The 51,030-nt window shown below is 48.4% G+C and carries 48 protein-coding genes (1 of these 48 cut by a window edge); 15 read left to right on the top strand and 33 right to left on the bottom strand.

The window, feature by feature from the left end:
* Positions 1-290: 290 nt before the first annotated feature.
* Positions 291-2,003, top strand: coding sequence for a response regulator (locus ACVA53_RS12420; protein WP_446505278.1), 1,713 nt, complete (start codon positions 291-293; stop codon positions 2,001-2,003).
* A gap of 28 nt (positions 2,004-2,031) precedes the next feature.
* Here the strand turns inward: ACVA53_RS12420 and ACVA53_RS12415 are convergent, their stop codons facing one another.
* The gene (locus tag ACVA53_RS12415) at positions 2,032-2,997 is read right to left on the bottom strand and encodes a glutathione S-transferase family protein (RefSeq protein ID WP_446505277.1); all 966 of its coding nucleotides are present in this window, start codon (positions 2,995-2,997) and stop codon (positions 2,032-2,034) included.
* Between the two features lie 157 nt (positions 2,998-3,154).
* The gene (locus tag ACVA53_RS12410; RefSeq protein ID WP_255041066.1) at positions 3,155-3,406 is read right to left on the bottom strand and encodes a GlsB/YeaQ/YmgE family stress response membrane protein; all 252 of its coding nucleotides are present in this window, start codon (positions 3,404-3,406) and stop codon (positions 3,155-3,157) included.
* Positions 3,407-3,635: 229 nt separating this feature from the next.
* On the opposite strand from ACVA53_RS12410, the gene ACVA53_RS12405 reads away from it, so the two are divergent.
* The 3 genes from ACVA53_RS12405 (at position 3,636) to grxB (ending at position 5,974) form a co-directional block, all read left to right on the top strand.
* Positions 3,636-3,869, top strand: a complete 234-nt coding sequence (locus ACVA53_RS12405) for a hypothetical protein (RefSeq protein ID WP_255041065.1) — start codon at positions 3,636-3,638, stop codon at positions 3,867-3,869.
* A gap of 559 nt (positions 3,870-4,428) precedes the next feature.
* Entirely contained in the window at positions 4,429-5,235 is an 807-nt protein-coding gene (xthA, locus tag ACVA53_RS12400; RefSeq protein ID WP_446505276.1) for an exodeoxyribonuclease III, read from the top strand.
* A gap of 88 nt (positions 5,236-5,323) precedes the next feature.
* On the top strand, positions 5,324-5,974 hold the full coding sequence (gene grxB / locus ACVA53_RS12395; protein WP_255041063.1) for a glutaredoxin 2: 651 nt from the start codon (positions 5,324-5,326) through the stop codon (positions 5,972-5,974).
* A 66-nt stretch (positions 5,975-6,040) separates the two neighbouring features.
* Here grxB and ACVA53_RS12390 read toward each other — a convergent pair whose 3' ends face one another.
* From ACVA53_RS12390 to ACVA53_RS12375, 4 genes are all read right to left on the bottom strand, one after another.
* On the bottom strand, positions 6,041-6,718 hold the full coding sequence (locus tag ACVA53_RS12390) for an ABC transporter permease (protein WP_255041062.1): 678 nt from the start codon (positions 6,716-6,718) through the stop codon (positions 6,041-6,043).
* Between the two features lie 2 nt (positions 6,719-6,720).
* Positions 6,721-7,461, bottom strand: coding sequence for an ABC transporter permease (locus ACVA53_RS12385; protein ID WP_255041061.1), 741 nt, complete (start codon positions 7,459-7,461; stop codon positions 6,721-6,723).
* Positions 7,462-7,539: 78 nt separating this feature from the next.
* Entirely contained in the window at positions 7,540-8,316 is a 777-nt protein-coding gene (locus ACVA53_RS12380) for an ABC transporter substrate-binding protein (RefSeq protein ID WP_255041060.1), read from the bottom strand.
* A gap of 134 nt (positions 8,317-8,450) precedes the next feature.
* The gene (locus ACVA53_RS12375) at positions 8,451-9,221 is read right to left on the bottom strand and encodes an ABC transporter ATP-binding protein (RefSeq protein ID WP_255041059.1); all 771 of its coding nucleotides are present in this window, start codon (positions 9,219-9,221) and stop codon (positions 8,451-8,453) included.
* Between the two features lie 487 nt (positions 9,222-9,708).
* Between ACVA53_RS12375 and ACVA53_RS12370 the strand changes: the two genes are divergently transcribed.
* Positions 9,709-11,238: an ABC transporter substrate-binding protein gene (locus tag ACVA53_RS12370; RefSeq protein ID WP_446505275.1), complete on the top strand. Its 1,530-nt coding sequence runs from the start codon at positions 9,709-9,711 to the stop codon at positions 11,236-11,238.
* Between the two features lie 72 nt (positions 11,239-11,310).
* Here the strand turns inward: ACVA53_RS12370 and ACVA53_RS12365 are convergent, their stop codons facing one another.
* Together ACVA53_RS12365 and ACVA53_RS12360 are read right to left on the bottom strand one after the other, a co-directional pair.
* The gene (locus ACVA53_RS12365) at positions 11,311-12,792 is read right to left on the bottom strand and encodes a YfcC family protein (RefSeq protein ID WP_446505274.1); all 1,482 of its coding nucleotides are present in this window, start codon (positions 12,790-12,792) and stop codon (positions 11,311-11,313) included.
* Complete coding sequence (locus ACVA53_RS12360; protein ID WP_446505273.1) at positions 12,789-14,144, bottom strand: M20 family metallopeptidase; 1,356 nt, start codon at positions 14,142-14,144, stop codon at positions 12,789-12,791. The genes ACVA53_RS12365 and ACVA53_RS12360 overlap by 4 nt, the downstream gene beginning before the upstream one ends.
* A gap of 379 nt (positions 14,145-14,523) precedes the next feature.
* Between ACVA53_RS12360 and ycaO the strand changes: the two genes are divergently transcribed.
* The 4 genes from ycaO to pflA all read left to right on the top strand — a co-directional run bounded on the left by ycaO (position 14,524) and on the right by pflA (position 21,786).
* Complete coding sequence (gene ycaO / locus ACVA53_RS12355; RefSeq protein WP_446505272.1) at positions 14,524-16,281, top strand: 30S ribosomal protein S12 methylthiotransferase accessory factor YcaO; 1,758 nt, start codon at positions 14,524-14,526, stop codon at positions 16,279-16,281.
* A 516-nt stretch (positions 16,282-16,797) separates the two neighbouring features.
* Positions 16,798-18,312: a DUF3360 family protein gene (locus ACVA53_RS12350; RefSeq protein ID WP_255041054.1), complete on the top strand. Its 1,515-nt coding sequence runs from the start codon at positions 16,798-16,800 to the stop codon at positions 18,310-18,312.
* A gap of 205 nt (positions 18,313-18,517) precedes the next feature.
* A complete protein-coding gene (pflB, locus tag ACVA53_RS12345; protein ID WP_446505271.1) occupies positions 18,518-20,794 on the top strand; it encodes a formate C-acetyltransferase in 2,277 nt (758 codons plus the stop codon).
* A 248-nt stretch (positions 20,795-21,042) separates the two neighbouring features.
* The gene (gene pflA, locus ACVA53_RS12340) at positions 21,043-21,786 is read left to right on the top strand and encodes a pyruvate formate lyase 1-activating protein (protein ID WP_255041052.1); all 744 of its coding nucleotides are present in this window, start codon (positions 21,043-21,045) and stop codon (positions 21,784-21,786) included.
* 277 nt (positions 21,787-22,063) lie between these two features.
* Here the strand turns inward: pflA and ACVA53_RS12335 are convergent, their stop codons facing one another.
* Complete coding sequence (locus ACVA53_RS12335; RefSeq protein WP_255041051.1) at positions 22,064-22,972, bottom strand: LysR substrate-binding domain-containing protein; 909 nt, start codon at positions 22,970-22,972, stop codon at positions 22,064-22,066.
* A gap of 615 nt (positions 22,973-23,587) precedes the next feature.
* On the opposite strand from ACVA53_RS12335, the gene ACVA53_RS12330 reads away from it, so the two are divergent.
* Entirely contained in the window at positions 23,588-24,133 is a 546-nt protein-coding gene (locus ACVA53_RS12330) for a CBS domain-containing protein (protein WP_255041050.1), read from the top strand.
* Positions 24,134-24,247: 114 nt separating this feature from the next.
* Positions 24,248-25,780, top strand: coding sequence for a hypothetical protein (locus ACVA53_RS12325; RefSeq protein ID WP_446505270.1), 1,533 nt, complete (start codon positions 24,248-24,250; stop codon positions 25,778-25,780).
* 414 nt (positions 25,781-26,194) lie between these two features.
* Here ACVA53_RS12325 and ACVA53_RS12320 read toward each other — a convergent pair whose 3' ends face one another.
* Genes ACVA53_RS12320 through fliD form a run of 8 tightly spaced genes read right to left on the bottom strand, consistent with a single transcriptional unit; the run spans position 26,195 to position 32,414 of the window.
* Positions 26,195-27,166: a flagellar motor protein MotB gene (locus tag ACVA53_RS12320; RefSeq protein ID WP_446505269.1), complete on the bottom strand. Its 972-nt coding sequence runs from the start codon at positions 27,164-27,166 to the stop codon at positions 26,195-26,197.
* Complete coding sequence (gene motA, locus ACVA53_RS12315; protein WP_446505268.1) at positions 27,163-28,020, bottom strand: flagellar motor stator protein MotA; 858 nt, start codon at positions 28,018-28,020, stop codon at positions 27,163-27,165. The genes ACVA53_RS12320 and motA overlap by 4 nt, the downstream gene beginning before the upstream one ends.
* A 10-nt stretch (positions 28,021-28,030) precedes the next feature.
* The gene (locus ACVA53_RS12310; protein WP_446505267.1) at positions 28,031-28,765 is read right to left on the bottom strand and encodes a FliA/WhiG family RNA polymerase sigma factor; all 735 of its coding nucleotides are present in this window, start codon (positions 28,763-28,765) and stop codon (positions 28,031-28,033) included.
* Between the two features lie 12 nt (positions 28,766-28,777).
* Positions 28,778-29,245: a flagellar basal body-associated FliL family protein gene (locus ACVA53_RS12305; protein ID WP_446505266.1), complete on the bottom strand. Its 468-nt coding sequence runs from the start codon at positions 29,243-29,245 to the stop codon at positions 28,778-28,780.
* A gap of 11 nt (positions 29,246-29,256) precedes the next feature.
* Positions 29,257-30,348 (bottom strand): flagellar hook-length control protein FliK, encoded by a 1,092-nt coding sequence (locus ACVA53_RS12300; RefSeq protein ID WP_446505265.1) that lies wholly within the window; start codon positions 30,346-30,348, stop codon positions 29,257-29,259.
* Positions 30,345-30,659: a hypothetical protein gene (locus ACVA53_RS12295; protein ID WP_446505264.1), complete on the bottom strand. Its 315-nt coding sequence runs from the start codon at positions 30,657-30,659 to the stop codon at positions 30,345-30,347. Before ACVA53_RS12295 ends, ACVA53_RS12300 begins: the two co-directional genes overlap by 4 nt.
* Entirely contained in the window at positions 30,649-31,044 is a 396-nt protein-coding gene (gene fliS / locus ACVA53_RS12290; protein WP_446505263.1) for a flagellar export chaperone FliS, read from the bottom strand. The genes ACVA53_RS12295 and fliS overlap by 11 nt, the downstream gene beginning before the upstream one ends.
* An 11-nt stretch (positions 31,045-31,055) precedes the next feature.
* A complete protein-coding gene (gene fliD, locus ACVA53_RS12285; RefSeq protein ID WP_446505262.1) occupies positions 31,056-32,414 on the bottom strand; it encodes a flagellar filament capping protein FliD in 1,359 nt (452 codons plus the stop codon).
* A gap of 796 nt (positions 32,415-33,210) precedes the next feature.
* Here fliD and focA point away from each other — a divergent pair.
* Positions 33,211-34,659 (top strand): formate transporter FocA, encoded by a 1,449-nt coding sequence (focA, locus tag ACVA53_RS12280; RefSeq protein WP_446505261.1) that lies wholly within the window; start codon positions 33,211-33,213, stop codon positions 34,657-34,659.
* 577 nt (positions 34,660-35,236) lie between these two features.
* Here focA and ACVA53_RS12275 read toward each other — a convergent pair.
* From ACVA53_RS12275 to flgB, 14 genes are all read right to left on the bottom strand, one after another.
* Positions 35,237-36,328 (bottom strand): flagellin N-terminal helical domain-containing protein, encoded by a 1,092-nt coding sequence (locus tag ACVA53_RS12275; RefSeq protein ID WP_446505260.1) that lies wholly within the window; start codon positions 36,326-36,328, stop codon positions 35,237-35,239.
* A 331-nt stretch (positions 36,329-36,659) separates the two neighbouring features.
* Complete coding sequence (locus tag ACVA53_RS12270; RefSeq protein WP_446505259.1) at positions 36,660-37,256, bottom strand: hypothetical protein; 597 nt, start codon at positions 37,254-37,256, stop codon at positions 36,660-36,662.
* A 94-nt stretch (positions 37,257-37,350) separates the two neighbouring features.
* Positions 37,351-38,406, bottom strand: a complete 1,056-nt coding sequence (locus ACVA53_RS12265; RefSeq protein ID WP_446505258.1) for a hypothetical protein — start codon at positions 38,404-38,406, stop codon at positions 37,351-37,353.
* A gap of 53 nt (positions 38,407-38,459) precedes the next feature.
* Positions 38,460-39,365 carry a flagellar hook-associated protein FlgL gene (flgL, locus tag ACVA53_RS12260; RefSeq protein ID WP_446505257.1) on the bottom strand — a complete coding sequence of 302 codons (906 nt, stop codon included), beginning with the start codon at positions 39,363-39,365 and terminating at the stop codon, positions 38,460-38,462.
* A 10-nt stretch (positions 39,366-39,375) separates the two neighbouring features.
* Complete coding sequence (flgK, locus tag ACVA53_RS12255; RefSeq protein WP_446505256.1) at positions 39,376-40,752, bottom strand: flagellar hook-associated protein FlgK; 1,377 nt, start codon at positions 40,750-40,752, stop codon at positions 39,376-39,378.
* Entirely contained in the window at positions 40,749-41,246 is a 498-nt protein-coding gene (locus ACVA53_RS12250) for a rod-binding protein (RefSeq protein ID WP_446505255.1), read from the bottom strand. The genes flgK and ACVA53_RS12250 overlap by 4 nt, the downstream gene beginning before the upstream one ends.
* 9 nt (positions 41,247-41,255) lie before the next feature.
* Positions 41,256-42,377 (bottom strand): flagellar basal body P-ring protein FlgI, encoded by a 1,122-nt coding sequence (locus ACVA53_RS12245; protein ID WP_446505254.1) that lies wholly within the window; start codon positions 42,375-42,377, stop codon positions 41,256-41,258.
* An 8-nt stretch (positions 42,378-42,385) separates the two neighbouring features.
* Positions 42,386-43,084 carry a flagellar basal body L-ring protein FlgH gene (gene flgH / locus ACVA53_RS12240; RefSeq protein ID WP_255041032.1) on the bottom strand — a complete coding sequence of 233 codons (699 nt, stop codon included), beginning with the start codon at positions 43,082-43,084 and terminating at the stop codon, positions 42,386-42,388.
* Positions 43,085-43,087: 3 nt separating this feature from the next.
* Positions 43,088-43,873, bottom strand: a complete 786-nt coding sequence (flgG, locus tag ACVA53_RS12235) for a flagellar basal-body rod protein FlgG (protein WP_446505253.1) — start codon at positions 43,871-43,873, stop codon at positions 43,088-43,090.
* Positions 43,874-43,883: 10 nt separating this feature from the next.
* Positions 43,884-44,615: a flagellar basal body rod protein FlgF gene (locus ACVA53_RS12230; protein ID WP_446505252.1), complete on the bottom strand. Its 732-nt coding sequence runs from the start codon at positions 44,613-44,615 to the stop codon at positions 43,884-43,886.
* Positions 44,616-44,625: 10 nt separating this feature from the next.
* Positions 44,626-45,828, bottom strand: a complete 1,203-nt coding sequence (gene flgE / locus ACVA53_RS12225) for a flagellar hook protein FlgE (protein ID WP_446505251.1) — start codon at positions 45,826-45,828, stop codon at positions 44,626-44,628.
* A 38-nt stretch (positions 45,829-45,866) separates the two neighbouring features.
* Positions 45,867-46,583 carry a flagellar hook capping FlgD N-terminal domain-containing protein gene (locus ACVA53_RS12220; RefSeq protein WP_446505250.1) on the bottom strand — a complete coding sequence of 239 codons (717 nt, stop codon included), beginning with the start codon at positions 46,581-46,583 and terminating at the stop codon, positions 45,867-45,869.
* Between the two features lie 10 nt (positions 46,584-46,593).
* Positions 46,594-47,016, bottom strand: coding sequence for a flagellar basal body rod protein FlgC (flgC, locus tag ACVA53_RS12215; protein WP_446505249.1), 423 nt, complete (start codon positions 47,014-47,016; stop codon positions 46,594-46,596).
* Between the two features lie 6 nt (positions 47,017-47,022).
* The gene (gene flgB, locus ACVA53_RS12210) at positions 47,023-47,394 is read right to left on the bottom strand and encodes a flagellar basal body rod protein FlgB (RefSeq protein ID WP_446505248.1); all 372 of its coding nucleotides are present in this window, start codon (positions 47,392-47,394) and stop codon (positions 47,023-47,025) included.
* Positions 47,395-47,608: 214 nt separating this feature from the next.
* On the opposite strand from flgB, the gene flgA reads away from it, so the two are divergent.
* The 3 genes from flgA to flgN all read left to right on the top strand — a co-directional run bounded on the left by flgA (position 47,609) and on the right by flgN (position 49,239).
* Positions 47,609-48,373, top strand: coding sequence for a flagellar basal body P-ring formation chaperone FlgA (gene flgA, locus ACVA53_RS12205; protein WP_446505247.1), 765 nt, complete (start codon positions 47,609-47,611; stop codon positions 48,371-48,373).
* Between the two features lie 69 nt (positions 48,374-48,442).
* Positions 48,443-48,751: a flagellar biosynthesis anti-sigma factor FlgM gene (flgM, locus tag ACVA53_RS12200; protein ID WP_446505246.1), complete on the top strand. Its 309-nt coding sequence runs from the start codon at positions 48,443-48,445 to the stop codon at positions 48,749-48,751.
* Between the two features lie 53 nt (positions 48,752-48,804).
* Positions 48,805-49,239: a flagellar export chaperone FlgN gene (flgN, locus tag ACVA53_RS12195; protein ID WP_446505245.1), complete on the top strand. Its 435-nt coding sequence runs from the start codon at positions 48,805-48,807 to the stop codon at positions 49,237-49,239.
* Between the two features lie 250 nt (positions 49,240-49,489).
* Here flgN and fliJ read toward each other — a convergent pair whose 3' ends face one another.
* Together fliJ and fliI are read right to left on the bottom strand one after the other, a co-directional pair.
* Positions 49,490-49,918, bottom strand: a complete 429-nt coding sequence (gene fliJ, locus ACVA53_RS12190; RefSeq protein WP_446505244.1) for a flagellar export protein FliJ — start codon at positions 49,916-49,918, stop codon at positions 49,490-49,492.
* Positions 49,911-51,030 carry the 3' portion of a flagellar protein export ATPase FliI gene (fliI, locus tag ACVA53_RS12185; protein ID WP_446505243.1) on the bottom strand. It continues 221 nt past the right edge of the window, so only the last 1,120 of its 1,341 coding nucleotides appear in the window; its start codon lies off the right edge, out of view; the stop codon is at positions 49,911-49,913. The genes fliJ and fliI overlap by 8 nt, the downstream gene beginning before the upstream one ends.

Below are 51,030 nucleotides of genomic sequence, written 5' to 3'. Positions count from 1 at the left end.
GTGGCCAAAGGGATCAGACTGTAAATCTGACGGCTCTGCCTTCGATGGTTCGAATCCATCTCCCTCCACCATCATTTCAAAGCCAGTAGCTTAAGCTACTGGCTTTTTTCATGCCTAAATCTGCATGATACCAATCTACATAAATATTTGAACAACGACTTATCCAGATTGGTATTAACCCTTGGTTCCTCCTTAGCCATCAAAATCACATTCAAACTCTGCCCTTATTTGGCTAAAAGTCTCATGTATGCCTAAAATTCAATTCGTAGCATATGACTTGGAATAGGGAAATGCCAAAAAATACAAGCCCGTCAGGAAGACAAGCGTTCCCCCTGCATGCGGTGAAAGCCTTGATTGTTGACGATCAGCGCCTTTCTACCACCATGCTCAAGTCTATTTTGCTACAAATCGGGTTAAATCATGTAGACACTGCGCTTAGCTATAAACAAGCCATGCAGCATTGCGAACATCATTCGTTTGATGTCCTGCTCATTGATTATCACCTCGAAGGCCCATTTACGGGAACCGAACTAATTAACTTGCTTCGCCGGAAAAGGCTCATTTCCCCCTACTGCGGCATTATTATGATTTCAGGCGATAACTCTGCCGAGGTAATATTAACCAGTATGTCGGTAGAGCCTGACAGCTTCATGACCAAACCAATCACTTCCGACATAGTCAAAGACAAACTGATAACAACACTTTATGAGTGTGCAGTTCGCACCCCCGTCTATAAGGCACTGATAAACCAAGACCGACAAAAAGCGATTATCCAATGTAAAAAGCAATTGATACATGCTGGCTACCACCACAAGCTCGAAGGGCTGCTGCTCGATTTAATGCTCGAAGACGGCCAATGGCTTCAAGCCGAGAAATACGCCAATATATTAAAAAAGCATCACCCATCACCAAAACTAAGCCTAATTCTGGCCAAGATACTGCACCATAATAACCAGCTCAAAGCTGCAATCCATTTACTTGAATGCCAACTTCAGCAATCACCTCTTCATATTGAGCTATACGATTACCTTGCCAATTACCAAGAGCAGGACAAAGCGTATTACGATGCGCTGAACAGCGCCCAGAAAGCACTCAAGCTCACACCGAGCATTAGCTACCGCGCCCTTCGAGTCGCGCAACTGGCTGCCGATCTCGACCGAGTTGAAGAGGTCATCAAAGCCGGGCATAGTTTGGCAAATCATCTGCCGATTATCGATGTCGAATGGATCATCTGCCTAGCAGAGTATATGGCTATTTTCGAACAGGTCTATTTTAACCAGCCGTCACTGATTCAGCGCCAGCAACTCAAACTCGAACTACAAAAAATCAACAATCGCGCTCATTATAGAGTGTTGGCAGCACAAAAACCCTTTTTAACCACTTACAGTCATGTCATCACGAGCAGATTGTTACTGGGTAATGCTCAGCCCCTGAAGGCCAAGCGGCGGTTGTTGCTGGGGCTCTCATATTTTTTCAACAAGATCCCAAAGCTACCATCGGTGGTGTTGGCAGACACCCTCCCCCTACTGGTGCATTTCGGCGAAACACAATTGATCAGCAGCGTGATGCAGGCAATTGAAAAGCGAAATCGCTTTGATGGCCACAGCCAAAACCGGCTCAACGATATCAAGCAGCAAAGCCACCTTGCCGAAAGGATCAAACAACTAGAAAGCCAATTAAAAGCGGCTTATCAAATGTTGCAAACCTCACCGGAACAAGCTTTTTTCTACTACCAGAATATTGTCCATGAATACCCATTTTGCAGTGAAGCCAACCTTGGCTACCTGCAATGTATGCTGGATCTCAACACGGGCAGTGATAAGGATATAAGAAGCAATATGAAAGCCATCACCTACATGCCTCTGCCCGGAGATTTAGAAGCCTGGCGCAAGCAAATCTTAGAGGGGATGACCAGCAAACGGGCCTCGCCTCACCTGCATAAAATGGCACTCACCTACCAAAAACAAACCCAACGTTTTCTTGAGGTAGAAAGCGCTGGGTAGGCATTTGGATGTCTTTATTCAGAGACTGTTATCTCAGGCTAGCACGGCCGTGTGGCGACAATAAATCCAGCTCAGGCCCTTTAGGAACAATACCTGTCGGGTTAATCATGTTATGGCTGAAGTAATAGTGCCGCTTGATATGGTACAGGTCGACAGTATCAGCGATGGCCGGATACTGATAAAGCTCTTTCAGATAACCCTGAATGCTGGGGTAATCAGCAATGCGTTTGAGGTTACATTTAAAATGGCCAACATACGCCGCATCAAACCGTACCAAGGTGGTGAACAATCGCCAGTCTGCTTCAGTCAGTGTGTTTCCTACCAAATATCGGCTTGCCGCCAAATGGCTCTCAAGTCTATCTAGTGCACTGAACAGGTTATCAAAGGCCTCTTCGTACGCCTCTTGGGTGGTGGCAAAACCGCAGCGATATACCCCGTTATTGATGTTGGGGTAAATAAATTCGTTCCACTGCTCAATTTCCTGACGCAAAGCATGAGGATAGAAGTCCTGCTGATTGCCCGTGATGTCATTGAAAGCATCATTGAACATCCGGATTATCTCAGACGACTCATTGCTGACAATGGTTTCTGTTTTCTTATCCCAAAGCACAGGTACTGTAACCCTACCGGTATAATCACTCTTAGCCTGGGTATAAATTTGATGCAGGCATTCAAAACCATACAGGGGATCAGGCTGGGAAAACTCCCAACCTTTGGTTTGCATATCTGGACTAACAACCGTGACGCCAATGTGCGGTGCCAACCCTTTCAGGGCATGGAAAATTAGGGTGCGGTGCGCCCACGGGCAAGCAAGCGAAATAAAAAGGTGGTAGCGGCCAGATTCAGCCTTAAATCCGATTTCCCCATTGGGTCCAGCACCGCCGTCGACAGTCAACCAATTGCGAAATCCCGCATCCTCGCGGATAAACTCGCCCTTGCTTTGTTCGGTGTCATACCAAACATCGTGCCAAACACCTTTTACCAACTTGCCCATCAGCCACTCCTCGCTTTAATCGTCTATGTCTTTTTTCAATCACGCATAGCTATCAACTATGTCTCGATTATAAGGAGCGGGTTACAAGATGTCCGGAGGCTGAAACTGAACAAGATCATCAATTTCCTTGAACAACTTCACCCTTTAGCCGGGAAAATTACTTGCGTAAAAACTTGTTATAGGCAAACAATAAGATTAATGCCCCGAACGTTGCCGTGATCAAGCTACCGATATTCACCCCAGTTGCCGCGCCAAGGCCGATAAATGAACCAACCCAGCCTCCGACAAAAGCCCCCGCAATCCCCAGCCCAATAGTTGCCAACCAACCACCACCATCATCACCCGGCATTAACCACTTCGCCAATGCGCCAGCAATCAAACCCAAGATGATCCACGAAATAAATCCCATACTTTACCCTCGCTATCAGTTGTTTGAATGGTACCTAATTGAGCTTAGACAAGGTCGTTTAATATCGATATATCCTCCACCATAAATCGGGGAGTTGTTTGAATGCTTCACCTTTCTCGAGCACATCATTGATTGCGGATAAAGTGCAGCAGATCGCACCTTATTGCACTAACCTTAAGAGCCATACGGCTTATTCATCTAAAGCCTTCCCAGCATGAGGACGATGTATATGTTGAACAAACTGACTATTGGCTTTTTTATACTCTTGGCATCACTACTCACTGGCTGCGGTGAGCCCACACCACCGGCTTCCTCTCCTGAAGCCGCAACAGAAGCTGAGAGCGGTATGGAAGAAATGCATGACAATGAAGAAGCGGAAACGATGGAGGAAACGGAAGAGCATGACGATTCCGACATGCCTGAGGAGCAAGAGATTGAAAACTCAGAAGATGACGATTACTAATCCTTGACCGAATACTCTTTACATGTGTACACCTCCAGCAAAGTAGGCGGGCTATTTCCAATGGTCATTTACCTTAAACAACCCACAAGGTAAAGCTCTGGCACCGTCCTCTTAGGTTCACACTCCCGAAGGTTGAGCAAATTGATTCGACCTTTGGGAAGCATGCTTGCCTCCATATTCTCCTAGCCCTTTATCGCCAGTTATTATGAGCCATTAATTTTATGTCAGCTGTTGCTCTCAGTTCGAGTAGTAGCTGTACTTTATCGCGCATAGAGCAGCCAATTGACGAGAAATGATGGTAATATCAACCCATTACTATAATACCAACCGACATAAGTATTTGATCAATCTTGCTGGCTAAAATCGCTGTTAGCTGCGTTAGAGGTTTTGTAATTAGAGCCACTAGTTACTACAACCTCCACCTTGATAACAACAATTTTTCCTGTGCAATCTATAGATCAACTACTTATCCAGATTGGTATAACTCTTGGATCTGAGCAAAATCAGCCAGATGTAGCGTTTGCATCAGCAACCAATACAATCAAGGACATCAAAATCAATGAAAGTCATTTCCTTCAATATCAACGGCCTTCGTGCCCGCCTTCACCAACTGCAAGCTTTGATCGACAAACACCAGCCAGATGTGATCGGCTTGCAAGAAATCAAGGTCCATGACGAAGCTTTCCCGATCGAAGATGTCGAGGCCATGGGTTATAAGGTCTACCACCACGGCCAGAAAGCCCACTACGGCGTGGCAATGCTGTGCAAGCAAACGCCCATTGAAGTACGCAAAGGCTTCCCGACCGATGATGAAGACGCCCAGCGCCGCATGATCATGGCAACATTCGAGCAGGAAGATGGCCGCAAGGTAACGGTATTGAACGGCTACTTCCCACAGGGCGACAACATCAGCCACGAAACCAAATTCCCGGCCAAAGAGAAATTCTACGCCGACCTGATGACGTACCTCAACGATCACCACAACAACGATGAAGAAGTGATTGTAATGGGTGATATCAACATCAGCTCAATTGACCTAGATATAGGTATCGGCCCAGCCAACGCCAAGCGCTGGCTAAAAACCGGCAAGTGTTCGTTCCAGCCTATTGAGCGCGAATGGCTTAATACCTTGCTCGACTGGGGTTTTGTTGACACCTTCCGCCAACTTCATCCAGATGTTGACGACCAGTTCTCGTGGTTCGACTATCGCTCAAAAGGCTTCGTGGATAACCGGGGCCTACGCATCGACGTTATTCTGGCAACGCCTACACTGGCTGAGCGCTGCATTGCAGCGGGTATCGACTACGAACTTCGTGGTATCGAAAAACCATCTGACCACGCGCCTATTTGGTCAACCTTCCAGTAAGGCTAAGTCATACACATAAAATCAGTGAGTGAAATGATTTTTCCTCACTGGCAATTCCAATGCACAAGTTGACTCACAAGGAAAGAAGATGAAACTATTTGTATTTGATCACTGCCCTTTCTGTATCAAAGCCATGATGGTGGCGGGCCTGAAGAGGGCTGATATTGAACTGGTCTACCTGCAGAACCATGACGTAGATGCACGTATCGACAAAGTCGGTGCTAACCTCGTACCTATATTGCAAAAAGAAGACGGCAGCTACATGGCCGAAAGCTTGGATATCGCTGCTTATATCGACGCCCTTGATGGCAACCCGATATTGGCAACCGGCAGCAACGACGACAACATCAGCACTTGGTCGAATGTTGCCCGTCCATTCAGCAGCCGCTTACTATACCCGCGCTGGATGAAAGTCGAACTGCCGGAATTTCAATGTGAAGAAGCCAAGGCATGGTTCACCAAAAACAAGGCAGCAATGATTGAGCAAGATTTTGATGATGCCTTTAGCAAGACTGAAGCGTATTTGGCCGAGCTCAATGACTCCTTCGCGCTGCTATCATGGCTGCTGTTACCGTCTGAGCGCAACAATGTCCTGAGCTATGACGACGTCAACCTGTTCCCGTCACTGCGCAACCTGACGGTAGTCAAAGGCATTCAGTTCCCCAACCGCATCCGCCAGTACATCGATGAGGTAGCAGCGCTGACCGCTATAACACTATACGACGATATTGCAGTGTAATACCTGTCTTAAAAAAGCCCAGCCAATTGATATTGGCTGGGCTTTTCTTTTCACAATCGACTACCACTACGACAATGGCCGCATATGTCTCATCCAACGTCCCTCTAGCTTGCGGAACCCCCATAGGATGATAAACGTCAGTATCATATAAAACATACCGGCGAACAGGTAAGACTCAAACGGTGCGTAGTAGCGGGAGTTGACAATTTTTGCCGCCCCAGTGAGATCGACAATCGTCACGATACCAGCCACAGCCGAGCCATGGAGCATGAAAATAACTTCGTTACTGTAAGCTGGCAAAGCACGTCGCAGCGAGCTTGGCAAAATGATCCGGCGGAAAGCCTGAGCGGGACTCATACCATACGCCTTGGCGGCTTCAATTTCGCCTTTCGGCATACTGTTAATCGAACCACGGACAATCTCTGCAGTATAGGCTGCGGTATTGAGCACAAAAGCCACCAGCGCACAGAACCACGCCTCCTGCCACATCGTGCCTTGCACATTGATCAATTGACTCAAGCCGTAGTAAATCAAATACAGCTGGATCAGCAACGGGGTGCCACGGAAAAAATAGATAAATGCCCAGGCCGGAAGATAAATCAATGGCATCTTGCTGTTACGAGCGATCCCTACCGGAATCGCAATCACCAAGCCAATCACCAAGGCAGCGGCCACTAACCATACCGTGGTATACAACCCTTGCAAATAAATCGGCCACGAGTCAGTCAGAATACTAAAGTCCATACCTACCTCGTGTGAATACTAAATCGACGCTCAGCCCACTTTAGGCCAGTGGTCGAGAGCGAAGTAAAGAGAAGGAAAATAACCGCCACTGACATATAAAATGTAAATGGCATCTGGGTTGTCCCTGCCGCCAGCGCGCCTTTGCGCACCATATCATCAAGCCCAATTACGGATACAAGAGCCGTAGTTTTCAGAAGTACCAGCCAGTTGTTGCCAAACCCCGGCAAGGCATGGCGAACCATCTGCGGTAACAGGATACGACGAAAAGAAAGGAAACCACTCATACCGTAGGCTTTACCGGCCTCGAGCTCCCCTTTATCGACAGCCATAATCGCGCCACGGAAAGTCTCTGCCATGTAAGCACCGAAGATAAAACCAATCGTTAAGATCCCTGCTATAAACGGGCTGATCTCAATATAATCGGGTAGATAAGCGGTCCACTCATGGTTTGGATCCGAAGACGTAAAATAACCATTGATAAATTCATTGATCCGGTAGAGGCTATCGTTAAGCAACATCTGGCCACCAAAGAAGATCAGCATCATCAATACCAGATCGGGAATGCCACGGATCACTGTGGTATAGAATGTGGCAATGGCCCGCACCCAGCGATAAGGCGATATCTTTGCCAACGCGCCCAGCATGCCCAGAACCATCGCCAACACCAGTGATAACAAAGCGACTTGCAGGGTAAGCCATGCCCCTTCCACCAGTGACCATTCATAACCTTTCAAATCAATCAAAAGGAAGCTCCTTCTTACAGCTTAGGAGAGTGATCCTGAAGGGGCTTGCCATCAGGATCACAGCACAATTTCTACTGATTATTCACCGTAAACATCGTAAGCAAAGTACTTCGATGCGATCTGCTGATAAATTCCTTTCTCACGGAGTGACTTGATAGCTTCATCAAGCTGCTTGGTCAGATCTTTATCTTGCTTGCGAACGGCAATACCAAAACCATCACCGAACCATTTAGGATCAGTCAGAGACGGACCGATAAACTCATAACCGTCACCACCCGGCTTGTTTAACAAGCCTTCTTCAAGTGCAGAGGCATCACCCAGCACAGTGGCAATACGGCCAGCTTTCAGGTCAAGGTATGCGTCGTCAAATGAGCCGTAGCGAACAATCTCAACTGAACCATCAAAATTATCGCTTAGGTATTTGTCATGAGTTGTTGCCCGCTGGACACCCACTTTAACGCCTTTAAGGCCTTCTTTGGTGAAGTCGATATCAGTCCCTTTCTTGGCAACAAACTTGTTAGGAATAAGGGCATACTTGCCAGTAAAGTCGATACGCTTCTTACGCTCTTCGGTAATAGACATAGCCGCGATAATGGCATCGTACTTACGCGCCAGCAGTGATGGAATAATGCCATCCCAGTCTTGGGCTACGATTTTACATTCGGCTTCCAACTCTTTACACAGCGCGTTGGCCATATCCACATCGAAACCACGTAGCTCGCCATTTGGCTCGGTCCAGCTAAACGGAGGGTAAGCACCTTCAATGCCGAAACGCACCGTTTTCCACTCCTTTGCCTGTACCGCTGTGGTACCCAATGCTGTCACTACGGCTGCTGCCAAAATCCATTTTTTCATTATTTACTCCTGCTGTACTTTTAGTCTTGTTGTATTGCACTTCACTTGTGGCCCTTAGTCTCGATGGTTTCCTATCCCCAAACAGGTCCCCTTGGGTCACTCGATGCTATATGAGTTACATGTTGCATACTTGCTTAATAAATCGATGAAATAAACTGCTGGAGACGTTCCGACTCAGGGTTCGAAAATAGCTTTTCTGGATCGCCCTGCTCCTCCACTTTCCCCTGATGCAGGAACATCACCTGATTAGATACATCACGAGCGAAGGCCATCTCGTGGGTAACCACCAGCATGGTTCGGCCTTCTTGTGCTAAGTCTTGCATTACCCCCAACACTTCACCCACCAACTCAGGGTCAAGGGCTGATGTCGGTTCATCGAATAGCATGACCTCAGGGTCTACCGCCAGTGCCCGTGCAATCGCAGCACGTTGCTGCTGTCCACCCGATAAATGACCTGGGTAATAATTACGGCGCTCATAAAGGCCAACCTTTTTCAATAAAGCTTCACCACGCTCAATCGCCTCGGCTTTAGGCACCCCCAACACATGCACTGGGGCCTCGATAACATTGCCCAGCACAGTCATATGTGACCAGAGGTTAAAGCCTTGGAAGACCATCGCAAGGCGAGATCGAATGCGTTGTACTTGTTTTTCATCAACGGGAAGAAATTCTCCCTGTCGATTATTTTTCATTTTAATCAGTTCACCGTTAACCCAGATCTCGCCCTGAGTCGGTGTTTCGAGTAGATTGATACAACGCAGAAAAGTACTCTTCCCCGAACCGGAAGAGCCAATAATCGAAATTACATCACCACGGTGGGCCGTTAACGATATTCCTTTCAGGACTTCGTTCTGACCAAAAGACTTATGCAAATCCCTTACATCAAGCGCCACTTCACCTGCCATGTGCGCCAACTCCTGTTACTCCGTGAATTACCATATCCCTTCACTGTATCTGTTAATGAGTGGGATCTCGCTGCCTAAAAAAGGCAAAACATTACCTGCTTTGCGAACACTTTCATCGACGGTATCACTAGAAATAAAGTTTGGCAACATTTCATTAACCAGCACAAAGAAAGAATAACCAGTCACATTTTAAGAATAAAACAGCGACTAACGTATATTTCACCGACATTGAACTATTTATCAGCATGCGGTAATTTAAGTGGGAAAATACATAGCCGGGCTAAATATGTTTGATAAATCAATAATTACAGCAAATCCAACACAGTCGACGTGCTACGTATACAGCCTGTTACTGCTTGTTTTTAGCACATTTTTTCCGTTTAACTATTCACATGCATCCCAGCCACAATCTGTAACAATTCTGACCATAGTGCCCGAGTATAAAGATTCGATAACTGCCAACTTTAATCCCTTCTCCAAAGCAAGCATGCCTACGACGCATGAATTCATATTTGAGCCCTTGGTTATCTTCAACACACTGCAAAACAACAAGCCTGAGTACCGTCTGGCAACAGGATACCAACTTGACAAGGATTTAATGGGGATCAGTTTTTCGCTTCGTGAAGGGGTGACCTGGTCAGATGGAAAACCATTCAGTGCTGATGACGTCATTTTTTCGTTTTCCATTGCGCTTAAATATCCAGAACTTGACTCACACGGCATTAGGCAGTGGGTGAAATCCATCGAAAAGCGCAGCGAACACGAGGTACATTTCCGACTAAAAAAGCCTAATGCCCTCGTTGCCTATACCCTTGTTCTTCTTCCTATCGTGCCAAAGCACCAGTGGCAATTGGTGGACAATTTTGCCCAATTCACCAATTCAGACCCAGTAGGCTCTGGCCCTTTTACCGATATACAGGCACTGGATGAAAACGGCTACTTACAGTGTGCTAATCCCGCCTATTGGCAAGCAGATAGACTCAACATCGACTGTTTACGCTACCCTAAAGTCACCACCAACGATGATTTCATTTCCAGAATTTCTAAGGGCGAATTCGACTGGACGGGCAGCTTCATTCCCGATATTGAGCGCCACTACGCGTCCTACTCACCAGACTTTAAGTACTGGCTACCACCCGCGAGCAACGTCAACTTGATGTTTAACTTCAAGGTTGCCGATCCTGATGTGCGTGATCTGTTCAGCCGCGTTGAATTTCGCCGTGCTATCTCAATGACTTTGCAGCGCCAGCTATTGATCGACATTGCCGCCTTCGGACAGGGTGAGCCACCCCGATATGCCTCAGGGATGAGTGAACGCTTCAGCTCCTGGGCAGACCCTATCATCGCCGAAAAATACCGACCATACGTCTCCTATAATCCAATGCTGGCAAAAGATTTATTTGATCGAGTCAACCTAATCGACAGCAATGGCGACGGGTGGCGTGAACTACCGGGAGGCAAGCCATTGGCACTGACTATCATTACGCCAAAGGGTTGGTCTGATTTTAATACGACCGCTCAGTTGATCAGTGAAATGTTACGCCAAGCCGGGATCAAGGTAGCTTCTGTTCAGGCTGACTTCCTAGAGTTCAACGACCGACTCGCCCGTGCAGACTACCAGTTGGCGATCACTAACTATCCGCAGGGACCGACCCCATTCAAATACTTTGATATGGCGTTCAACAGCAACTATCAGGCCCCTCACTACCCGCGCTATGCAATGCACTATTATCAAAACCCACGGGTCGATAAGCTACTGACACAATTTCCAATCGCGACAACCAACCAGCAACGTCACCAAATCATCCGTGAACTCAACCAGATCATTGCCAACCAGCAAGTCACTGTTCCGCTTTACAACACTGTTGAGTTCTACCAGTACAATACCCGTCGTTTCGAAGGCTGGTTTACCGAGGAGAACCCAGTTGCCAGTCCGTTGATCTGGCCACAAGCGCCCGAGCGCCTGCTGCATGTACTCTCCTTGAGACCTAAAAAACAGGTGTCCGAGCCTGAGTAATACAAGTTTGATTAAAATGCCGCATCAAAAAAGCGAGCCAGAAGGCTCGCTTTTCTTCGGTGGGATGCACCCTTACACCATTGCAGCACCTGCAAACAGCAGCACAACAGTAACAACCAACACCATAACGACAAACGGCATCACCCATTTAAGGAAGCGCTCGTAAGGGATTTTCGCCAACGCCAAACCAGCAACCAAGTGACCAGCCGTTGGCGCGAAGATGTTAATCCAACCACTCGCAGACTGGTAAGCTGTGATAATCAAATCACGGCCGATACCCGAGAAGTCTGCCAGCGGTGCCATTAGCGGCATAGATACTGTCGCCAAGCCTGAGGTCGATGGAATGAAGAAGCTCAGGACAATATGGACGAAGTAAGTCACGACCACAAAGACACCGGATGACAGGCCGGTCACCACACCTTCCGCCCAGTTAAGAATAGTATCGATGATCACACCGTTATCCATCACCACATAGATACCACGGGCAACAGCGACCACGAGTGCAACACCGATCAGATCTTTAGCCCCTTCGATAAAGGTCCTGATGAAGTCCCCTTCAGGCATACGGTTGATGATCGCAATCAAGATTGCTGACGCCAAAAACAGGGTCGACAGTTCATCGAACCACCACCACAGGGTTGGAATCGCGGTAATCCCCATGTCTTCCCATGGAATAACACCGTAGATCATCACCAAGAAAGCACCGAAGAAGATCCCCATGGTCCACTTCTGCTTAGTGGTGAACTCGCCGGTATCTTCACTCACATGGGAAAATTCGTCGTTAAACTCAATATCCGCCAGCACCGAGTTGGCTTTATCCGCTTTAACCTTCGAGGCATAACGCATTACGTACCAGGATGCCAACACAATCAAAATGGCGAGTTGCACCACACGAAGTACGATACCGTCACCGATTGGCAAGCCAGCGAAACCTGAAGCAATACCGGTCGCAAATGGGTTCACCGTCGAAGCCAAGACCCCGACCCCGGAGCCCAACAGGATGATCCCAGCAGCTACCATGCGGTCGTAGCCCGCCACTGCCATGACAGGCAGGATCACCGCCCAGAAGGCCACGGTTTCTTCCGCCATCCCATAGGTAGAACCACCGAGTGCAAACAAGGTGATCAATACCGGGATCATCATCTGTTCACGGCCACGGAACTTACGGACAATCGCAGCCACACCGGAGTCCATCGCACCGGTGCGCATGGTCACGGCAAGGAAACCACCGATCACCAATACAAACAGCGCAACATCAACCGCCTTGTGGAAGCCCTTTATCGGGGCCATCAGGATATCAATGAATCCCTGTGGCGATGACTCCAGTTCTTGGTAGGTACCGGGAATAGGAAGTAACCGCTCACCGCCGTCGTAATCCAGCACTTCAGCCGCCGGGATCACCACATCGGTCCCATTGACGATGTAATCATACTTACCCGCTGGCATGATCCATGTCAGCAAGGCAACAAGGGCAATAATGGAAAAAAGGATGGTATAAACAGTCGGCATTTTGAAATAACGTTTCATTTTGCCAGCCTCTATAGTCGTGGTCATAGCTTTACTCCCTGCAGCTGATAAATCGCGTTGGCATACACATTCATGGCTTTGAGCATGTCATCAATAATCAAATATTCATTCGGCATGTGCTCTACTTTGTCGCGGCCAGGGAAAATCGCCCCATAGGCCACACAATTTGGTATCGCACGGGCATACGTTGCCCCACCGGATGTCATCGGCTCGCTGTCCATATCTCCGCTGATTTCTTGGTAAGCCTTCATCAGCGTTTGGATCACCGGGCTTTCTGCAGGCATATACAAGGAAGGTAGCACATCAAATTCCTCGTAGCGCAAACCATACTGCTCAGCCACCGCCTGAATATCATTATCGAAGTCGTTTTTTTCGAATGAAACCGGCACTCGGATATCAATCCCGAGCTTGCTTGCCTGCTCGCTGAGTTCAAGCTGGGCAACGTTGAAGGTCAAGCGGCCACTGACATCCTCGAGCGGGCCGAAAATCTCTTTGGCATTGGCATCTTCACCTACCTGCTCGGCAACAAATTTGATCACAGGGTGCGTCACCCCAATACGGCTTAGTGCCAAACACAGGCGGGCAATCGCGTTGACCCCTTTGGTATCGCTGGCAGCAGAGTGCGCGGCCTTGCCAAACACCGTGACTTCAGCATCTTCTGCGGTAAAGTCATAGCCCAGCTCATCAAGCTTGGCGGCTAATTCATCCCATAACGGACCTTCATATTTGGCCAGTTCCGGCACTGCATTCAGGGCACCACCACAATCAAGCGACAGCAGATCATCGCCCGGGCCATGAAGCCAAGATTGGATCAGCATTTTTTCAGCATGAATTAGCGGGAAGGCAGAGTCTGGCGTGAAGCCGCAGCTTGGCACTTCTTCTTTTGCTAAATAGCGGTCGATACAGCGCCACAAGGTTTCTTCATCGGTGCCAAAAATGAAGCGGATGCGTTTATTCAACACCACACCGCTATCAATCAGGGCTTTTACTGCATAAATAGCAGCCAGCGCTGGCCCTTTGTCGTCTTGGGTTCCGCGGCCATATAAACGACCGTCGCGGATTTCCGGGCTAAACGGATCAGAATGCCAAGCCGACATATCACCGGTTGGTACCACATCCAAATGGCCCAACACCCCTATCATTTGCTCGCCATCACCGATCTCGGCATAGCCGTAATATCCTTTGTGATCCTTATAGATGGCAAACCCAAGGTCATGGCATAACTTCAGTGTTTCATCCAGGCAGTCGTCAATAGGCTTGCCAAACGGCTTACCACTATCATCCTCCTGATACACACTGGGTATCGCCACCAATCGCGTCACTGCGGCAATATAGTCATCACGCAGCGCGTCGATATTTGATGCTATTGTTGCTTTCATCGTATCCCTCTTTGATTCCATCTACTTTTGTCTGCATAGGTGAACGCCCACCGACATAAGTAGTGAATATCTATTTTAAATCAGAATTATTAGTTAGTTAGAACTCGTCTGACCAATTCATTCTGCTACAAGCAATAGGGAATATCTGTGACTACTTTCACTGGTCGCCCGCACAATATGGGACTGCGGTCAAAATATCGACAAAATGTTTCCATCCCCCAGTGACTTCAATTAGCACTATTTGGCCTTTCATCAATATGTTCGTTTAGGGCAGGTACCGAATTGAACCGCGTGCCTAATCCGGCCACATTTAGGCAACTTGTTCATAATTAGTTATACTTCGCGCCATTCAACCTCCTGTCTTGTGACGAGATCGATAATGACAACATTTATAACCGGTAAAGACGCCACGCTAGAAGAAACCATTGAGCGTTTCCAAACTCAACTCCAAGCGCTTGGCTTCAATATTGACAGCATTGAAAGTGCCTCGTGGCACAACCCGCTCCCCAATATATGGTCTGTACAGATCCGCGATATAGATGCACCGATGAATGTCAGCCACGGTAAGGGAACAAGTCAAAAGTCAGCTCTGGCGTCAGCTCTTGGCGACTACCTCACGCGTCTGGCAACCAACGACTTCTACAACGATTACTATTTGGGCGAAGCGATTGCCAATAACGAGTTCGTTCATTACCCGAACGAAAAGTGGTTCCCCATCGATCTTGAGGAAAACTTGCCTCCGGAAGCGATCTTAGACGAGCGCCTGACCCAGTTTTACGATCCCACCCTTGAACTATTGGGCACCGATCTGATCGATCTACAGTCAAGCAACATGGAACGAGGGATCTGTACCCTGCCTCTCGAACGCCAAAGCGACAAGCAAACAATCTACATGCCGGTCAATATCATCGGCAACTTGTATGCATCCAGTGGTATGTCCGCGGGTAATACTCAGTTCGAAGCCCGTACTCAGGCCCTATCCGAGATCATCGAACGTAAAATCAAAAACCGCGTAATTGATAAGCAAATCAGCCTGCCAGAAATCCCAGAACCTGTAATTAGCCGTTTTGCCAAAATCCAGCAATCAATTGACGCACTCAAGGCGAAAGGGTTCCGAGTCAACAGCTACGATGCCTCCCTTGGTGGTAAGTACCCGGTGGTCTGTGTTGTTCTCTCCAACCCCGACAATAGCGCGAGTTTTGCATCTTTCGGTGCTCACCCTTGTTTCGAGGTCGCTGTCGAGCGTGCAATGACCGAGCTCTTGCAAGGCAGAAGCCTTGATGAACTTCATGCACTCCTTGCACCTTGTGCCGAAGCTTCAGCAACCAATACTGATTATTCTCCGGAAAACCCGTTAGCGGAATCAGCAAACTTAGTTTCACCGCTATTGTTCCAACCTGAACCAGACTTTGATTTCGCCGACTGGAACATCAAGGGTACCTCTGAAGAGCACTTCACTCATTTGGTAGGCTTATTGCACGCTGAAGGTGCCGATATCTACATCGCTGATTACGACCACCTCGGTGTTGATTGCTGCCGTATCATCGTACCGGGCTGGTCTGAAGTATCCCCAGTAGAAGAGCTGATTGAAGCCAACAACAATGTGGCCTTGGAGCTACGTGAGGTGCTATTGGCATTACCGAGTATCGAATGGGATGCTGAGCAATATGCCGAAATGTTCCATATTGCCGAAGAAGAGTTCGACGACAACACATTGCTACCGACAATGCTTGGTATGGCGACCGATACCGGTAGTGCGTGGCAAACCCTGCGAGTCGGCGAACTGAAATGTTTAATCGCCCTGGCTGGCGGCGATCTTGAGTTGGCGCTGGAATACGCTGAGTGGAGCATTGGGTTCAATGCCTCGACATACAGCGCTGATCGTACCAATTTCTTTCGCTGCCTAGTCGACAGCTTGAAGCTAGCTTTGGACGAAGAGCATGATCCCGCCACGTTAAAAGCTGATTTCGAGCGTACGTTCGGCGCAGAGGTTGTTGCAGCCGCTTGGGGCTCCATAGAAGGTAGCGTGCGCTTCCATGGCCTAACGGCTGGCGATTTGACCATGAGGCAGTTCCCGACTCACCAACAGCTACTGCAGTCTTACCATAAGCTGCAAGCAGCAAAAAAGCAGAACTAAGCTAAAATGGTAGCATTGCGCCCAGACTGATGCCCTATCAGTCTGGGCTCATTTTGTACTTTGATTACACTTTCGCCTATTCATTTCATTCAAAAAAAGTTGAATGCATTATACAAAATGCTTTTACTTAGCTGCTACTTTTTAGGTAACATCTATGTAGCCCGCACAAAACACCGCGCAGGCCAATAACCACAATAAAAACAATGTTATATAACAAAAAACACGACCAGAACGGCATTACATAACTTTACTTTTGTTATAAATGTTCTTTCATGGTTCGCAACAAACTTTCTTTTCACTCAATTTTTTTTGGTGATTTACTTACAAAATTTTAGCGAGAGTGATCGAGATCAATTCCATTTAACTGGACAAGCGGTACACTGCAGCCAAATTTGGTGAAATTAAATTACACTTAACAACTGCTTGGCTTAGATACAAACAATAGGCAGATTTGTTGGGGAAGTTTCAACCAACAATATAAATAATAATTATTTTTTAATGTAGAACGAGGCACTTATGTCATCACAAGAAAGAAGTTATCAGGAGCTACACCGCCCTGCATCTGACTTCGCTAGTCGTTCCGACTATCTTGATCATGAGCTGAAAATCATGAAACCGCGCCGCTGGAAGCTAAACCTTCCTGGCCGTGACTTCCGTTTTGAGCTTGAAGATCTGGTTCCTGCGCTAGCGGGTACGATTGCAATTATCGCGATGTACTCATCAGTTGCGATGTCTTGGGCTGATGGCCTGACTGCAGCTTGGGATCACGTGGAGCTTGGCAAAACATTTGCTATCGAAGTCGCCCGTGTTGAAATGCTAATCCCGGCCCTTCTTTTTTGTATCCTTGCCTCGGGATTTTTTAACCCACGCGCCAACTTGGCGGGTAACCACGGCCCAATGATCCCGTTGATCGGTACCATTGCTTTGGCTGGTGCCCACCCACTTGCGCTCGCTATCCTTATTGGTGTCTTCGGCCTATTGCTGAGTTACTTCAAGGGTGGCTCGAAGCTGGTTAACCTCACCAGTGAGGGGGTTGCCGGTGGCCTACTCATCTTCCTCGGTTTTACCGGTGCGATGAGCCAGATCAGCGATATCCAGTCTTGGGCTGTTGGCCTGCAGAGTGCGGATGTTGCACAAGGCAGCCTCGGGTATATCGGCTTGGTGGTACTGGCTGTAAACATTATTCTTTACGCCTACCTAGCCAAAGTAAACAAGCGTTGGCTGGCGATCCCAGCCTGTGCAATAACCGGATTGCTGGTTTCCCTTGCACTTGGTGCGGGCTTTGACCTAGTATTCGAAACCGAAACAGGTTTGCCTAACCTAAACCCAGTGTACTGGTGGGGTAGCACAGAGCAGGGTTGGATGCTTGGCCTGCCAGGTCTTGAGCAATTCATTGCCTCTCTGCCGTTTGCGATTCTTGCTGTAGCTATGTGGTCACCAGATTTCTTGGGTCACCGTATCTTCCAAGAGCTGAACTACCCGAAAGGCACTGATCGCGTTCTGATGGACGTTGATGACACCATGACAACTTGTTCACTACGCCAGATGGTAGGTACAGCGGTCGGTGGTTGTAACATCACGTCATCTTGGGGTACGTATATTATCCCAGCTGGTATTGCGAAGCGTCCAATTCCAGCAGGTGCGATTCTACTGGGTGTGATGTGTATCATCGTCGCGATCCTTGGTTTCCCAATGGATGTAGCAGTATGGCCACCAGTAATGCGTATCGCACTGCTTGTAGGTGTATTCCTGCCGCTTCTTGAAGCCGGTGTTCAGATGGTGAAAGACACCAAAGACTCACAGGCTGCTGGTATCTGTGTGTTCGCAGCAATCGTTGCTAACCCTGTTCTAGCATGGGCACTAACCATGCTGCTAGACAACAATGGTCTTATCGGTAACAAAGAACGTGCAGCTAAGCTGTCAATTGTCGATAAAATCATCATTCCAGCAGGCGCGCTAATCATTTGTTTGGTTGCGATGCTGGCAGTAGGTATGCTTGAAGGCCAATACGGTATTCCAGCGCTACTGTAAGAAAGGTATACAGGGCAGTGCATGCACTGCCCTACTCCATTAGTGTCGATAGCACTAATACGAATAATCAAACGGTCACTATCCTGACACGCTTTTTGGTTATCCGTATTATTGTATATATAAAGTGTGCTGTTCACCATTTGGTGATGGCTGGCTCAACAGCCAGCGCAGTACGTGTTTTTTCTACTAAAAAGGTAGGTATGTCATGGCAGAGCAATTTGCTAAAGCTTGGGAAGGGTTCGCTGCAGGCGAATGGCAGAACGACGTTAACGTTCGCGACTTTATCCAGAAAAACTACACTCCATATGAGGGTGATGAGTCTTTCCTAGTTACTGAAGGTACTGAAGCAACTAACAAGCTTTGGGATCAAGTAATGGAAGGTATCAAGCAAGAAAACAGCACTCACGCTCCTGTTGATTTTGATACTTCTCTTGTCTCTACCATCACTGCTCACGACGCAGGTTACATCAACAAAGATCTAGAGACTATCGTTGGTCTTCAGACTGAAGCGCCTCTTAAGCGTGCAATCATGCCTAACGGCGGCGTGCGCATGATCGAAGGTTCTTGTAAAGCGTACGGCCGTACTCTTGATCCACAAGTATCTAAGATCTTCTCTGAGTACCGTAAAACGCACAACCAAGGCGTTTTCGACGTTTACTCTCCAGACATCCTTAAGTGTCGTAAGTCTGGTGTTCTAACTGGTCTTCCTGATGCATACGGTCGTGGCCGTATCATCGGTGACTACCGTCGTGTTGCTCTTTACGGAATCGACTTCCTAATCAAGGAAAAAGTTGCTCAATTCCACTCTCTACAAGAGAAGCTAGAGAAGGGCGATGACCTACAGATGACTATGCAGCTTCGTGAAGAAATTCAAGAGCAGCACCGTGCACTAGGTCAAATGAAAGAAATGGCAGCTAAATACGGCTGTGACATCTCTCAACCTGCTACTAACGCACAAGAAGCTATCCAGTGGCTATACTTCGGCTACCTAGCAGCAGTTAAATCTCAGAACGGCGCGGCAATGTCTCTAGGCCGTACGTCTACTTTCCTAGATATCTACATCGAACGTGATATCGCGGCAGGTAAGATCACTGAGGTTCAAGCTCAGGAAATGATCGACCACTTCGTAATGAAACTACGTATGGTTCGTTTCCTACGTACTCCTGAGTACGATGAGCTATTCTCTGGCGACCCAATCTGGGCAACAGAATCTATGGGTGGTATGGGTGTTGACGGTCGTACGCTAGTATCGCGTACTAACTTCCGTTTCCTAAACACGCTATACACTATGGGTCCTTCTCCAGAGCCGAACATCACTGTTCTATGGTCTGAGCAGCTACCTGACGGCTTCAAGCGTTTCTGTGCGAAAGTATCTATCGATACTTCTTCTATCCAGTACGAAAACGACGACCTAATGCGTCCTGATTTCGACAACGATGACTACGCTATCGCTTGTTGTGTATCACCAATGGTTATCGGTAAGCACATGCAGTTCTTCGGCGCACGTGCAAACCTTGCTAAAACACTACTATACGTAATCAACGGTGGTGTGGACGAGAAGCTGAAAATTCAGGTTGGTCCTAAGGCAGAGCCAATGCTTGACGAAGTTCTAGACTTCGACAAAGTATACGCAGGCCTAGACAGCCTAATGGACTGGCTAGCAACTCAGTACGTGACTGCACTAAACGCAATCCACTACTCACACGACAAGTACAGCTACGAAGCAGCGCTTATGGCTCTACACGACCGTGACGTTAAACGTACTATGGCTTGTGGTATCGCTGGTCTTTCTGTTGCTGCTGACTCACTAGCTGCTATCAAGTACGCTAAAGTTAAGCCAGTACGTGACGAAGACGGTATCGCAATCGACTTCGCTATCGAAGGCGACTATCCGAAGTTCGGTAACAACGACGCTCGCGTTGATGACATCGCTTGTGAACTTGTTTCTAGCTTCATGAACAAGATCCGTAAGCTTAAGACTTACCGTGATGCGGTTCCTACTCAGTCTATCCTGACTATCACTTCAAACGTGGTATACGGTAAGAAGACGGGTAACACGCCTGACGGTCGTCAAGCAGGTGCTCCATTCGCACCAGGTGCTAACCCAATGCACGGTCGTGATGAGAAAGGTGCTGTAGCCTCTCTAACTTCAGTTGGTAAACTACCATTTGCTGATGCGAAAGACGGTATCTCTTACACCTTCTCTATCGTACCTAACGCACTGGGTAAAGAGCAGGATACTCAGCGTTCTAACCTTGCAGGTCTTATGGATGGTTACTTCCACCACGAGTCTGGCATTGAAGGTGGTCAACACCTGAACGTTAACGTTCTTAACCGCGAAACGCTAGAAGACGCTGTTAAGCACCCAGAGAAGTACCCACAGCTAACTATCCGTGTATCGGGTTATGCTGTACGCTTTAACTCTCTAACTGCAGAACAGCAGAAAGACGTTATCGCTCGTACTTTCACTGAGTCTCTATAATCTAGAGCCTTAGACCATTGCTGTCATAGGCAATGAGAAGAAAAGCCGATCTGCAAAGATCGGCTTTTTTATACCTTTTTCCCGCGATGCCCCTTACCCTTCTTCGTACAAAACACCAACCAAACAACCACGCCTTTATAACACAACGAATAGTACCCTTACCTTTTAGATGCTTTTTCGCTATTTTGAACGCCTTTTTTGTAATAAAATGACAGGTAAAACACGCCCCCAAGCGGAGAAGCTAAGTAATGTCAGTAAAAGGTCGAATCCACTCTTTTGAGTCCTGCGGTACTGTCGACGGTCCCGGAATTCGTTTCATCGTGTTCATGCAAGGCTGCCTTATGCGCTGCCAATATTGCCATAACCGTGATACCTGGGATCTCCATGACGGCAAGGAAATCACTGTTGAAGAGCTGATCAATGAAGCTAAGTCATACCGCTTCTTCATGAAATCATCCGGTGGTGGTGTCACCGCTTCTGGTGGCGAAGCCATGTTGCAGCCAGAGTTTGTTCGTGACTTCTTCCGCGCAGCACAAGCCGAAGGTATTCACACCTGCCTAGATACCAACGGCTATATCCGCAAACACACAGACGTGGTTGATGAAGTGCTCGACGCTTCTGACTTAGTGATGCTTGACCTTAAGCAATTGGATGACAGCATCCACCAAAACCTGGTTGGCGTGCCCAACAAGCGTGTATTGGACTTTGCCCGTTACCTGCACCAACGCGGCCAAAAAACCTGGATCCGTTATGTTGTTGTACCTGGATATACTGACGATGAACGCTCTGCTCACCTACTGGGTGACTTCATCAAAGATATGGACAACATCGAAAAAGTCGAGCTTCTTCCTTACCACCAACTCGGTGAGCACAAATGGGAAGCAATGGGCTTTGATTACCAACTGACAGGTGTTAAGCCACCATCAAAAGAAGTGATGGAAAAAGTCAAAGAGATCATCAGCAGCTACACAGCGGCTAGAGTGATTTATTAATATCGTTTTTTTCAACAAAGTGATTAAGGAGAACCTCAGTTCTCCTTTTTTATTAACCTATCACTATTAGTGAATAAAATAGAACAATCATCAGAAATACTGATAGTTTATTTCGGCAAAGAAAAAGATTTGATTATGGCTGCAATTAACCGATGAGTTAATTAGATGCATATTATCAATAAAAATGAACCAAGTGGCATATAAATAAAAAGGTGGTATCACTACCTTATAAGCAATACCACCTTCATACCTCTTCCTAACTCGGCAAAAGCACGTCTTAAGAAATCTTAAGTTTATGGTTTTTCATCATTCGGTGCCCTTCACGTTTAATACACTCCAGTAGCGGGTGATCACCCATTTCCTTGCGCCAAATAAACGAAATCGCCCGATCCATTTTTAATTCAGGGACATTCAAGGCGACCAATTCTCCACGTTCAATATACGGAGCAACATCCAAATAAGGCAAGCAGGTTAGGTAATGACCGTTCGCGACCATAGTCCGGATCACGGGTACATGGGAGTATTCACGCCACACATCCAAATCAGGGATCAATGGTACCATCGCGCTTTCAAAAATCGCCCGTGTACCGGCCCCCCCCTCACGCAGTACCCACTGTGCTTGCTCCAATTGTGCCAGGCTAACTCGAGAGTTCTTAGCAAAAGGGTGATGAGAGGCACTGACAACAACGAGGTGGTCACGACACCACTCTTCCTGGTGGGTACGGTTGTCATCACAACGGCCTTCGATAATGCCGATGTCGTATTTGTAGTTCAGAACCCCTTCAATGACACCCTGACTACTTTTGACATCCATCCCCGTCCTGACTTCTGGAAAATCAGTATCAAGAATACTGATAAGCTCTGGAACCAAGTGCTCTGCCGGTGTTTGGCTGGCACCAATACTGATACTGCCGCTGAAAAGGTGTTGATCGTAAAAGCCCGCTTCAATCTGCTCGGCATCTTGCAATAATCGCCGCGCCTTTGGTCGCAACCAGTTGCCCCAATGGCTCAAGCGCATATCCTTACCCTGGCGTACGAAAAGATCGCGTCCTAGTAGTTTTTCTAATTGACTGAGTGACATACTGGCAGCAGACTGGGTAACGCCCAACCTTTCAGCAGCTTGGCTTACACTGCCCAATTCAGCAACCGCATCAAACACTGATAACTGTTTCAACGAATAGCGCACTTATACTCCTAGATTTACAACGGGTGGGCTCAGCGCCGGTAAAGTAACTTCTATACCCAAATGACTGCTCTATGTACCTAGCTCTTGGGTGTTTCTGCAAATCAATTAATTTGATTACTATATAAACTCAGTCAATATTGTATCAAGTTTTAACAGTTGGGTAATGTATGTCGTATGCACATCAGCGACTACATCCCAGTAAATACTCGAAAAACTGTAAGCAAATGCCTGTTCGCGCAGTATTTCCACTCCCCCTTCATTTAAGGATAATATTCTAAATCATTTAAATTTATCAGTATTCAAAACCACATCAACAATACTTATACGCTTAAAACAAAATAGACCAAAACAACCACCTCCGCTAGGTGGTTAATAAAATTGAAAATTTCCCCTTCCTATTCCTTTATCACCTAAATTTATGCGGCCTATCTCAAAACATTCCCTGAAACATTTTCAAACAAAGTATCAGAAAAACTGAATGACAACCTCAGTAAAATCAATTTTACTAATGCGCCGGTGCTGGGTAACATTCCCGTCAACAGATTAATGGGCCATTGTGCAATGACTCTTAGCGAGTTACTGCAACAGTGTTGATTTTGATTTTAGGAGATTGTTATGAGCGCTTTACTTACAGTGAAAGACATTGTAGATACGCAAGCCCCGACGTTGAGTATTGAAACAAGTTTACCTTCAGCTATCGATGTGTTGTCTAAAAACCGCATTAACGGTGCACCAGTTTGTGACGCAAACGGCAACCTAGTTGGTTTCCTATCTGCCCACGACATCATGGTAGAAATGTGGTGCCAAGACTACATTCCTGATGAGGATGTAACGGTCGGAAACCTAATGAAGACAGATTTGGTTACCATGGATATCGAAGATCGCTTGACTGATGCACTTGAGTTCCTGGCTCTGGACAAAGAGCAGCTATACCCAACAACCGCGATGGGCTATGCAACGCAAATGACAACCTTGTCGCTTGAAGAGCGTGCTAAATCAATCAAGGTTAACAAGCCACAAATTCTACCTGTTTTAGAAGACGGTAAATATGTCGGTGTGGTATCTCGCCAGGAAGTATTAAAAGCCCTGCGCGCCCTATTTAATGATGCGACGACACCAGCGCCAGTCGCTGGAAATGTTGCCCCACAGGTTGTTACCTAATTAGTAACAAACAAGTCACTCGCCCACAGCCTGCCTAACACCATTATTGGAACATCATGTATCTAATGCATGAGGCGCCCCTGTGAGCTGATCGTAAGAGTTATTGGAGTTAAAATGGAACAAGTTTCCCACCTTTTTGCTTTTAACCATTTTGTTATCGCGATAGCCGCTTTAACAATTATGGTATTGGTTGCCCGTACCATCGTTGCTGGTACGAAGTATTCATCATTGTTAGTTATCGTTGTGTTCGGTCTAGCTTTAGGCTCACTATTGGTACACAGCGGTATGGCGACACCGGGACTAGAACAGTTCCCTGTTGTTGCATTGATTGGCCAGACAACCGTAATTGCATTGATCGCCTCATTCTTCGTTGGTGGACAGGAAATTAGACGCCTGCTTTCAAAACAAGACTTTAATGAAGAGTGTGACTTTTTTGCCCCTTCCGCTCAGGAAGTGGTATTGGGTACAAGCAGTACGCAATTAACGTACATTATTCGTGCTTTCCTATTGCTCATTGGTATTCAAACTGCAGATGTTCTGATTTCAGGCCGTACCGCAGATTTTGCAATGGGAGACTCGTTCTTACTTCTTTCTTACATCTGTTTGGCACTGGCGTTTATCCTCGTTGATCGTAAAGCAGTGATCTCCAACAAAGCACAATACATCCGTAAAGGCCTACTGGAAGTTATTGCGATTATTGTGGTGTTGAACGTCTCGCTATGGCTAGCTACTACGATTTCGTCAATTATTGGTCTACCGCAGATCTTCTTTGCCATGATTCTGTCTTCAGGCTTGGGTGCGGCACTTCCAAAATGGAAGCATGGCCCGACAATGAACGCACTGCTATTTGCGGGTATCCCACTGGTGCTATCTGGTAGCTTCCTAGTTGGTGGCTCTCACATGGTTGAAGCCTTCGGTATCCCTGGTCTTCAGAGTGTTATCGTGTACGGTTTCTCCGGTCAGATTTTCTGGATGTTCGGTGGCCTTGCGCTGCTAATCTTTGTCGGCAAATCTAACCATTTACGTAATCTGGCACCGGGTCTGGCAGGAGGCTTGTCTCACTCAGGTCTAACTGGCGCATGTACTGCGGGTGACTTCGGTCGCACAGCGGCTTCTCGTGCTCCGATTATGATCAACATTCCGTTTGCCGGTCACATCTTCGTATTTACGATTTTGGCGGCAAGTGCCGAGCGCGGAGCGCTAATGGTTGGCTGGACGTTACCACTGATTCTAGCTGGCGCAGCGTTTGTTATCCTCGCACTGAAAAGCCTACGTTCGGCCAACGGTTGTGAAAAAACAGAAGTTAAAGGCCTAATGTTATTCTCACTTGGTTGGCAGATCATGGCTGTCTTCGGTAGCTTCACGCTGCTAAGCGTAGCCGGTATGTCACTTGAGCATGCATCGATGTCTGCCGCTTCCGGTCTTTCTCACTTCGGTCTGTTTGCCGCAGTACAAGAAGGTATGTTTGGCGCGACAGCGGCAAGCCTTATCACCTTTACTTTTGCAATGACCTTCCTGGTACACCCATTTGTGTTCGCTATGTTCGGCAAAGCTGCTGAAAGCAACGGTAAAATGGCAGAGAAAGCAGTGACGGTACTGGCAAGTGCTGGCTTGATCGGCGTTATTTCTTCGACCTTAATGATTTAACATGGGTCTATGAGTCTGGCGAGTTTAGCTTAACGGATTCAATGAAACATAGAGGGGACTGATTTCATATCAGCCCCCTTTCTTTTTAAGTGATATAACATCTCTGCAGACTCATCAGTCTATGTATCGTATCCAAGGGCACTCAACAGCCTTATACCAACCTACATAAATATTTGATCAGTTTTACTGGTTAAAATCGCTGCTATCTATGTTAAATGTTTTGTAATTAGCACCACTCGTTACTGCAATATCTGCCTTGATAACAACGATTTTTCCAGTGCAAATACTTGATCAACTGCTTATCCAAATTGGTATTACTTAAAGCAGAGCATCTATAAAAAAAGCCTGCCCATAATATTATGGGCAGGCTTTTATCGTCACCTAGCACGCTGACGTTGGAACCTGATTTAAAGGTCAGCTCACTGGCTGGTTGGCATACGCGGCTTGCTTAGCCGCTTCCAGTGATGACTCACCAGTGTCTCGGCCAAACAACTGCTGTAGCTGCTCTTCTGTATCCGAGGTTAACACTAAGATCTCGATACGACGATTCAAATGGCTATAGGGTGCATCTTCATCAAGCAGCATAGTATCGGACATTGCGGTGACTTGGGCGACTCGCTCGCTTGGCATACCGCCATACTCCAGCACTTCCCTCGCTTTTTGTGCGCGCTCACCAGACAAGGCCCAGTTATTACCTCTTGAACGACGGCTAAAACCACTGGCATCAGCATGGCCAGAAATCATAATCGGGTTTTCAATGGTGGCAAACGTTGGTGCAATCGCTAGCAGAAGATCCTCAAAAAACGGTGTGAGCTCTGCCCCACCCAGTTTGAACATCGGCTTTTCATTATCGTCATTGACCAGGACCCGAAGCCCTTGCGGTACTACTTCCACCGATAGTTGGTTACTAGCAGAAAGGAATTCACTGACATCTTTCAAGTACTCGCCCAGTACAACCATCTGCTCATGGCTTTCATAGCGCCCAGGGACAAGTGAAGGCCCGTCTTCTCCCAGCCCACCAAAATTATCACCATCGCCATCAACCACATTGATAGTCAGTGAGTTACCCAAGTTCTGAGGATTACTCGGTTGCTGGCTCTGCAAGCCTGGCAATGCCTTTCCACCAAAATCAACCGCAAACGGACTGTTCTCCACAAACAAGCCATCATGCGCCAGCAGCTGTTGCTGGCCACTGAGGCGACCAACAATGCGCTGCTTTTCATCTTCAGTGGTCACCTGCAACACCCACATCACCATAAAAAATGCCATCATCGCCAAGGTGAAGTCGGCAAAGGCGACTTTCCACGCCCCGCCATGGCGAGCCGCATGACCACGGCTACGGCGCTTTTTTATGATAACTGTATCTGCAGTATTGCCCTTCATCATTGGAATACCTGCTGCGTTACCCAGCCTTCCATTTCAGCAAAGGTCGGTTTCACATCAAGTAACATCAACTTACGGCCCGAGTCCGCAGCAACCAGCGTTGGTTTACCGGCGGTGTAACTCACCATCATGGCTTTTACACACTCAAATGCAGACAGCTCACGCTTTACCTGATTGGCCATGGCAGTACTAATCGGGTCAAACACACAGTAACAGAAGAAAATACCGAGGAAGGTACCCACCAAAGCATGGGCGACACTGATGCCGATTTGCGCCATATCCCCATCGATATTGGTCATGGTGATCACAATCCCCATTACTGCCGCCAAAATACCAAAACCTGGCATTGCTTCGGCAACCCGGTGCATAGAGTGCGACGGTTCCATCAGATCTTCTTCGATCGCTTCGATTTCTAGCTCCAGCATACTTTCCAGCTCATGGGCAGTAATTTTACCCATCGCCATCAAACGGAAGTTATCGGTTATAAAAGTAACCAGCTTCGGGTACTCCAATACTTCCGGGTAGATCAGGAACAAGCTGCTCTGGTGCGGCTCTTCAATATGTTCATCAAGCACTCGCATACCGTTTTGACGTACCTGCTCCAGCAAGTGGTACATCAATGAAAGTAGCTCGCGATAAAGTTTGCGCTCATCGCGCTTGGTCATGATGCCACGGGTCTGATGCCACATTTCAACGATCACATGGTGCGGGTTACCGATAGCCAGAGCACCGGCACCGGCGCCCAAAATGATCATCAGCTCTGCAGGTTGCCACATGGTACCGAGGTATCCCCCCGCAAACACAAAGCCACCGAACACACAGATAATAATGATTAAGATACCAATAATTTTTTGCATAACCTTTCTCCTACATCACGCTCTTAATCATGGCGTTCATTTGTTTAATGGCCTGCTTATGAAGCTGGCAGATCCTCGCTTCGCTCAGGCCAACCACAATGGCGATTTCCTTCAAGCTAAGCTCCTTCTGGTAGTAAAAATCCAAGATGAGCTGTTCACGCTTCGGCAATTGAGACAACACATGCTTAAGCAGATCATCGTTGATCAAGTGCTGAAGATTACTGTCACTCTGACCAAAATCGACACTGGAGCTGTCTGATTCAAATAACTGCTCTAAGCTATACAGCTCCTCCGCCTGAGCGGCGTAGAGCAGACGGTGGCACTCCTCCAAGCTGATTTGCATTGCTTTCGCCAATTCATGTTCGTTCGGATGGCGCTTCAACTGCTTGGTCAACAACTTGGATACTTTATTAAGTTCATGGACTTGTTGGCGTAGCTGACGCGGGCGCCAGTCGCGACGGCGTAACTCATCTAAAATGGCCCCACGAACACGGCGGGCAGCAAAGAAGCGGAAATTCTCATCCATTTCACCATAACGGCGAGTTGCTTCAAGCAAGCCAAGCAAACCAATTTGCTCCATATCATCCAGCCCCATACAGCCCGATGCATGGTGATGGAGCTGTTGAACAATACGCTTCACCAACTTCAAGTGCTGGCGCAAGACCTGCTCTTCATTATTCTGTGAGGTCTTCGTTTGCCACTGGGCATACTCATCCTCAAACGGTAATTGCTGTGCTTCTAACATGATTCCCTTCCTTTACTGCAGCACGAGCTTGGTAAACAACGCTTCTTCAATCTGGTAGGCATATCCATTTACTGCCATTACCTGACGAAGCTGCCCTAAAACCTCTGTTTGCAACCGATCGATTTCATTCATTTGACGCAACTCTTCGAAGGTACTTTGGCTAAACATTTTAAGCAGGACATTACGCGCCAGCGGCTTGAACTCAATCAGCTGATCATGCGCCTTGGCCGAGTTCGTCTTCAGCGCCAATTCCAGCATCAGGTAGTGAGTGCGCTCTTCACCATCAATGGTAATGACAAACTTATCAAGGTTCATGAAATGAGCACGGCTATCCGCGTCCTTTCGGGCAAAAACGCTATACTCAGATGAGCTGTCATTAACGATAAACGCGTACGTTGCAATCGATGAGAGGGCAATAAGCACCGAGGCAGCAAGTGCCGTCAGAATAACTTTCGTGCTCATTACGTTTGTTCTAGCCATTATTATTTTCCTTACACCATACGAGTGAGACGATATTGATCCGTCTTTAATAAGAGATCGATTGATTCATGCCAGTCTGACTCTTCAACCACGGGCTGAATTGCCAAAGACATATCATCCTGTTGTTCAAATGCTTGCTGCTGTGATTGGTCACTCACATCAACATCGACCATCGCGCCCGCGAGTTGCTTGCCTTCAAGCTCGGCGCGCAAACGCTCGGCGCCCTGCTGCGCGGCCTCGCGCAATGCAGGGTCTGTGGCAGCGATATGTACCTGAACCTTGTTGTTTTCCACCTTGACCGACAGCTCTAAGCTGCCAAGATGAGGCGGGTCGAGACGGATACGAGCATGCTGGACATCTTGGTTAAGATGCATCTGCACCCGATCTTTAAGTACCGACACCAGTTGCTGTCCCCATTGCTGCTGGTTTTCCGCCATTTTGACGGGCGCCCATTCAGCACGAGAAGCCGTTACGTGGTTGGATTGGGCATCTGCAGGCAGTGGGGCTGCATTAGGAGAGTCTTGCAATGATAAGGTCGTAAAACTGCTTGCCTGCGCGAGTTGTTGAAGTAACACAGGGTTAGTAGTTTCCTGCCTGACTGGCGTCATCGCATTGGAAATCACCCGCTCAATCGCTTGGTCGAACGACAAAGACTCGCCCTGGGCACTGCCATTAGCCGCTAGGTAATGTGGGATCCCGGGCTGCGTCTGCCCCAACTGCACCGATACACTTTGCAGGCCGTCAGCACTGCGCATCATGCCTAGCAATTGCTCACGAACATCACTACTGAGTTCATTGGTAATATTGATCAGGCGGAACTGCCCTTCCGGCGGCAACTGTTCCATAAACGGATGGGCGCTGCTGAACACCCAATCTTCACCCTCTGCCAGCCCTTTAAGCTGCTCATAGAGATCGAACCAATATGGGTTATTCTCCGACTCGCCGGACACCTCAGCCGTGGCCAGTTCAGCCCCAGTATCTAGGCCAAGCAATGCTGCAAAACTGTCAAACCAAGAGCCACCGTCACCGGTTTGTACCGGTGTTGGACGTGCCGTTGTGGCTTGCGCGTTCCCATGTGGCTGTGACATCGAAATATGGCTCATCGAATAAAGCCTCCAGCCATTTCGACCTGCTGGTATTCCGATACCCCTTCACGCTGATTCTGGAACTTTGCCAACATCTGTCCGAGGTGTTCTTTTTCCATTTCGCACGCCGTCATGGCGGCTAAATGCACCTTTTTAAGCTGAAGGATGTCGCGGCGTAGTGACTCGGCAACGGCTGGCTGGGCTTTTAAGTCAGCCAGCATGCTGTAGATTTCTTTGTCTATTTTACGCACAGCCTGCCACTCTTTGCGCTTGTAGCTCTGGTTAAGCTGCACGGTGAGTTGCCTGATCTGGGTCGTGTTAACTTTCATGGGTTACCCCGAAGTTATGCCAGCCCTCTTGAATATTCCCCATCACAGAACGTACTTCCGCCAATTTGTCCGCATCGTTATGGACGCTGGCTTCAAACAATTTCATGCTGCAAAAATCGTAAAGCTGGTTCATCTGCTGTGCGAGTTCGCCACCTTGACGCATATCCAACGCACTATTCAGGCCACCGATAATGTCGATACACTTACCGATAGATTCCCCTTTTTCCTTCAAGCGGTTGGCTACCATATGGCCTTCGGCGCGGGTTAAATTATCCATAAAACCGTCAACCAACATCAGTACCAACTGATAAGGGCTCGCTGCCGCTGCTTGTGCTTCTACATCGACTTGCTGGTACGCCTCGAAACCAGAATCATCCATTAACATTTGTTGTTCCTCTAAAACATAAACATGGAACCGGTCGATTCCATCTGCATCATGGTTTGCTGCATTGCGGTGTATTGGCGCAAGTAGCGGTTGTAGGTTTTTTCCATGCGGTAATCGAGTTGCTCTTTTTTGTCGTCAACTCGGTCAATATTGCCCTGCAAGGTATCTTGACGCCCCTTAAGCAGGTTATTACCTGAATTCACCGAACCGGTGTAAGGCTCAATCGCACTTTCCAGCGACGTCATCACACCGTTATCGCCAAAGAAAATGGCATCGATTTTTTCAGGGGTTTCAGTAAGCGCTTGTTCAAATCGCTCGCTATCAATTTTCAACGTGCCATCACGGTTGGCTTCAATACCGATGCTATATAGGCTGCCTTCATCGAACTGGCCACGCGTCAGGTTATTAAGCATATTCTTGAGGCTGCGGGCGGTTGAATCACTGGCAAGGGCACCCGCTCTAGTGATTTTTACGCTATCCTCATCGTCGTCATCACCATCATCATTTTCGATTTGGTAATCGGTCATGGTGTGCTTAAGGATGGTGTTCATCAGCGCGTTGTAAGCATCAACGAACTCTTCAACCGCTTCTGTTGATGCTTCCGTGTCACCACCAATAACCAGAGTCAGGGGCTTCTCGCCTGGCTCATGCGCTTTGGTTAGATCAAGCGACACGCCATAAATCGCATCATCAATGGTGTTTGAGCTATTACGGATTTCAAGGCCGTCTTCTCCGCCCAGCATCACAATGGCATCTTGGGCTTCGGTCAGGGTTTGAGGCGGGTAGAAGTAGTCACCTAAACTGTTATCAAATGACAAGCTAAAGCTGTTTTCCTCACCGGTTTCACTGCTGCTGAGGATCAAGCTCACTTCATCGCCAGAGCGCACCACAGAGGCAGTAACGCCCTCATCAAACTCGTCGATGTAATCAGCCAAGTCTGTTACTGTTTTATCGCCATCTTTGTTGAACTCTTCGAAGTCAATGACAAGTGGCTCATCACTCCCCGCAATGTCGATAGTCACGACCCCTTCCGTTGGTAGGTCATCCCCTTTTAGCGTGATAGCTTCCTGCTTAGCCTGAGCCAGTTGCTTAACAAACAGATCGTAACTACCGTGACGGGCACCACCGCCTGCCGTTGCATTGATATACCCTTCATCACTGGCCGTAGCGCTGTTTTTGACAAAGCTGTTATCCGCCGTATTCATTTTATCCAGTGCTGATGAAAAGCTACTGAAAGCGGAATCAATATCTTTCCACGCATCTAATTGCGTTTGGTACATTGACTGTTGGTTAGCATATTGGATATCAAATGGCTGACGCTGGATCATCACCATCTGCATTGCTAAAGAAGCAGGGTCCATCATTGACATTGCGTTTCTCCTCACTCAGCCAGAAGTCGCTAATTTCACTTAAAAAAACGTCTACAGCAGAAGCCGTAAAGCAAGAACCATTCCAACTTTAAATTAAGTAAAATAACGCTATTTATGACCGAATTTGATTATTTTTAAGTCTATTTAGCCAAACTAATAAATATGTAATTTCATTCTTTATGAATAAGCGGAAGTTTTATTTCCGCCTGCGGAAATATATTTATTCCGCCCAATAAAGTTGAAGTTGCTATCAATATAAGGCGACAAAAAAACGGAATGTCTTAATGGCTTAAACGGCATTTAACGGTGCTAAACAAGGAGCGGAGAAAAGGTAAAAAAACCGAAGAAAAAAGAGCTCCCCAAAAGCCCACTTTTAGAGCATGCCCTGCAACATTGCCAGCTTGACGACACGCCCAATTAAACGCACAAATCCGCCCCCATACATCACCACTACAGAAATATTTAATAACAGAATTATCAGTGAGCAATTTCAAAGTTTGAGCGCTATACACGCATTAAGAAAACAGAATAAAAGCAGGCAGGGATGGCAACGAGGATAGGCACCCCGCTTCACACCTGCTTTGCGCCATGTTGCACACCCACTATTTCTACCTATGTCGCAATATACGAAAATGTAATCATATATTTCACATAAGAAAAGATGATTAAGCTTTCTATGGCTATCAGTTTTTCTTATCATGGCAATGCCTGCACTTTAGGCATATGGCTTGATAGGGACATTCAAGTTAGAAGCGGTTAACGCCGACGGAAAGGATGTGTAGCACTTGGGGTAAGCATGAGTAACGTAGATTCCAGCAATAATCAGCTGTTTTCGCCGAAGGAAATGATGGCGGAAGCGGAAAAGTTCGCGCTAAGCAAAGCAAAGAAAACCAGCGGTATGACACTGGGGTTGGCTATTATGGCAGGGGCGTTTATTGGCCTTGCTTTCGTATTTTACATCACGGTTACTACTGGCAGCGCGACGACCGGATGGGGTCTCAGCCGCTTAGTCGGCGGTATGGTGTTCAGCATGGGGCTGATATTGATTGTCCTATGTGGTGGTGAGCTGTTTACCAGTTCGGTACTGTCTAGCATTTCTTGGGCCAACCGCCAGATCACACTAAGAAAGATGCTCTCCCTGTGGGCCAAGGTGTATATCGGCAACTTCATCGGTGCCATGTTTATGCTGCTGCTGATCAGCGCTGCCGGTATGTTCATGCTCAACAACGGCCAGTGGGGCATGAATGCCCTCAATATCGCCCAGCATAAACTCCATCACACCCCAATACAGGCTTTCTCATTAGGCGTGCTGTGTAACCTGCTTGTTTGCTTGGCTATTTGGATGACCTTCAGCTCAGCCAACGCCTTAAGCAAAGCCATGATCATGGTGCTGCCGGTTTCTATGTTTGTCTCAAGCGGCTTCGAGCACTCAGTCGCCAATATGTTTATGGTGCCGCTGGGTATCACCATCCAGAACTTTGCGCCCGAGCAATTCTGGCAAATGATCTCTGCCAGCCCAGAGCAATACAGCGATCTGAATATCCCAACCTTCCTAATGGCCAATTTGCTGCCGGTGACACTGGGCAATATTGTCGGCGGTGCGGTATTAGTGGGCCTGACTAACTGGTGTATTTTCCGCCGCCCAGAGCTCAAGGCTGCAAACATCCGTGCTATTACCCAGAGCTTAGACATCGCATCAGTCAAGGAGGCCGATATGCTGTCACACCTAACCATTAAAGACATCACCGACCCACAACCACTTACCCTATCGGCCGAGATGCTGATCCCTACCGCTATCGACATGATGACCACCGCCAATGTCTCAGGCGCACCGGTTTGTGATATCCAAGGCCGTTTAGTCGGGTTCTTGTCGATGTACGATGTAATGAAAGAGTTGTGGTACCGCGACTACCAGCCAAACCAAGAGACTAAGGTGGTCGACTTGATGAAGCAAGATGTTATTGCTGTTAATACCAAAGACCGCCTGGTCGATGTGGTCGAGTTTCTGTGTATCGATAAAGAGCAGCTTTACCCCACCTCGGCAATGGGGATCGCCACCAGCACCACAGCCCTTTCATTGGAAGATCGGGTAAAAGCGCTGCAAGTGAGCAAGCCTCGTATCCTGCCTGTGCTGGATAACGGCCAGTTTGTTGGCACGGTCACCCGTGAGGGTGTAATGGCTGAGCTACGAAATGTCTACCAAAACGGCGCAACTCAAGAAGTCTCACGATTGGAAGCGGTTTAATAAAAACTGACCATAGATAATATACCAATACAAAAAAACCGCAGTCTAGACTGCGGTTTTTTATTAGCTGGAATAATGCCAATCTGGATAAGTAGTTGATCAAGTATTTGCACTGGAAAAATCGTTGTTATCAAGGCAGATATCGCAGTAACTAGTGGCTCTAATTACAAAATATCTAACGCAGAAAACAGCGATTTTAACCTGCAAGACTGGTCAATTATTTATGTAGGTTGGTATACCTATTTCGAGGTTATTTAACCCCGTAATGGGTCGATTGCTGAACTCTCGGCGAGCAAGTTGACTTGGGTGTATACACACCACACAATGTCTTTTCACTGCCACAGAATTAAATTCAATAACCGTTTATCCAATTCGGCACTCTATGACTGGCAATATTCAAGAATATTGACGGGTAGCATTATTGCCATTTATTAACGATACCGTTTGGCTATGTATCAATAACAAATATGACGCCCTTATTCTGAGTACGAAAAAAGCCGCAGCGGGGGCTGCGGCTTTTGATTAATTGGAGTGGTTCGATTGCGCTTTATATACCTGGTATTGAGGCGAGGGCTTATTAGCCTACTAGGCTCATTACCATGCCAGACATGCCGTTCGCCTGAGAAAGCATAGACATGCTCATCTGCGTTAGCATCTGGTTCTTCATCATGTTTGAAGATTCAACCGCGTAGTCAGTATCCATGATACGGCCTTTCGCCATTTCAGTGTTCTCTTGCATGTTACCAAGGTTAACAATGGTGTGGTCCAGACGGTTGATGTTCGCACCTAGCTCAGAGCGGATTGCACCCATGCCTACAACATCAGTGGTTGTATCGTCAGCATTAGTGATAGTGCCGCCGTTAATAAGACGGTCTACAGCATCCATAGCTTGAGCAGCACCTGAAGGTTCTTGCGCTTCAGCTAGAGCTACATCGAAAGCAGCTTCGTTTGCCGCTTGGAAAGCAGTGTCGGTACGATCTCCTCCGCTAAGTGCAGTCCAAGCAGCTTCATCCCCCTGGTAACCACCAGCTTGAGCTTGTTCGAAACTAGCTGTCCAATTTGCTTCATCTGCCTCAGCATAATTAGTGTGGCCTTCTAGGTCCCCTACAGGTCCAGCGCCTAGATCAAGTCCTTTAAGATCACCAATCGTATCGCGTACATCAGAAAGAGAGCTAGCAATGTTGATAGTCAGTGTTTCGTTAGTGGTTGCACCAATTTGGAATGTGATGTCTTGGTCAAACAGACCACCTTCACCAAACAGGTTGTTACCTGAACCGTATTGCGTGTTGTCGATAACGCTTTCTAGCTCGTTTACCAATTCGTTCCACTCTGATTGCATCGCGTCGTGCTCTGATTCAGAGTTAGTGCCGTTCGCTGCTTGAGTGGCTAGGTCTTTCATACGGTGACCGATGTTGGTCATCTCGTCGAATGCACCTTCAGCGGTTTGCAACATAGAAATCGCATCTTGAGAGTTACGCTGAGCAACACCTAGACCGTTAACCTGAGATTGTAGGCGAGTGGCAATCTGTAGGCCCGCCGCATCGTCAGACGCTGAGTTGATGCGGAAACCAGTAGAGATGCGCTGCATCGCCTGATCCATTGCGCCCGATGTTTTGTTCAGGTTGTTCTGAGTAATTAGAGATGTGTAGTTAGTGTGCATCGATAGCATGTTAGTGCCCTCTGTTTAATATTCGATATAGTGTCTACACCTCTATAAAACGACACCTATCCCTGCTGCTTAAACCGACTTTTGCCAATTTTTTTATTTTTTTTCGCCAACGACGAAAATAAATTTTTCTTAAATATAAATTTTAAAATTGGCTATTGGCTATTGGCTATTGGCTATTGGCTATTGGCTATTGGCTAGAATGAATTAATTTTCTTATGGGGGAATTACAGAGAGTAACGAGATAAAGAAAAGTAAGAAGTAAGAAGTAAGAAGTAAGAAGTAAGAAGTAAGAAGTAAGAAGTAAGAAGTAAGAAGTAAGAAGTAAGAAAGATTAAAACAGCCAGTAGCAAAAAGAAAATACCATGACCGAGATAATGAAGCCGGTGCGCAGCCACACTTTGAGGGAGATAGCAGAACCCGCGGCAGAACCGTCTTTGCCGCTATTACCATAGGGGGTCCACAACAATTGCAGCGGTTCGTTATGCAAAAAACCTTTGGCAACCAAGCGCCAACCTTGATCAACGGTTGGCAACAACGCCAATGATAACGCTGGCGGCAAGGTGGAGTTAAGCAGTTGCGGTTCTGTTTGATTACCGCCGACTTGCCAGCGAATAGTGTGGGTTTGGCCTTCTAGCTGCAAACGTAATTGTAACTCCCCTTCCCCACCGGCTAAGCGGAAACTCGGCGATTGCAGTGTTTGCGCGCTATAAGCTTGGGGTTGCCCCAATGACATGCCTGATAAGTTGGCCAGCATACGGACAACCTGCCACTGGGCTTGTGGCAAGGGTTGAGGTGTCGAAGAGTGGGTATTGGCGGTGCTGGCACCTAGCTTGGCGCCCTGTTGCGGCGGCGTGAATTGTTCCGCTTTCAACTGCTGGGGTTCAATTCGCAGTAATTTATTAATCGCCGCAGAGATAGGTGACAGCATGGTGAACCCTCGATATCAGCTTGCCACGCGTTGTTGGTGGTCACGAGTGGCAACATTTAATTTTACTGGCTAAGTGATTAATCGCTTAGCTATTTTACCGGCTTAGCAAAGATACCACGGTTTGACGGTGGACATTGGCTTGGACCTTCAAGTTTTGGAAGGCCGAACTAAAGTTATCCCCGCTTGGCAGTATGTGGGATAAATCCGCTTCTGCGCTGTCCAGTACCTTGTCACTTAAATAACGGTTACGCTGGTTGATCGTATCAATCCGCTGCATGACATCTTGGTTATGAGTGCGAAGCTCTTGAATACTGGATTTGATTTGCTTCATCATCTGCTGGGTTTGTACCAACGTCTGACGCAGCTGATCTTTATCGGTCTGCCAGGTTTGCGGCTCAAATCGAGCTTCGGTGGTTTCCAGTTTGACTCGATTTGGCTGGCCTGCCGGGAAACGGTCGCCCTGACCGACTACCCGCATTTTTTGCGACAAGTGCTGCCAGTCCGCTTCATTGGCCGAGAACACCAATTGGCGCTGCTTGTTGAGTGATACCCCGATACCATGCTCGTTAAGTGCTTGGCGAAACTGCATGGCCTGCTGCTCTGGCGTCGCATTGGCCGCCAATTTAACCGGCACCGCATTGGCACCGCCTTTGGCAAGATTGAAAATGACCGTTTCATCACGCGGACTGCTGCGTTTGGTATCCAGCCCTTTGATTTGGAAGGACGTACGCGGCTCACCATGGAACACGGGCTTGAGCTGACGGCTCAGCACAGGCTGATCTTTATACGTCGCCTGCTGCAGGCGCTGTTCCATCCGACTGGCTAACTGCTCAATGTCAGCAGTGATTTTTGGCGAAGCGCTACCGGCTCGCATGGCAAACTCTACCCGCTTACCCAGTTGGGCTAGGTTTTGGCCAATGTCACTAAGGCTAGACTCCGCCACACGGGAAGCGGCGACTTTATGCTGAGCACGCTGGATCAAGCTGTGCTGGCGGGTGTGTTCAGGGGTAAGGGTTTGCGACAGGCGCAATGGATCCGGCTGCTTGTTATCAGGTACTGCGGCCGTTTTAGTGGCTGGCCTTGCAATTACCTGTTGCTGGCGACTGGCACCGGCCGCTGCCGAGCGAAGATCATTTACCTGAGAAACCATGTGTTTTCCATCAATCAAAAAATGCCCTGCCGAGATCACCGGCAGGGCAACTATTACATAATACTAAACAAAGACAAGCTAGCTGTTTTGGCATAGGTCGACTGGGTTGCCTGCAGTGCCAACAGGTAGTTGTTATATTGCACCATGGCATCGGCGTAATCGAGATCTTCCAGTTGCCCGATCAAGTCATTGTTAAATAGCTCAACTTCACTGTGACCATCTTGCATCGTGGTCAAGGCATTCTGGCGGCTACCTAAACTGGTCACCGTACCCGACACTGACAGCAAGGTATCATCAAGCACATCGAGGCTACGGCCAATAATCTCACTGCCTTCAAAGTCAAAATCAGGGTCGCGCAACGCATCAACCAGCTCATCTAACTGATTAAAGATATCCATCCCGCCCGAGAAGAACATATCCTCAGCATTGACGTTAAGCTGAATCGTTACGCCATCGCCAACCACCACTTCACGGATACCGGTGTCACCTTGGTAAGTCCAGTTGCCCTCTTCATCTTTCACCAACGGCTGGGTATTCACCTCATTACCCGAGAAGATGTACTTACCGTTTTCATCTTTCGAGTTAACCAAGCTCACCAAGCTGTCTTGCAAGTGCTCAAGTTCGTTAGCCATTGCGGCCAGTTCATCAGGTCCGTTAGCACCGTTACCGGCCCATAGCATCAAATCACGGACTTGATGCAAGACATCGGTTGCACTGCTCAGATACGTTTCTTGTTTCTTCAGCGCGATATCGGCCTGCTCGATGTTACCCTGATATTGGCTAATCGCAGCCTGCTCACGCTTGAGGTTCATCACCCGCGTCGAGGCCATTGGATCATCAGATGGAACCAGCAACCGCTTGCCGGTTGCCATTTGCTGCATGATCTTATTGATGCCCAAGGAGTTCTGGCTCAGGCTGCCAGACATCATCTGGCTATATTGATTAGTACTTACACGCATGGCGGTGTCCTTAGAATAGCTGCATGATTGACGCGAACATTTGATTCGATGCGCTAATCACCTGCATGTTGGCTTGGTAAGCTTGCTGGTACATCATCAGGCTGACTGCTTCTTCGTCAAGGTTAACCCCGCTGGTTGCCGATTTCTCAATCGTTGCCTGAAGGTAAATATTACTGGCCGCATCGTGATCCGATTGCGCCTGACGGCTTTTCACTGCGATATCACCCAGCAGAGAATTAAACGCGCTGCCTAAGGTTTGCGAGCCCAGATCACCAATCTCAAACTCTTGGTCTTTAATCTCGATCAGTTTCAACAGATTGTCGGTATTACCTGGGGTACCGTCACCCGACAGGGCCAAGTCTTCTGGTTTGAAATCCGGATTGATAGACAGCGTTGACGCTGGATTTTCCGGATCAAAAACAAACAAGGGTTTACCCGGCTCACCGTTTAAGTCAAAACCTTCGGCCAGTTGGTCGTTAAAGGCTTGGGCAAACTCAAAGGCGATGTCATTGATCGCTTCCTGAGTTGGGATCAGCACATCTTTTTCATATGCCGACAGTGCCCCCAGCTTGCCGCCGATGTCGTCATCTAGCGGGAAGCTTTGGCCATTGAGCGATAACGACAGCACATCGCTGCGCGGATTATTCGGATCCGATTCCAAGCTAAATTGAGCAACCTGACTCCCCATCACCAATGGCTGGCCGTTAGGCAGTGCAATATTCAGCGTGCCGTCACCGGCATCGGTAATACGGACATCCACAATTTCTGACAGCTCGGCAATCAACACATCACGCTCATCCTGAAGCGCTGAGGTATTGGCACCCGTGGCATCACCTTTGCGGATCTCGTCGTTGAGCTTGCTGATATTAGAAAGCAAACTGTTCGCTTGCGAAACCCCGCTGCTGCGCTGCTGTGATAAATCACTGTACTGACCATCCAGCGAGCTGCTCAATTGATTAAAGCGGTTACCCAAGGCTTCCGCCTCACTGATGATCAACGAGCGATGAGCCGAACCGTAAGGCGAGACACTGGCACCGTTTAGCGCCGAGAAAAAGCTGTCGAAGCCTTGGCTCAAGTCCATCGAATCGCCAGACAGCAAGGTTTCCAAGCGCTTAAGCTGCTGGGCTGATGTCGACGCTTCACCCAGCATAGAACCTGCACGGAAGATCTGGTTGGTTTGGTACTGGTCGGTCACTCGACGAATGGCACTGACCGACACACCGTTACCCGCATCTTTCATGCTCATGCTGGTTGAGCCAATCGCCGACAGGTGTACTTGCTGGCGGCTGTAGCCCGGGGTGTTGATGTTAGCAACGTTCTGGGCCGTCACATTCATGCCCACTTGGCTTGCCTGTAGTCCAGACAAGCCGATATTCATCAAACTCATACGTTAGAGCCCTCACGGTTAAAATGCAGCAAAGACTGGCTAAATGCGCTGCCCGCGATCGGACCTTGCTCTGCCTTACTTGACGTTAAAGCGACCTCATCGTTAGCTTCCTTAAACGCCGACTCACCGCCCAGTTGACGGACAATCACTTCCGCCAAACCAAGCTGGCTTTTTGACATTTCGATAGCCACCTGACCATCAAAAAACTCCTGATAGGTCTTGTGCTCACGGCTTCCGAACAAAGCATTGTCATCATCGGTATTGAGTGCCTCGCTCGCTTTACGCATCTGCTTGAGTACCATCTGTAAAAACAGCGATTCAAATTGCTCCGCTACCGTTTGAATCGCCTGCTGCGTGTCATCCGTGCTTTTTAGATCAGCCAACTGACGACTGTCGAATGTGGTTATCGTTCCCATCGAAGAGTTTGCCGCAATGCGGCTGGTCGCCATTGGCTGCAACGCCATGGTATTTACCGGTAAAACAGTTACTGTCATTCTCTGTCCTTAAATCACAACCAGTTCAGCATCCAATGCACCCGAAGAGTGCAGCGCCTGAAGGATGGCGATCAAGTCATCGGGAGAAGCACCGAGGCTATTGACGGCTGAAACGATGGTTTCCAGCTCTACGCCCTCCGGCCAGATGAACATTGGATTACGTTCGTGGTTGATATCAATTTCGCTATCCGGGGTCACGACCGTGTTGCCACCGCCAAACGCATTAGGTTGGCTAACATTGAACGACTCGGCAATGGTCACCGTCAGACTGCCGTGACTCACGGCTGCCCGGCCAATACGCACGCCATTACCGACCACGACAGTACCGGTGCGGCTGTTAAACACCACTCGCGCTCGCTGACGGCCAATATCGACGGTCATATCTTCCAACATCGACATGAAGATCACCCGCTGTTCAAAATCCTGCGGCGCAGAAACTTCGACCCGAGCATTGCTCAATGCCATCGCTGTATCCGGACCAAAGACCTCGTCAATTTGACGAGAGATATTACGCGCGGTCGTGAAGTTAGGACGTAGCAAATTCAATGTGACTTTAGGTTGGGAAGTGAAATCGGATGGGATTTCCTCTTCGATTATCGCCCCACCTGGAATGCGACCAGTGGTTGGCACGTTAACCGTAATGCTTGAACCGGAGCGGCCCTCGGCTTTGACCCCCGCCACCACCAAGCTCCCTTGGGCAACCGCATAGATCTGGCCATCAATCGCACGCAGTGGTGTCATCACCAAGCTGCCGCCGCGCAGGCTTTTGGCATCACCGATAGACGATACCGTTACATCAATGGTTTGCCCCGGTCCGGCCAATGGTGGAATAGAAGCGTGAACACTGACCGCTGCCACGTTACGCAGCTTCGGGTCAATTTTTTCAGGTAGTTGCAAACCAAACTGGCGCAACATATTCGTGACCGACTGACTAGTGAATTTTACCTGATTACGATCGCCTGTCCCATCAAGACCGACCACTAGGCCATAGCCAATTAACTGATTTTCTCGCAGCCCTTGGATATCCACCAAATCAATCAAATGGCGCTCGTTGGTTGCAGCATTGGCGGCATCAACAAACAGGAAAGGCACGACCAGCACAGTCAATAAAATGATAAGTTGCTTAAACATAATGCCTCTTAGATTGGGAACAACGGATTAACAAACAGCTTGGTCAACCAGCCTGCGTCATTGGCATCGGCCAATACACCGCTTTGGGAATAGGTAATACGTGCATCACCCACGCGCTGAGAGGAAATTTGGTTTCCGTTGTCGATATCATCCCCCCGCACCAAGCCATCAAGGCGGATAAACTCGTCGCCTTGGTTAAGGCGGATCCACTTCTCCCCTTTAATCCGCAGCACTCCGTTAGGCAGCACTTCGTGCACCATCACCGTAATGGAGCCACTCAAAGAGTTACGCTGCGAGCTGGCTGAACTGCCGCGAAAATCCCGATTACCGGAAAGATCACCACTGGCACTGCCACTGCTAGAGCCGGTCGCAAAACTACCCACCAAGCCACCGCTGGCATTTTTGCCAAAGTTGGTATTGGCCTGCTTGCTCGAGCGGGTATCTTCATCCAGCGATACCGTCAGCATATCGCCAACACGGTAGGCACGGCGATCCTGAAACAGGGTCCACATATACCCATCACGGTAGACCGAGCCACTACGGGCATCCGGCAGCGAGTAATCCAGCATCGGGGGGGCGTAATCCAAATCATCCGGAGCTGGACGCTCATCCATCAACGAGGGAGTAGATGAACAACCAGCCAGAAGCATGGCGGCCAGCCATGCTCCAAGACGCCTAACGGTTTTAACCTTCGTCAGTCTTGCCATGGCTTACAGTACCTGAGAAATGTACTGCAACATCTCATCCGATGAAGACAGTGCCTTGGCATTCATCTCATAGCCGCGTTGGGTCGTGATCATATCCACCATCTCCTCGACCACCTGAACATTAGAACCTTCCAACACCCCTTGCTTTAGCTGCCCGAATGCCCCTTCGCCGGCAATACCGTCAATCACATCACCGCTCGATGCAGTGGCACGGAACAGGTTACCGCCAAGTGCCTCAAGGCCAGCTGGATTGATGAAGTTAGCCAAGGTGATCTGGCCAATTTCCTGTGGCATATCGTCATTGGCAATCTTGGCTGTAACAATACCGTCAGTACCAATGGTAAGGGTTTCTGCACCTTCAGGAACTTGGATTTGCTGGGCCAGCGGCAAGCCCTGAGTATTGACCAGCAAACCGTCAGAGTTCATGTGAAACTGGCCGTTACGAGTAAATGCCTGCTCACCATCCGGCGTTTCGAGCTCAAAGAAACCTTGACCATCAATAGCCACATCCAGGCTTTGGTTGGTCGTTTGGTACATCCCTTCGGTGAAGACCTTTTGAGTACCAACAACACGCACACCCGAACCAAGTTGAATGCCGGTCGGCAATTCATTGACTTCATCAGCCATGGCACCCGGCTGGCGCTGGATTTGATAGAACAGATCTTCAAACGCCACGCGGTCGCGCTTGTAACCGACAGTATTGACGTTGGCGAGGTTGTTGGAAATGGTCGCCATTTTCGTATCTTGGGCGGCCAAGCCAGTTTTACTGATCCATAGTGCTGCGTTCATCTCTTATCCTTTACGCTCTGATCAGGCGGTTGCCTGCTTCTGCAATTTTTTCTGCGGTTTGCATCATCTTTAGCTGCATTTCAAAGTTACGGCTCAGTTGCATGGATGCCACCATTTCTTCTACGGCCACAACGTTACTTTGCTCAAGAAAGCCCGATACCATCATTACGGTTTCGTCATCGTTTAGCGGCTGGCGATCATTGGTCGCAAATAAGCCGTTTTCCAGCTTACCCAAGTCCTGCACCGGCGGATTCACCAACTTCAGGCGTCCTACTTCAACCGCCAACACCTCACCTTCCGGCACGATATTGACCAACCCGTTGTCACCAAATTCGATGCTGCTGTAGAGCGGGACGTTCATCACATCGCCACCGTCAGCCAGTACAGGCAAACCACCAATCATAAGATCACCGTTTTCGGTGCGCTCAATCGCCCCTGAACGGGTATAGGCTTCATCGCCTTCTGGCAACTGGACGGTAAAAAAGCCGTCACCGCGGATAGCCAAATCCAGTTCGCGGCCCGTGGTTTGTAGCTCCGCGGCATCAAAACGGGTACCCGCCGACTGGGCTTCAACCAGCGTACGGCTGTCAAAGCCGCTGCCCTGTACGGCAAACGCCTGTGCTCGCTCCATATCGGCACGGAAACCATGGGTATTGATATTGGCTAGGTTATTGGCCCGAACCTGCTGGGCGTTAAATATCCGCCCAGCCCCGCTTGCCGCGGTATAAATCAAACGATCCACACTACCGCCCTTACATGTTGAACAGCACTTGGGTAAGCTGCTGCTGGGTTGATAGTGACTGGGCATTGGCCTGGTAGTTACGCTGCGCCGTCATTAGGCCCACCAGCTCACCGGTTAGATCAACGTTTGATTCTTCAATGTAACCTGAGTACAACCCGCCTAAAGTGCCCGTACCCGGAACGCCGATCAGTGGCTGACCCGAAGCTTGTGTCGCCGACCAACCGGTATTGCCCACCTGCATCAAACCGCCGGTATTAGGGAAGTCTGCCAATACGATTTGGCCCTGCATCATCTGCTCACCGTTGCTGTAGTTGGCAAATACCATACCGCTGTCATCGATAGTGATACCGGTCAGTTCACCAGCGGTATGACCATTGCTGCGGTTAGTCGATACCGCGAATTCACTGCCATACTGGGTAGTACCTGACATAGAAAGAGCAATGTTCATCTCTGCCGCACCTTCCGGGGCAAAAGAAAGGCTAATGTTGCCCGTTGGCTCGACCAGCTTACCGCTCTCATCGAATTCCAATGCCTGACCGCTTTCGTCCTCCATCACTTCGCCATTCATGGCGTAATGCACTTCCCACTCGTTATCGCCAGTTTTAACAAAGTACTGGGTCAAGGTGTGCTCATTGCCCAATGAGTCATAAACCGTTGTCGTGTACGAAGAGTTGAAGCTATCGCTGTCTTCCGGATCAAACGGAATACGATCACCGTTCTCATCAACAATCTCTGAGGCGCCAGCATCCAAGTTCGCGCCAAAATCAACACGATCCGTGGCTTTAGCCGCAACCGAACCGGTCGAAACCTGAATATCACCAACAGAACCGGTTTGAAGGTTACCGCTGCTGTCTGTGGTGTAGCCTTGCAAACGCAGACCGGCACTGTTAACTAGGAAGTTGTCTTTATCTTGCTGAAACATGCCAGCACGGCTATAGGTGTAGGCACCATCTTCGCCCTGCAGAACAAACATGCCATTGCCGCCAATCGCCAAGTCGGTGGTGCGCCCCGTCATATTGAAGGCGCCATCGTTGAATGACTGGGACAGGCTCGCCAGTTCAACACCACCACCCATGCCACCGTTCATCAGTGCCGAGAATTCCGCGCGAGATGATTTGAAGCCAACGGTGGATACGTTAGCGATGTTGTTACTGATCGTGTTCAATTCCTGAGAGGTGGTATTCAAACCACTCATTGCAATGTTAAAGCTCATTATTATTTCTCTTCTAACCTAGATATTTGAAAACCGCTCTATCGGCGGCCTGCCAACGTAAATAAAGGGGTCGGTTCCGGAGACTGAGAATCAGAACCTTGTGTATCGCCGTACTGGTTAACATTGTAAAACGGCACATAGCCCACGCCAGAGATCAAGAACTCTGGTGAACCGCCGCCCGGTGGAATACGCATTTTCTCGATGGTGCCCGCAATCATGACATCCGGCTTGTAGTCGCTGTCATTGGTCACCACAGTAAGATCGTATTGGCCATCTTTAAGGCCCAGTGTTTCTGGGTCGATAACAAAGGCCACTTCACCTTCACTGTTAGCCCCAAGTTCAATCGTTTCTACCAATTCACCGGCATCGTTGCGGATTTCGACCTTGAGATCGTCAACGGTACTATCGAGATCAATCACCGCACTCAAAGACTCGCCATCAAGATCCAAGGTATCGGTCGTCACACGCACATCCTGACCCACCATACCGGCGGTGGTCAGCACCTGAATGTTGTCGAGCAGCACCATCTGGTTGACGACGGTGCTGTTCATGTTCTGCATGGTTTCCACCTGGGTCATTTGCGCCAACTGGCTCATGAACTGAGTTGTATCCAATGGGTCAAGCGGTGTCTGGTTTTGGATCTGCGCAATCATCAGAGTGAGGAAGGTATTATCCTGCCCACCATTGCTAGCGATTGGATCCTGGCCACTGGTGGTTGTGGTGCCATTGCTACTAGTAACGTAGGGAGTGCTCATCGGGGTATCCTTACTGACCTAATTTCAACAGGCCTTGCTGCATGCTGCGCGCACGACCAAGGACATCAACACTGGTTTCAAAACTGCGTGATGCTGACATCATGTCGGCCATTTCCGATACCACATCCACATTGGGATAAAACACATAGCCATCAGCATCAGCAATTGGGTTGCCCGGTTCATATCGACGAGCCAGCTCACCTTCAACGGGCACCACATCCAGAACTTGCACCCGGGCACCAGCACTCTGATTTGCCTGAAACTGGCTATTTTCATACACCGTCGAGAACACCGGCTTACGGCTACGGTATGTTCCCGCCTCGGTGGTTGATCCCGCGTCGGCATTGGCCAAATTACTGGCAATAGTATTGAGACGCAGGGTTTGCGCTGTCATTGAAGAGCCGGCAATTTGGTAAATTTCACTAAATGACATACTGGATTACTGTCCTTGAATAGCTGTCGCCAGCCCTTGAAATTTCATGTTCAAAAAAGTCAGGCTGGTTTCGAAGTCCATGGCATTTTGAGCGTACTGCGCCTGCTCAACCCCAAGTTCTACAGTGTTGCCATCCATCGTGTTGTTATAAGGGTTACGGTATTGCAATGCTGGCGTTGTTTGCGCCGCTACCTGGCCACTGCGGCTTTGCTGTTGCGCCTCGACAGAAGCGATTGCAGCCTGAAAATCAAAATCTCGCGCTTTGAACCCCGGTGTATCGACATTTGCCAAGTTACCGGCCAACACCTTGGCACGCTCGGTACGAAGGTTTAAAGTGTGCGGGTGAATCCCGAGGGCTTTGTCAAAGTTGATTCCCATTTGGTGTCCTTTAAGTGCAAGAAATCATAAACTTGCCAAGTACAAACAAAATGCATGCCAACTTTTCAAGCGCTTGATTAATAACAATAAAAACACCATGACACTCAAGGGGAAGTCAAAAGCGGAAGCGGCACTTCCGATACGGAAAAGCAAGCGGAAATACCAAGGCGGAAACGATTCCGCACACCGGAAAATGAAGAATGGAATAATTGAAATGGCGACATTGACCCGCAACTCAGCAACAACCTCCGCGATTGCCCTGCTGCTATTTTGTACAGTTTCAGGCTCCTCGGTGTTGGCCCAAGCCGTCTCGGAACCAGCCGTTGCAACGGTTGAAGCTCAGATAGAAAATCAAGTGTCAGATGCAATAAGAGGAGAAGTCAGCCGGGCAGCGAAACAGCACCAGTGGCCAACCGAACAAGCTGAAATGTTACTCCGATTGCCTAGCGGCAGCCACCGGATGGAGAAATGTGCCTCTCCCCTGAAAATTGAACGGACAGACAGACGCCGTTACCCAGCAGGGCGATTACGGTTTGCTGTCAGTTGTCATCAGCCAACAGCATGGCAACTGACGGTACAAGCCGATGTCAGTATTACCGTCCCTGTTGCTTTCGCGGTACGTACGTTGCGTAAAGACGAAATAGTCACCGCCGATGATATCGTCTTAAAACCAACTGACATCGCGTCTATCAACCGAGAATTCTTTGCCACCTCGCAAGATTTTATCGGCCTGCGCGCCCTCAGGCAGATCCGCCGCGATCAGCAACTCTCCCCTTCTCACCTGAGCCCAGCCTACCTGGTTTCAGCCGGTGACAAAGTGATCATTCAAGCCGACAATGGACACTTTAGCGCCAATATGTCAGGCGTTGCGCTAGAAGGCGGGTATTCCGGACAGCAAATACGGGTAAGAAACACCAGCTCAGGCAAGGTGATCAAAGCCGCTATCGCTAAGCCCGGACTGGTCACCACGCTTTTTTAAATTGATTTAATCAAGCGGCTTGGTTGGTCGTTTAACCTTAGTATCGGAGAAGAAGTCAGGAGATATGCCATGATCGAGTCAACCAAAGCAAGTTTGCAGTTAGCCACTGCAATCCAAAATCAACCGAAGAAAACACCTGAAGCGGCCAGTAATGAAGTATCAACTTCACCAGCGCCGATCGCTTCAGTGAAAAAGCCCAGTGCTGATGTCAGCCCGCAAGCACAAAGCATGGATACCTTACAGCAAGAGCTTAAGCGTATCCCTGATGTCGATATGGTTAAGGTCAATGAAATCCGTACCTTACTGGCCAGCGGCAATTACGAAGTCGATCTTGATGGACTGGCTGCCAGCATCCGCGGTGCCCACAGCCGCGACTGATTGTTTAAGACCACATTTAACATCACGTTTAACACCCCCGGAAGTTAAATACCATGAACCAAAAATCAGCGTCAGTCATCAAGAGCTTCATTCAAGATATCCAACATGATCTGGCTGATTACCAGCAGCTTCATCAACTATTGAAGGTGCAGCATCATAATATGCTGCATCGCAATGGCGAAAAACTCACCGCGATGGCGGAGTCCCATCAGCATTTACTGCAACAATTACAGCAACGCGCTGATCAACGGACGTGGACACTCAACCAACTTGGTATGGATAACTCCCCCGACAGTGTCAATCGCCTGATCTCCGCCCTTCCAGCCCAGTATCGCCAGCCTGTCGATCAAAAATGGACACTGCTCAAGAGCCTGGTTCATACCTGTATGGCACAAAACGAGCGCAACAGTCGCTTGTTAATGATGCAGCAAGACATCCTCACTCAGGTACTGCATCAAGACAATGATGCCACCTACCAGCCAGCGTAATACCTACATAAATATTTGATCAGTCTTGCAGGTTAAAATCGCGGTTCTCTGCGTTAGATATTTTGTAATTAGAGCGACTAGTTACTGCAATATTGGCCTTGATAACAACAATTTTTACAGTGCAAATACTTGATCAACGACTTATCCAGATTGGTATAACTCTCAAACCATCGACTATTCTGTCACTTAAGCCCAATAGAAAACGCCGCAGTGAGTACTGCGGCGTTTTTGTTTGCTTTGCCAATAAAAATTAGAAAGTGGGCCGGATAAACCGTTGCATGGCCATTTCATCCATCAGCTTTTGCTCGCTCTTGGCAGCAAGCCTGTCATGATGCTGGCGACGTTTCTCTATTACACTCTCCAAGCTTTTAACCTTCACATGCAGCTGGACAACATGCTGCTTAAGGCTTACCTGCTCAGCCTGGGACAATGCGAGCGTTTGTGTTTGGATTTCAGTTAAGTGCTTGAGGTGATCACGAATAGCAAAGCGGTTAGTCCACGCCAATGCCGTTTCACCAGCAACCACTTGGCAAGAATCGTAAAGTGCATCCAACTGTTCTAGTTTTTCGAGATGATTGGCGCAATCTTGCTGTTTCTGTTGGAACTGCTGTCCCAACTTTTCCAGCTCTCCCTGTCTGATTTGGCGAAACCGATCTAATGCCTTTGATTGCTTAGCCAAGGTTTAGCTCCTGTATCAATTGGCTCATTTGTCGATCAACTGTTCCCCAATCCGCTTGCTCGTCCATTTCTTGTTGCAGGAAAGCCACCAGTTTAGGGTGAGCAAGTACCGCTTGATCCATTTCCGGATCATTACCCGGCTGATAACCACCCAGTGGGATCAATTCGCGAACCTCCTGATAACGGCTGTACAGTTGCTTAAAGCGCATGGCATGACGTAACTGATCTTTCGTGACCACCTGCGGCATGGTACGTGAAATAGATTGGGAAATATCAATGGCTGGATAATGGCCGGCTTCTGCCAACTGGCGATTCAAAACCACGTGACCATCGAGAATAGCCCGTGCACTGTCAGCGATGGGATCTTGCTGATCATCCCCTTCCGTTAACACCGTATAGATGGCACTCATGCTACCCTGCTCCGAGGCACTGTTACCAGCCCGCTCAACCAGTTGCGGTAACATACTAAATACCGAAGGCGGATAACCTTTGGTCGCAGGTGGCTCACCCAGTGCCAGAGCGATCTCCCGCTGCGCCATGGCAAAGCGGGTTAGGGAGTCCATTAACAACAGCACATCCTTGCCTTGGTCACGGTAATATTCCGCCACCCGATGGCAAAGCTGAGAAGCACGCAGACGCATCAGAGGCGATTCATCAGCCGGAGCTGCTATCACGACCGCCCGTGCCAAACCCTCAGGTCCCAAGGAGTGTTCAATAAACTCCTTCACTTCACGACCACGCTCACCAATCAAGCCCACCACCACGACATCGGCACTGGTTTGACGGGTGATCATACCAAGCAAAACACTTTTACCCACGCCACTACCGGCAAAAAGGCCAATTCGCTGGCCTTTACCTAGGGTCAACAAGCTGTTGATAGCCCTGATCCCGACATCCAGCGCCCCATCAATCGGCCGCCTTGCCATCGGGTTGATGTTTTCACTCTCAAGGCTGATATCATCCTGACCTAGCACCGGACCCAAGCGGTCTAAAGGCTCACCGAGGCCATTGAGCACCCGACCAAGCCATTGTGGACCAATACGGATCAGGCTCTCGCCTTCGAGTGGCCAAACTTTGGCTCCAGAGAATAGACCCGACGCATTACTGACAGGC

The sequence above is a fragment of the Photobacterium sp. DNB23_23_1 genome, from assembly GCF_052873815.1.
This window is presented reverse-complemented; position numbering and strand designations above follow the sequence as displayed.

What these genes read in the sequence shown, in the direction of transcription:
- ACVA53_RS12420 (WP_446505278.1), top strand. Translation starts at nt 291, where the DNA reads ATGCCAAAAAATACAAGCCCGTCAGGAAGACAAGCGTTCCCCCTGCAT.
- ACVA53_RS12415 (WP_446505277.1), bottom strand. Translation starts at nt 2,997, where the DNA reads ATGGGCAAGTTGGTAAAAGGTGTTTGGCACGATGTTTGGTATGACACC.
- ACVA53_RS12410 (WP_255041066.1), bottom strand. Translation starts at nt 3,406, where the DNA reads ATGGGATTTATTTCGTGGATCATCTTGGGTTTGATTGCTGGCGCATTG.
- ACVA53_RS12405 (WP_255041065.1), top strand. Translation starts at nt 3,636, where the DNA reads ATGTTGAACAAACTGACTATTGGCTTTTTTATACTCTTGGCATCACTA.
- xthA (WP_446505276.1), top strand. Translation starts at nt 4,429, where the DNA reads ATGAAAGTCATTTCCTTCAATATCAACGGCCTTCGTGCCCGCCTTCAC.
- grxB (WP_255041063.1), top strand. Translation starts at nt 5,324, where the DNA reads ATGAAACTATTTGTATTTGATCACTGCCCTTTCTGTATCAAAGCCATG.
- ACVA53_RS12390 (WP_255041062.1), bottom strand. Translation starts at nt 6,718, where the DNA reads ATGGACTTTAGTATTCTGACTGACTCGTGGCCGATTTATTTGCAAGGG.
- ACVA53_RS12380 (WP_255041060.1), bottom strand. Translation starts at nt 8,316, where the DNA reads ATGAAAAAATGGATTTTGGCAGCAGCCGTAGTGACAGCATTGGGTACC.
- ACVA53_RS12375 (WP_255041059.1), bottom strand. Translation starts at nt 9,221, where the DNA reads ATGGCAGGTGAAGTGGCGCTTGATGTAAGGGATTTGCATAAGTCTTTT.
- ACVA53_RS12370 (WP_446505275.1), top strand. Translation starts at nt 9,709, where the DNA reads ATGCCTACGACGCATGAATTCATATTTGAGCCCTTGGTTATCTTCAAC.
- ACVA53_RS12365 (WP_446505274.1), bottom strand. Translation starts at nt 12,792, where the DNA reads ATGACCACGACTATAGAGGCTGGCAAAATGAAACGTTATTTCAAAATG.
- ACVA53_RS12360 (WP_446505273.1), bottom strand. Translation starts at nt 14,144, where the DNA reads ATGAAAGCAACAATAGCATCAAATATCGACGCGCTGCGTGATGACTAT.
- ycaO (WP_446505272.1), top strand. Translation starts at nt 14,524, where the DNA reads ATGACAACATTTATAACCGGTAAAGACGCCACGCTAGAAGAAACCATT.
- ACVA53_RS12350 (WP_255041054.1), top strand. Translation starts at nt 16,798, where the DNA reads ATGTCATCACAAGAAAGAAGTTATCAGGAGCTACACCGCCCTGCATCT.
- pflB (WP_446505271.1), top strand. Translation starts at nt 18,518, where the DNA reads ATGGCAGAGCAATTTGCTAAAGCTTGGGAAGGGTTCGCTGCAGGCGAA.
- pflA (WP_255041052.1), top strand. Translation starts at nt 21,043, where the DNA reads ATGTCAGTAAAAGGTCGAATCCACTCTTTTGAGTCCTGCGGTACTGTC.
- ACVA53_RS12330 (WP_255041050.1), top strand. Translation starts at nt 23,588, where the DNA reads ATGAGCGCTTTACTTACAGTGAAAGACATTGTAGATACGCAAGCCCCG.
- ACVA53_RS12325 (WP_446505270.1), top strand. Translation starts at nt 24,248, where the DNA reads ATGGAACAAGTTTCCCACCTTTTTGCTTTTAACCATTTTGTTATCGCG.
- ACVA53_RS12320 (WP_446505269.1), bottom strand. Translation starts at nt 27,166, where the DNA reads ATGATGAAGGGCAATACTGCAGATACAGTTATCATAAAAAAGCGCCGT.
- motA (WP_446505268.1), bottom strand. Translation starts at nt 28,020, where the DNA reads ATGCAAAAAATTATTGGTATCTTAATCATTATTATCTGTGTGTTCGGT.
- ACVA53_RS12310 (WP_446505267.1), bottom strand. Translation starts at nt 28,765, where the DNA reads ATGTTAGAAGCACAGCAATTACCGTTTGAGGATGAGTATGCCCAGTGG.
- ACVA53_RS12305 (WP_446505266.1), bottom strand. Translation starts at nt 29,245, where the DNA reads ATGGCTAGAACAAACGTAATGAGCACGAAAGTTATTCTGACGGCACTT.
- ACVA53_RS12300 (WP_446505265.1), bottom strand. Translation starts at nt 30,348, where the DNA reads ATGAGCCATATTTCGATGTCACAGCCACATGGGAACGCGCAAGCCACA.
- ACVA53_RS12295 (WP_446505264.1), bottom strand. Translation starts at nt 30,659, where the DNA reads ATGAAAGTTAACACGACCCAGATCAGGCAACTCACCGTGCAGCTTAAC.
- fliS (WP_446505263.1), bottom strand. Translation starts at nt 31,044, where the DNA reads ATGTTAATGGATGATTCTGGTTTCGAGGCGTACCAGCAAGTCGATGTA.
- fliD (WP_446505262.1), bottom strand. Translation starts at nt 32,414, where the DNA reads ATGTCAATGATGGACCCTGCTTCTTTAGCAATGCAGATGGTGATGATC.
- focA (WP_446505261.1), top strand. Translation starts at nt 33,211, where the DNA reads ATGAGTAACGTAGATTCCAGCAATAATCAGCTGTTTTCGCCGAAGGAA.
- ACVA53_RS12275 (WP_446505260.1), bottom strand. Translation starts at nt 36,328, where the DNA reads ATGCTATCGATGCACACTAACTACACATCTCTAATTACTCAGAACAAC.
- ACVA53_RS12270 (WP_446505259.1), bottom strand. Translation starts at nt 37,256, where the DNA reads ATGCTGTCACCTATCTCTGCGGCGATTAATAAATTACTGCGAATTGAA.
- ACVA53_RS12265 (WP_446505258.1), bottom strand. Translation starts at nt 38,406, where the DNA reads ATGGTTTCTCAGGTAAATGATCTTCGCTCGGCAGCGGCCGGTGCCAGT.
- flgL (WP_446505257.1), bottom strand. Translation starts at nt 39,365, where the DNA reads ATGCGTGTAAGTACTAATCAATATAGCCAGATGATGTCTGGCAGCCTG.
- flgK (WP_446505256.1), bottom strand. Translation starts at nt 40,752, where the DNA reads ATGAGTTTGATGAATATCGGCTTGTCTGGACTACAGGCAAGCCAAGTG.
- ACVA53_RS12250 (WP_446505255.1), bottom strand. Translation starts at nt 41,246, where the DNA reads ATGACAGTAACTGTTTTACCGGTAAATACCATGGCGTTGCAGCCAATG.
- ACVA53_RS12245 (WP_446505254.1), bottom strand. Translation starts at nt 42,377, where the DNA reads ATGTTTAAGCAACTTATCATTTTATTGACTGTGCTGGTCGTGCCTTTC.
- flgH (WP_255041032.1), bottom strand. Translation starts at nt 43,084, where the DNA reads ATGGCAAGACTGACGAAGGTTAAAACCGTTAGGCGTCTTGGAGCATGG.
- flgG (WP_446505253.1), bottom strand. Translation starts at nt 43,873, where the DNA reads ATGAACGCAGCACTATGGATCAGTAAAACTGGCTTGGCCGCCCAAGAT.
- flgE (WP_446505251.1), bottom strand. Translation starts at nt 45,828, where the DNA reads ATGAGCTTTAACATTGCAATGAGTGGTTTGAATACCACCTCTCAGGAA.
- ACVA53_RS12220 (WP_446505250.1), bottom strand. Translation starts at nt 46,583, where the DNA reads ATGAGCACTCCCTACGTTACTAGTAGCAATGGCACCACAACCACCAGT.
- flgC (WP_446505249.1), bottom strand. Translation starts at nt 47,016, where the DNA reads ATGTCATTTAGTGAAATTTACCAAATTGCCGGCTCTTCAATGACAGCG.
- flgB (WP_446505248.1), bottom strand. Translation starts at nt 47,394, where the DNA reads ATGGGAATCAACTTTGACAAAGCCCTCGGGATTCACCCGCACACTTTA.
- flgA (WP_446505247.1), top strand. Translation starts at nt 47,609, where the DNA reads ATGGCGACATTGACCCGCAACTCAGCAACAACCTCCGCGATTGCCCTG.
- flgM (WP_446505246.1), top strand. Translation starts at nt 48,443, where the DNA reads ATGATCGAGTCAACCAAAGCAAGTTTGCAGTTAGCCACTGCAATCCAA.
- flgN (WP_446505245.1), top strand. Translation starts at nt 48,805, where the DNA reads ATGAACCAAAAATCAGCGTCAGTCATCAAGAGCTTCATTCAAGATATC.